This is a genomic window from Arthrobacter sp. B0490, assembly GCF_002929355.1.
In the GTDB taxonomy this organism is placed as follows: Bacteria; Actinomycetota; Actinomycetes; order Actinomycetales; family Micrococcaceae; genus Arthrobacter_D.
Genome location: NZ_PJIR01000011.1, coordinates 21,606 through 79,276 on the forward strand (window position 1 = coordinate 21,606; position 57,671 = coordinate 79,276).

The 57,671-nt window shown below is 62.4% G+C and carries 42 protein-coding genes and 2 pseudogenes (1 of these 44 only partly in view); 15 read left to right on the top strand and 29 right to left on the bottom strand.

Going from position 1 to position 57,671, the window contains the following annotated elements:
- Window positions 1-877 precede the first annotated feature (877 nt).
- From CXQ97_RS14945 to CXQ97_RS14970, 6 genes are all read right to left on the bottom strand, one after another.
- Window positions 878-2,563, bottom strand: coding sequence for a hypothetical protein (locus CXQ97_RS14945; RefSeq protein ID WP_104181673.1), 1,686 nt, complete (start codon window positions 2,561-2,563; stop codon window positions 878-880).
- A 341-nt stretch (window positions 2,564-2,904) separates the two neighbouring features.
- Window positions 2,905-3,108 (bottom strand): hypothetical protein, encoded by a 204-nt coding sequence (locus CXQ97_RS14950; RefSeq protein ID WP_104051518.1) that lies wholly within the window; start codon window positions 3,106-3,108, stop codon window positions 2,905-2,907.
- Between the two features lie 98 nt (window positions 3,109-3,206).
- Window positions 3,207-3,863: a hypothetical protein gene (locus CXQ97_RS14955; protein WP_258062629.1), complete on the bottom strand. Its 657-nt coding sequence runs from the start codon at window positions 3,861-3,863 to the stop codon at window positions 3,207-3,209.
- The gene (locus tag CXQ97_RS14960) at window positions 3,860-4,987 is read right to left on the bottom strand and encodes a transglycosylase SLT domain-containing protein (protein ID WP_104181674.1); all 1,128 of its coding nucleotides are present in this window, start codon (window positions 4,985-4,987) and stop codon (window positions 3,860-3,862) included. Before CXQ97_RS14960 ends, CXQ97_RS14955 begins: the two co-directional genes overlap by 4 nt.
- Window positions 4,988-5,068: 81 nt before the next feature.
- A complete protein-coding gene (locus CXQ97_RS14965; protein WP_104181675.1) occupies window positions 5,069-6,001 on the bottom strand; it encodes a hypothetical protein in 933 nt (310 codons plus the stop codon).
- A 533-nt stretch (window positions 6,002-6,534) separates the two neighbouring features.
- A complete protein-coding gene (locus tag CXQ97_RS14970; RefSeq protein ID WP_104181676.1) occupies window positions 6,535-6,840 on the bottom strand; it encodes a helix-turn-helix domain-containing protein in 306 nt (101 codons plus the stop codon).
- A gap of 134 nt (window positions 6,841-6,974) precedes the next feature.
- Between CXQ97_RS14970 and CXQ97_RS14975 the strand changes: the two genes are divergently transcribed.
- The 11 genes from CXQ97_RS14975 to CXQ97_RS15020 all read left to right on the top strand — a co-directional run bounded on the left by CXQ97_RS14975 (window position 6,975) and on the right by CXQ97_RS15020 (window position 18,886).
- The gene (locus CXQ97_RS14975) at window positions 6,975-7,610 is read left to right on the top strand and encodes a DUF6668 family protein (protein ID WP_104181677.1); all 636 of its coding nucleotides are present in this window, start codon (window positions 6,975-6,977) and stop codon (window positions 7,608-7,610) included.
- A 4-nt stretch (window positions 7,611-7,614) separates the two neighbouring features.
- A complete protein-coding gene (locus CXQ97_RS14980) occupies window positions 7,615-7,917 on the top strand; it encodes a hypothetical protein (protein WP_104181678.1) in 303 nt (100 codons plus the stop codon).
- 37 nt (window positions 7,918-7,954) lie between these two features.
- Window positions 7,955-8,716 (top strand): hypothetical protein, encoded by a 762-nt coding sequence (locus tag CXQ97_RS14985; protein ID WP_104181679.1) that lies wholly within the window; start codon window positions 7,955-7,957, stop codon window positions 8,714-8,716.
- Window positions 8,709-10,583, top strand: coding sequence for a type IV secretion system protein (locus CXQ97_RS14990; RefSeq protein ID WP_146069662.1), 1,875 nt, complete (start codon window positions 8,709-8,711; stop codon window positions 10,581-10,583). Before CXQ97_RS14985 ends, CXQ97_RS14990 begins: the two co-directional genes overlap by 8 nt.
- A complete protein-coding gene (locus CXQ97_RS14995) occupies window positions 10,564-12,081 on the top strand; it encodes an SCO6880 family protein (protein WP_181035093.1) in 1,518 nt (505 codons plus the stop codon). Before CXQ97_RS14990 ends, CXQ97_RS14995 begins: the two co-directional genes overlap by 20 nt.
- Window positions 12,082-12,293: 212 nt before the next feature.
- A complete protein-coding gene (locus tag CXQ97_RS15000; protein ID WP_181035094.1) occupies window positions 12,294-13,853 on the top strand; it encodes an ATP/GTP-binding protein in 1,560 nt (519 codons plus the stop codon).
- Complete coding sequence (locus CXQ97_RS15005) at window positions 13,850-15,664, top strand: type IV secretory system conjugative DNA transfer family protein (protein ID WP_104181681.1); 1,815 nt, start codon at window positions 13,850-13,852, stop codon at window positions 15,662-15,664. The genes CXQ97_RS15000 and CXQ97_RS15005 overlap by 4 nt, the downstream gene beginning before the upstream one ends.
- 10 nt (window positions 15,665-15,674) lie before the next feature.
- Complete coding sequence (locus tag CXQ97_RS15010) at window positions 15,675-16,142, top strand: DUF4913 domain-containing protein (protein ID WP_104181715.1); 468 nt, start codon at window positions 15,675-15,677, stop codon at window positions 16,140-16,142.
- Between the two features lie 67 nt (window positions 16,143-16,209).
- The gene (locus CXQ97_RS19565) at window positions 16,210-16,959 is read left to right on the top strand and encodes a hypothetical protein (RefSeq protein ID WP_146069663.1); all 750 of its coding nucleotides are present in this window, start codon (window positions 16,210-16,212) and stop codon (window positions 16,957-16,959) included.
- Window positions 16,959-17,630: a S8 family serine peptidase gene (locus CXQ97_RS15015; RefSeq protein ID WP_104181682.1), complete on the top strand. Its 672-nt coding sequence runs from the start codon at window positions 16,959-16,961 to the stop codon at window positions 17,628-17,630. The genes CXQ97_RS19565 and CXQ97_RS15015 overlap by 1 nt, the downstream gene beginning before the upstream one ends.
- 206 nt (window positions 17,631-17,836) lie before the next feature.
- Complete coding sequence (locus CXQ97_RS15020; protein WP_104181683.1) at window positions 17,837-18,886, top strand: PDDEXK nuclease domain-containing protein; 1,050 nt, start codon at window positions 17,837-17,839, stop codon at window positions 18,884-18,886.
- A 138-nt stretch (window positions 18,887-19,024) separates the two neighbouring features.
- Here CXQ97_RS15020 and CXQ97_RS20640 read toward each other — a convergent pair.
- The 10 genes and pseudogenes from CXQ97_RS20640 to CXQ97_RS15065 all read right to left on the bottom strand — a co-directional run bounded on the left by CXQ97_RS20640 (window position 19,025) and on the right by CXQ97_RS15065 (window position 36,945).
- Window positions 19,025-20,070 (bottom strand): annotated as a pseudogene (locus tag CXQ97_RS20640) (YhcG family protein).
- Between the two features lie 505 nt (window positions 20,071-20,575).
- Window positions 20,576-20,764, bottom strand: a complete 189-nt coding sequence (locus CXQ97_RS19570) for a hypothetical protein (RefSeq protein WP_146069664.1) — start codon at window positions 20,762-20,764, stop codon at window positions 20,576-20,578.
- Window positions 20,765-20,829: 65 nt separating this feature from the next.
- On the bottom strand, window positions 20,830-22,683 hold the full coding sequence (locus tag CXQ97_RS15030) for an alpha-amylase family glycosyl hydrolase (protein ID WP_306740084.1): 1,854 nt from the start codon (window positions 22,681-22,683) through the stop codon (window positions 20,830-20,832).
- Window positions 22,628-24,718: an alpha-amylase family glycosyl hydrolase gene (locus CXQ97_RS15035; protein ID WP_104181684.1), complete on the bottom strand. Its 2,091-nt coding sequence runs from the start codon at window positions 24,716-24,718 to the stop codon at window positions 22,628-22,630. The genes CXQ97_RS15030 and CXQ97_RS15035 overlap by 56 nt, the downstream gene beginning before the upstream one ends.
- A gap of 53 nt (window positions 24,719-24,771) precedes the next feature.
- Window positions 24,772-25,491: a hypothetical protein gene (locus CXQ97_RS15040; protein ID WP_104181685.1), complete on the bottom strand. Its 720-nt coding sequence runs from the start codon at window positions 25,489-25,491 to the stop codon at window positions 24,772-24,774.
- A gap of 876 nt (window positions 25,492-26,367) precedes the next feature.
- On the bottom strand, window positions 26,368-29,274 hold the full coding sequence (locus tag CXQ97_RS19575) for a DUF6519 domain-containing protein (protein ID WP_146069665.1): 2,907 nt from the start codon (window positions 29,272-29,274) through the stop codon (window positions 26,368-26,370).
- 12 nt (window positions 29,275-29,286) lie between these two features.
- Window positions 29,287-31,389: a phage tail protein gene (locus tag CXQ97_RS15050; RefSeq protein ID WP_104181687.1), complete on the bottom strand. Its 2,103-nt coding sequence runs from the start codon at window positions 31,387-31,389 to the stop codon at window positions 29,287-29,289.
- A complete protein-coding gene (locus CXQ97_RS19580; protein WP_181035095.1) occupies window positions 31,386-33,980 on the bottom strand; it encodes a putative baseplate assembly protein in 2,595 nt (864 codons plus the stop codon). The genes CXQ97_RS15050 and CXQ97_RS19580 overlap by 4 nt, the downstream gene beginning before the upstream one ends.
- 137 nt (window positions 33,981-34,117) lie before the next feature.
- Entirely contained in the window at window positions 34,118-36,658 is a 2,541-nt protein-coding gene (locus tag CXQ97_RS15060; RefSeq protein ID WP_104181689.1) for a putative baseplate assembly protein, read from the bottom strand.
- Window positions 36,655-36,945, bottom strand: a complete 291-nt coding sequence (locus tag CXQ97_RS15065) for a GPW/gp25 family protein (protein WP_219815436.1) — start codon at window positions 36,943-36,945, stop codon at window positions 36,655-36,657. Before CXQ97_RS15065 ends, CXQ97_RS15060 begins: the two co-directional genes overlap by 4 nt.
- Before the next feature lie 222 nt (window positions 36,946-37,167).
- Between CXQ97_RS15065 and CXQ97_RS19925 the strand changes: the two genes are divergently transcribed.
- The gene (locus tag CXQ97_RS19925) at window positions 37,168-37,356 is read left to right on the top strand and encodes a hypothetical protein (protein ID WP_181035096.1); all 189 of its coding nucleotides are present in this window, start codon (window positions 37,168-37,170) and stop codon (window positions 37,354-37,356) included.
- A gap of 16 nt (window positions 37,357-37,372) precedes the next feature.
- Here the strand turns inward: CXQ97_RS19925 and CXQ97_RS15075 are convergent, their stop codons facing one another.
- The 11 genes from CXQ97_RS15075 to CXQ97_RS20645 all read right to left on the bottom strand — a co-directional run bounded on the left by CXQ97_RS15075 (window position 37,373) and on the right by CXQ97_RS20645 (window position 53,159).
- A complete protein-coding gene (locus CXQ97_RS15075; protein WP_104181691.1) occupies window positions 37,373-37,879 on the bottom strand; it encodes a phage baseplate assembly protein V in 507 nt (168 codons plus the stop codon).
- Window positions 37,880-37,898: 19 nt separating this feature from the next.
- A complete protein-coding gene (locus CXQ97_RS15080; RefSeq protein ID WP_104181692.1) occupies window positions 37,899-39,023 on the bottom strand; it encodes a hypothetical protein in 1,125 nt (374 codons plus the stop codon).
- A complete protein-coding gene (locus CXQ97_RS15085) occupies window positions 39,020-39,382 on the bottom strand; it encodes a hypothetical protein (RefSeq protein WP_104181693.1) in 363 nt (120 codons plus the stop codon). Before CXQ97_RS15085 ends, CXQ97_RS15080 begins: the two co-directional genes overlap by 4 nt.
- The gene (locus CXQ97_RS15090; RefSeq protein WP_104181694.1) at window positions 39,379-40,029 is read right to left on the bottom strand and encodes a hypothetical protein; all 651 of its coding nucleotides are present in this window, start codon (window positions 40,027-40,029) and stop codon (window positions 39,379-39,381) included. Before CXQ97_RS15090 ends, CXQ97_RS15085 begins: the two co-directional genes overlap by 4 nt.
- On the bottom strand, window positions 40,026-45,197 hold the full coding sequence (locus CXQ97_RS15095) for a DUF4157 domain-containing protein (protein WP_104181695.1): 5,172 nt from the start codon (window positions 45,195-45,197) through the stop codon (window positions 40,026-40,028). Before CXQ97_RS15095 ends, CXQ97_RS15090 begins: the two co-directional genes overlap by 4 nt.
- On the bottom strand, window positions 45,190-45,372 hold the full coding sequence (locus CXQ97_RS19585) for a hypothetical protein (protein WP_146069667.1): 183 nt from the start codon (window positions 45,370-45,372) through the stop codon (window positions 45,190-45,192). Before CXQ97_RS19585 ends, CXQ97_RS15095 begins: the two co-directional genes overlap by 8 nt.
- 95 nt (window positions 45,373-45,467) lie before the next feature.
- Entirely contained in the window at window positions 45,468-47,321 is a 1,854-nt protein-coding gene (locus CXQ97_RS15105) for an ATP-binding protein (RefSeq protein ID WP_219815437.1), read from the bottom strand.
- Between the two features lie 140 nt (window positions 47,322-47,461).
- Window positions 47,462-49,063: a DUF4255 domain-containing protein gene (locus tag CXQ97_RS15110; RefSeq protein ID WP_104181698.1), complete on the bottom strand. Its 1,602-nt coding sequence runs from the start codon at window positions 49,061-49,063 to the stop codon at window positions 47,462-47,464.
- 1,156 nt (window positions 49,064-50,219) lie between these two features.
- Window positions 50,220-50,738, bottom strand: coding sequence for a phage tail protein (locus tag CXQ97_RS15115; RefSeq protein WP_104181699.1), 519 nt, complete (start codon window positions 50,736-50,738; stop codon window positions 50,220-50,222).
- 13 nt (window positions 50,739-50,751) lie between these two features.
- The gene (locus CXQ97_RS15120; protein WP_104181700.1) at window positions 50,752-52,350 is read right to left on the bottom strand and encodes a phage tail sheath C-terminal domain-containing protein; all 1,599 of its coding nucleotides are present in this window, start codon (window positions 52,348-52,350) and stop codon (window positions 50,752-50,754) included.
- A gap of 128 nt (window positions 52,351-52,478) precedes the next feature.
- Complete coding sequence (locus CXQ97_RS20645) at window positions 52,479-53,159, bottom strand: response regulator transcription factor (protein WP_104181701.1); 681 nt, start codon at window positions 53,157-53,159, stop codon at window positions 52,479-52,481.
- Between the two features lie 371 nt (window positions 53,160-53,530).
- Between CXQ97_RS20645 and CXQ97_RS15130 the strand changes: the two are divergent.
- The 3 genes and pseudogenes from CXQ97_RS15130 to CXQ97_RS19590 all read left to right on the top strand — a co-directional run.
- Window positions 53,531-54,481: pseudogene (locus CXQ97_RS15130) on the top strand (amidase); the annotation flags it as partial.
- A 215-nt stretch (window positions 54,482-54,696) separates the two neighbouring features.
- A complete protein-coding gene (locus CXQ97_RS15135; protein WP_146069668.1) occupies window positions 54,697-55,374 on the top strand; it encodes an MBL fold metallo-hydrolase in 678 nt (225 codons plus the stop codon).
- A 573-nt stretch (window positions 55,375-55,947) separates the two neighbouring features.
- Entirely contained in the window at window positions 55,948-56,478 is a 531-nt protein-coding gene (locus CXQ97_RS19590; protein ID WP_146069669.1) for a hypothetical protein, read from the top strand.
- Window positions 56,479-56,647: 169 nt separating this feature from the next.
- On the opposite strand, the gene CXQ97_RS15145 is transcribed toward CXQ97_RS19590, so the two are convergent.
- Together CXQ97_RS15145 and CXQ97_RS15150 are read right to left on the bottom strand one after the other, a co-directional pair.
- Window positions 56,648-57,427 (bottom strand): hypothetical protein, encoded by a 780-nt coding sequence (locus CXQ97_RS15145; protein ID WP_104181704.1) that lies wholly within the window; start codon window positions 57,425-57,427, stop codon window positions 56,648-56,650.
- A 3-nt stretch (window positions 57,428-57,430) separates the two neighbouring features.
- Window positions 57,431-57,671, bottom strand: partial view of a relaxase/mobilization nuclease domain-containing protein gene (locus tag CXQ97_RS15150; RefSeq protein WP_104181705.1) — the end only. It continues 1,346 nt past the right edge of the window; the window shows 241 of its 1,587 coding nt (coding positions 1,347-1,587); the start codon falls outside the window, past its right edge; the stop codon is at window positions 57,431-57,433.

The window sequence follows — 57,671 nt, forward strand, 5'->3', positions numbered from 1 at the left end:
TAGTCTGTGAATCACTTAGTACCGGACTAACAGACTTTGTCACTGCCGCACTAGTCTCACTCGCCCTAACCAGGCGTCATCAGCCCGAAGGATTGGCACAGGCGCCCTACCCAGACAGTAGCGCCGGCGGCGTGAAGCCCTTGGCTTGATGGTCGCCATCGACGCGCCCGTCCCGCAGGGTAACGCACTAACAGACTCCGTTACTCAGTCATACGGCCAGACCGGGGCGACACCTGGTCACCGGCGGCAGCGACGCAGTAGAGAAGTCACGTACTACCGGACTAACAGACTTTGGCACTACCGCCCAAGCGTGATCCACCCATTCGGGCAAATAACAGATCAGAAGGTCCATGGCAGGCACTTCAGCTTGGGAGTATCGCCGCAACTTCGGATTCTCTGCATAACAGTGGCCCTTGGTCCAACCATCACCCAGAGCAACGTACTAACAGAGTCAGCAAGTCATCGACGAGATCGAGTTGACGCACCGGTAGTCTGTGAATCACTTAGTACCGGACTAACAGACTTTGTCACTGCCGCACTAGTCTCACTCGCCCTAACCAGGCGTCATCAGCCCGAAGGATTGGCACAGGCGCCCTACCCAGACAGTAGCGCCGGCGGCGTGAAGCCCTTGGCTTGATGGTCGCCATCGACGCGCCCGTCCCGCAGGGTAACGCACTAACAGACTCCGTTACTCAGTCGTACGGCCAGACCGGGGCGACATCTGGTCACCGGTGGCAGCGACGGAGTAGAGAAGTCACGTACTACCGGACTAACAGACTCCGTTACAACACCTCAGTGTCATTTACCCGACATGAGCAGGTCGTCAACTAGGAGAATCAGCGCGAACCCTTCGGTAGGGCGCGGTCCTGCTTGAGGGTCAGGCAGCGTGCCAGAGGAGTCGTTGTCGTTGATGTTCGTCGTTGATGGGTGGTTGCCAGTATTCGTCCACTTCGGGGTCGTACAGCTCGTGTTCTACGAGGTGGGGGAGTAGGTGGCGGTCGAGCCATGCGTGCCAGGCGGCGCGTTCCTTGCGGTAGCGGGTGATTTGCTGTTCGCGGTCTTCGGTGGCACCGAGACGATCTGCGAGTTCCACCAGGCCGGTGGTGGCCACGATTTCCCAGGTGCCGTGGTGCCGGCGGATCATCTGCAGTGCCTCCATGCGTGCCAGGTGGTCGGTGAGGGCGCGGCGGGAGATCCCGGTAGCACGGGCGAGGTCCGTGGTGGTGGGGGAGTGGCAGCCGCGTTCGATACCTTCGTAGGCGAGGGCTGCGACGTCCCCCAGGACCCGGAAGACGGGCCGGATGGCGTGGATCTTGCCCTTGCGCCAGGTGAGGTCGCGGGCGGCCTGCTCGAACTGATGGGGGAGCTGTACAAGGTAGGTATCGGCATTGCGTCCGCGGCCACGGTCGATGCGGGTCAGGATGCCCGCTGATACGGCCTCGAGGGTTGGCAGGAGGCGGGCGATGGTGACGTGATCCTTGCCCAGTGCCACAGCGAACGTCCGGCAGCCGACGTCGAGGACATTGGTTTGGTTCGTGCGCATGTACGCCAGGACGGACCGGATGAGGAATCGCAGGCTGATACCGACTCGGCCCTGGTCCTGAAGGCGTTGGTCAAGGATCGCGTAGAGGACATTCTCGAGATCGTTCACGAGCTGATGGATGGAGGGGGCGCTTGGGTCCGAAGAGGAGCTGGGGCTGCCCCCCGTGAGTGAAGTAGGGCTTGTGTTGAAGTTATGCGCAGTTGTTTCCCGTGGCCGCCGGGCGGGGTTTTTGATGGAGGTTCGGGTGGCGGTCCAGGCTTGGGCTTTGGCCCATTCGAGGGGCAGGAGTCGCTCGGCCTTCGTCCCGTAGAGGGCGGCGAGGCCTGTAAAGGGGCCGGCCATGCCGGCGCGGACCTGATCCACGCTCCAGTGGCAGGCCGCAAAGTGATTGAGCACGGCCATGCGGGCTTCTGAGTCGCTGGCGTACCGGCTCGTGTCGTACCGCCCGGTACGGGCTGCCCCGCGCAGGGGAGAATCGTTGCGGGCAACGGAGGCGACACCCGGCCTGGTTCCCGATGCGGTTGCTGCCTGCAGGGCGGTCGTGGCGGCTGCTGCGCGTGCCTGGGCGCGTCGCCGGTCCTGCTCGAGCCGGTACAGCTCCGGAGCCAAGGCTTTCCGCAGCGCGACCAGCGCAGTGGCGGGGTTCCGTTGGGTCAGGATGCCGTAGGCGTCGGTGAGCGGGGTGATGAGCATCTGGTGGCCGCCGGACTTGTGGACGGATCCAGGAACACGGATGCAGCCGTGGACGACGTTCTGGTGCGGGCTCGGATCCAGGCTCGGCGCGCGCCGGCCGAGGGCTTCGACGAGCTGGCGTGCCTCGGCCGCGGTGATCGCCTCCTGCAGTGGCACGTACAGGTGGCGGCCACCGCTGGGGGACTGGTCCTCGACATAGGCGAGGCCGGCTGTGTTTAGGAGGTCCGCTAAGCGTCGGGCGTCATCGTCGACGACGGCTTTCCGAGCCTTCGACGTGTCGAGGTCGAGGGCCAGTGTGCGGACGGAGCCGTCGACGTTGTGCAGCATGACAGCCGCCGGGCGCGGAGGAGGCGTCCCGGTGATCGGCAGGGGAGTGGTGGGCCGCGGATACTGGAACCGGCCGTCCTTCCACCGTCCAACACGGTAGAACGGCTGCCCGGCGATAAGCGGCGCCAAGGCCCATACCGCATCACGGTGGGAATCGTCACGGCGTGGCGCGGCATAAGGAGCTGGAGGTGCTTCAAGCACTCGGTGTACACTTTCGGCAGAGGGTACGACCTGAAAAGGACGCACTCGGTTGAGCTACTCACCGGCAGTCTTGGCGGATAAGACGGTGTGAAGCTTGGATTCTTGGATATGAGAAGGCCCGCTACGGCGGGCCTTCTTTTTTATGACGCTTTGCTGAGCTGGAATGCCTCCTGGCCGGTGATTGCATCGAGGTCAATGGTTTCGAGGTAGCTATGAACGAGACGGGCGACTAGGTCGCTCCTGTTCTCGTCCGTCGCTGCAACGACCGCGGCGAGCTTTTGGGCGTCGCTCATCGGCAGTCGGGCGGTGATGACGTGGCGTTCACCCTTGCTGCGCTGTGCCATGATCCCTCTTCCAGTTGAACCTGTAAGACAGATCAAACCTGAATCAGATTGAGTTAAGTGGGAAGGCGGCGGCGTGTCGCGGCACACTTTTACTCGCATCAGAGCCCCATGTCCTGGAACTGGTGTCCTACGACGTCCCACTGGTCGTCGTGCTTCTCGAGGTAGATCGTGACGATCTGCCGTCCGATGGCAGGGAGGTCGGTTCCGTCTCGGCTGATCCAGCGCCAACTGACGTCATAGGCCCGGATGGCCTTGTCGTCAGCTACGTCTTCGGAGACGTCTCCGGGTGCGGGGATGATCGAGGGTGCACTGTAGGCCTGGTGCTCGGCTGGCTTCAGCCATTCGCCTTGTGCGCCGTTGCGTTCGGGCTCGACCTGGTTGGTCGCCCATTCGTTGCTCATCAGCGGGATCGCACGGATGGCGGCTGCTGTCTGCGTCGTGTCGGTCGTGGTGTCCCAGGAGTGCAGCATGAGGGCGGCGACCTCGGCTGTGGACTCCACATCGGAGCGGTCGGCGTCAGCCGGCGTGGTGAAGGTGCCGTTGCCGATCATGTCCTCCGCGGCAGGCGTCGTGTAGGAGCCCTCGTAGATGGTCGTGGGCGTCGGCTCAGGTGTTGACCCTGCCTGGTCCTCGTTATTGCTGCAGGCGACTACTGAGAGCGTCAGGGGCAGCACCAGACACAGCGCAGCCACCGTGTGGCGTGGCTGGCGCAGGTGCTGGTGTATGGGTCGGTGGTGCGTGGGTGTCGGGGTCATGATGCTGGCCACGCGCCTTTCTCTTTGAGGATCGGTTCGGGGTCGATGTTGAAGCCTTCGTACGGGTAGGTGACGCCCGGGGCTTCGGGTGTATAAATCTCGAAATGTAGATGTGTAGGAACGCTGCCGAGGTCGGCCTTGTTGCCTTCGGTGCCGATGATGTCTCCGCGCTGGAGCTTGTCGCCCGCCTTCACGGAGTAGGCGTTGAGGTGGCAGAACGCGAACCCGAAGTCCGGATCGTCGCCGTCTTCCTTGGCGATCACGCACCCGTCCTTGTCGTTGAACCCGGTGATGCGCAGGTCGGTGGGGGCGACGACGGGGCCGCCGTTGCCGAAGCCGGCGCCGGGGGTGGAGATGTCCACGCCGACGTGGTCCTGCGCCCAAACGGGAAGGTACGGGACGTTGCGTTTTCCGTAGCCGGAGGTGAAGACGCCTCCGGGTAGGGGAGTAGTCCACTCGCCGTCTCCGAGGTCGCCGTCCCACGACTTGCCGCCGGCGGGTGCCTTGCAGTCCATGGAGAACCCGCTCTGCGCGGAGTCGAGGATGGAGCTGACGTACTTCTGCGTCTCCTGGTATGGCGGGATGCCCTTGTACTGCTGCACGGCTCCCGGGCCGGCGTTGTATGCGGCGAGGGTGAGCTGCACGAGCAGGTTCGCGTCACTGCCTGCGATCGGCTGCACTTGGCTCTTCAGCGTGGCCATGTACCGGCCGTAGGCGGGGATGGCGTCCTTCGCGGAGAACGGGTCGCCTCCGTTGCCGTAGGCAGCCCACGTCGCGGGCATGAACTGTGCGACGCCCTGGGCTCCGACGGAACTGGTGGCGTTCTCGTTCCACCCGGATTCCTGGTTCAGTTGTGCGGCGACGACGCTGGCAGGAAGGCCCGCCTCCTTCGCCGCCGCTTCGACCAAGGGGCCCCACTCGTTGGGCACAGCCTGCAGGGTGCCCGGCGTCGCGCCCGCATCTCCGGAAGTGTCCTCGGACACGGTGCAGGATGCTCGTTCGAGCTGGTCGGCTTCCTCGTCTTCGGCGATGCCGGCGACGAGCATGGTCATGGCCACGACCGCGCCGATGGGCGCGAGGGTGAGAGCGGCGATGCCGCACCCGATGGCTTTCCCCCCTGCCATGCCTTCCTAACCCCTGCGTTTGAACTGAGACCTAATGAGAGACCGAATGAGAGACCTAATGAGAGACCGGACGAGGTGTGTTTAGAGCTGGTCGGTGAGGGCGGCGGTTGCTTCCTCGTAGGCCCGGCGGGTGGCCGGGTTGAGAGCTTCGTAGTCGAAGTTCTGGCCCTCCTGCAGGGACCGGTCTAAGGGGACGACGACGACGGCTGCGAGGCCGATGCTGGTTCCGTACTCCTTGAGCTGGGCGAGGCGCTCAGTGTTGGGTTGGGCGGTGTTGGTGATGACCAGGATCGAGCGGGCGAACTTCGCGGCGTGGCCTTGGGCTTTGACGCCCTCGATGGTCGCCTCGAGGAGTCGGAAGTCATCGGCCTTGTTCTGGGCGACGAACACGAGCGAGTCGGCGACGTCGACGGCTGCCTGCCAGGTTGATGCCTGGGCTGAGTTGCCGGTGTCGAGCAGGATCAGGTTGTAGAGGGAGAGCAGCACGTCGTGCGCGGCTTTCACGGAGGTGCCGTCGACGCGGCGGCGGTCAGCGCCTTCGGGTGGGGAGGCCAGGACGTGGATCCTGTCGTCGCCCTGGGGCCGGATGTAGCGCACGAGGTCGCTGGTGCGTCGGGTGACGGTGCCGAGGTTGCGGATCAGGTCCAGTGTGGTGCGGTCGTGGGCGCCTGCGAGGGCCCGCTCACCGAGGGTGCCCTGGTTCTCGTTAAACTCACCGGCGAGAATGTTCCCTCCGCGGATCCGCCCGTAGGTCGCGGCCAGGTGGTAGGCAACGGTGGTTTTTGTCGCCCCGCCCTTGAGCTGGACGACGGCCATGGTGCAGTGGGTTTCCAGCGGCCGCTGGATGCGTGCGCGGCGGGCCCTGCTTGCCTGCTCTGCAGGGGATGCGGCGAGGTTCGCTTTGAACGTGGTGTTCAGCCAGCCCCGGAAGCCCTCACGGGCCGGCGCTGCAGTCTTCTCGGCCTTCACCTCGGGGCGTAGCTTGATCCGCTCATCCCCGGGCTCCACCTGCACCGCCGCTGGTATACCCTGCGAGGTCTGCGGTGTACGAGCCGGTTCAGTGGATGCCGTTGAGGGCAGGTCAGGGGTTTGATCAACGGCCGATTGAGGCACCTGAGGTGATTCCCGGGGCTCCGCTGATTCGGGCTGAGCATCCTCGGCTCCAGCTGTAAGGGCGACGGGAGTCGGGTCCACGCCTGCTGGGATGGGACGCTCTGCCGGGTGCTCACGCTGGCTTGTAGCTGCTGCCTTGGCGGGACGGGCAGTGGTGCGGCGGGGAGGTCGCTTCTTCACGGGCACGCTGGTGTCCGCATCGACAGAACCGTCCCCATTGACGATGAGGTAGGTTTCCGGCTGCGTCGTCGACGACGGATCGTAGGCGGTGACTTTGAGCGGGCGGCCAAGATCGCCGGCCGTGCTGGCGAAGAAGCCAATCGCTTCCGGCATGGACCCGAATGTCCGGTCGACTCCATCAACCGTGACGCTCACGGTGTCGTCATCACCAATCGTTGCCGTGCATGCAGGCCTGGCCAGCGCTTCCGTCGTCATCATGTCCCCTCAAGATCCTCTGGTTTCTCATCCTCGGTATCGGACTCTGTACCTGGTTCCGGTGCAGAGCTGGGGCCGGGCGTGTTGTAGTGCGCCTCGAGGTGATCCTTGATGTCATCGCGAAAGATGAGCCATGTCCCGCCGAGCCTGATCGCAGGTATCCGCCCCTCGCGCAGCCATCGATACGTGACCGTCTTGTCGGACAAACCAAGAACGTCAGTGAGCTGTTCGACACTGAGTCGCGCGGGTAGGTCAGCGAAAAGCACATCGAGCGCTCTAGACACTATGACCACTCCAACCCCCATGCTGGGAACAATACCCCAAATTGCGCTCCGATTCACTAGGATTCACTTCAGTTCGCACAATGGCCTTTCCATTCACTAAATGAGCTACTATGATCGAAGTCGAGTCTATGGGAATCCGCTGGGGGCATAGCTAAATGAACAATCGCTGGGGTGACTTCGTCACGCGCGAGCCCGTCGAGGCACCCGTCGTGACAGAAACCGACATTCGCGACGCCGTTGAGGTTCTACGCGGTGTCGCAGGTCCGCAGCAGGGCATTCTTGGCCTCGCCGCTGGCGAAGGAATGGCCCGCTTCATCACGGACAACCCCGAGGTCTTCTGGCTTGGTGTGCACGGCGGAGCCGGAGAGAACACCATGGCCGACCTCCTGGGTGGTGTCCCCTGCCACCATCGCTGGCCCTCTCGCTCCGACACCGACCTCTCCATTGACCCGTCCGTGCCTCCGGCCGATGTTTTCCTCGTCGCCCGGCAGAACCATCGAGGGCTGAAAGCCGCGCAGCTCGCCGCCCGCGACTGGGCCGCAGGCTCACACCCGACCATCACCCTGCGCGGCCTCGTCGTGATTGCAGATGCACCCGGCAAGCTGCCGAAGACCCTGCACAACCTGACCCGCATCACCGCCGGCGGTGTCCCACAAACATGGACGCTGCCGTGGATAGAAGAGCTTCGACTCGAAGGCACAGTCGACCCCGAGTCGCTGGCCCGCGAGCCAAGGAAAGTCCTCACCAGTCTCAGTGAGGTCATCGAACACCGTAATTCTGGAAGGAATTAGAACCATGCAACTGCTGCTCATCGCACAGGATGTCCTCATCAACGCGAACACCCTGCCCGACAGCGGACCGCTGGCCCCTCCCGGAATCGGGGATGCCTGGAACCGCATGGTCGGTGTCGGCAAGTGGATCGCCCTGGGCATCTGCGTCCTGGGCTTGCTCGTCGTCGGCGGCAAGATGGCTTTTGACTCCAGCCGCGGCGAAACCACGCAGGAGATCTCCGGCATCATCAAGATCGTCCTCGCCGTCGCCCTCATCTCCGGCGGGGCCTCACTGCTGACCTTCATCTCCGGCGGCGGTACAGCCTAGCCACCCTGCAGAACCAGCCCTACCTACAGGAGTAGTCATGGCCGAAACCGAAGAAACCGAGAACCTCTGGTGGGCCACACCCCGCTTCCTCATGTCAGCGGTCGCCGTCCTGCTACTCATCATCGTCGGGATCATCCTCTTCGTCTGGGTCGGCAACGACGACGAATCCGACGCCGCACCACCAGCACAGACACAAGCGGCCACACCCACGCCGTCCGCGACGGTGGCTTCATCGGATGAATCCGTGTGCGGCCTGGACGCCACCGGCGGAACCACCCTCACCGCTGCACCTGAGGACGTTGAGTGGGAGTTCATCGGTGGAATTGCAGCACCCAAGTCAGCCGAACACGGCCCCGGCGTCGTGGACGAGCAGACGGGTGTCCGCTCGTGCTACTCCCACACACCTGAAGGGGCACTTCTCGCTGTTGCAGGGCAAGCTGCGAGCAGCGGTGATCCCGAGTTGTATCTCGAGACCGTCCGAACGCTTTCGGTTGACGGCCGGGGGAAAGACGTGACCATCGAACGCGCACAGCGTTCGATTAGCGAGGGCGGGACGAACCCTCCCATTGAAATCGCGGGTTTCCGACTTCTCTCCTACACCGGAGATGAAGCAACGGTGGAAATTGTCGCTTCCGCAGATAGTGGCGCAGAGCTCGTGTACTTCACCAGCTCTGCTGTCATGCAGTGGATCGACGGAGATTGGTACACCAAGTACAAAGACGATGGTTCTAGCGGCCCCGTTGACGGACAGGTCTCAGATCTTTCTGGCTATGTGCTGTGGGGGCCTTCTGTTGGCTGAGGTTGCTGAGCAGGAGTGCGGACCGCTGGAGTTCGGTTGCAAAGCAGGTAATGCTGTTGGCGATGCAATCTCCGGTGCAGCGGGTGATGCGATCGAAGCGATAGCTGATGCCGTACAGGCGGCGCTTGTTGCGACAATCGCGCAGCTCGGCACCCTATGGACGACGATCGATGCGGGTGACCTGACAACCGGTCAGACTGGTTCCGCGGATGCTCCAGCTGGAGGTTCGTTCAACGATCAGGTAGCCACAATCCTCGGTTATGCGACCTGGATCGGACTGGGCATCAGCACGATCGCCATCATCCTTCTTGGGATCACTCTCGTGACAAATGCTCGACGTGGTGATGGCGCGGGCCTGGTCAACACGGCGACGATCGTGTTCGGAGGGGCGGCCCTTGTTGGTGGGGCCACCTCGCTTGTCGGCTACATCGTTCCTCGACGGGCGGCGTCCTCGGCCCCGGCCGTGGGCTTCGTGCAGGATCAGACCTTCTATCTGACCCTCGCACTGGCGGCTATCAGCATGATCGTCGCCGGAGTCCGCATGGTGTGGTCCCAGCGCGCCGAACCAGCGCAGGACCTTCTCAAGGGACTGCTGACGCTGGCCATCGTGACCGCCTCCGGTATTGCCCTCCTCAACGTGCTCCTCGGAGCTACCGACGCTCTCGCCGAGCAAATTATCCAAGCAGGCGTCGGAGACGACTTCCAATCAGACGTCCAGATGCTCCTGGGCATGGAGGACACCGGCACGTCCAGCGCAACCTTCCTCATGGGCAACCAGATGCTCATCATCGTCGGCGGGCTGCTCGCCGTGATGGTGAACATCGTGCAGATCATGCTCATGGTCCTGCGCACGGCGATGCTGTTCCTCATCGCAGGTGTCCTGCCCCTGTCGGCGGCGTTCATGAACACCGAGACGGGCAAGAGCTGGTTCAGCAAGATCATCGCGTGGACCCTGGCCTTCGCCTTCTACAAGCCGGCCGCCGCACTGATCTACGCGACCGGTATCCAGATGACGACCTCGGGGCTGTTCTCCGGTCAGGCGCTCCTGCAGTTCTCCGCTGGCCTCATGCTGATCCTCGCGTCCGTCGTCGCTTTGCCGGTCCTCATCGGGTTCCTCAGCCCGGCGCTGGGCGCCATGGCGTCCTCCGGCGGCGGCGGTGGGGCTGCGATGGGCTTCGCCGCGCTGGGTGCTGCAATTCCGCAGGGTGCGTCCCGCACTCCGCGTGGAGGACAAGGTTTCGGTAGCCAGGCACCACCGCAGGGACCTCCGGCGAAGTCGGGGATGTCGGCGTCGACTCCCGCTGGCGGGGGAGCCGGTAGCGGCGATGGTGCTGCTCCGAAGGGCGCAGACGTAACCGGCGGTGGCTCGAAAGCAGTGCCGACCGGATCAGCAACGAGCACTACGGCTGGGGCTGGTAGTACTGCAGGGGCAGGGGTAGGGGCAGGGGCAGGCGCTGGTGCGGCTGCTGCCGCGCCTCCCGTAGCTGCGGCGATGGTCGCCGGGCAGGCGATCAAGAAGGGCGGCGAGGCCGTCCAGGGTGCTGTTCAGGAAGGTGCTCAAACCGGTTCGGGCAGTGGACAGGGCGGTTCGAACAGCCTCCCGAAGGCTCCCCCACCGTCAGCTGCAGAGTCGGGGGCTAAGCCTTCGGCTCAGGGGGCTATTCCGCCCCAAACAGCTGGAGGGCCGGCGGGTGCGAAAGCGGCTGGGCCCAAGGGCGCATCCGGTGCCTCGGGTCCGGCAGGCGCGGCGCTCAGGCAGGGAGCTGCGCAGATTCAGAAGCAGGCGCAGCAGTTGAAGAACGAAGTCGCTAAGACCACCGGCAACACTGGGAACGAGGACCGCACTGATGGCGCAAACCGACGCTAAGACCCCCGACGTCCGACCACGCATCTACGGCAACTACCGGTTGCCGACCAGCAAGGGTCTGGCCGGGCTGTCCACGGCCGGCACCATGATCCTGATCCTCGGCGTCGTCGTCGGCGTGATCCTGATGATGCTCGGCCAGTGGATGCTGGCCCTGATCTTCGAACTGCTGATCGGGCTGTTGATCCTGCTGTCGATGCAGAAGAACAAGCACGGCCGCACGATGATCGAGCGCATCATGCGCCGCTTCGGGTGGATGAACGCCCGGTACGCCGGGGCGAACGTGTACCGGGCGGGACCGATCAGCCGTGTTCCGTCCGGGACCACGCAGCTGCCGGGTATTTCGGCCCGTTCGACCATCAGTGAGCATACCGACGGCTACGGCCGCCCGTTTGCCTTGCTTCACATCCCGGTGAAGAACCACTACACCGTGGTGCTCGGTTCAGAGCCGGACGGAGGGGGCATGGTCGACCAGGAGCAGATCAATCGCTGGGTCGACCGGTGGTCGCACTGGCTGGGCATGCTCACCGACGAGCCCGGCCTGATCGCAGCGTCCGCGACCATCGAGACCGCACCGGACTCCGGGTTCCGGCTCGCCCGCAAGGTCGAAAACCGGATGGACCCGAACGCCCCCCAGTTTGCCCGCGACATCATGAACGAGACCGTGCGGGCCCTGCCCACTGGTGCGACGGTCACGCGTGCGTACATCGCGGTGACGTTCAAGGCCACGCTGCGCCCGGGCGGGAAGATCCGCAAAGCCGATGAGGTCGCCAACGACCTCGCGGCGCGTCTGCCGAACCTGACCCTGAGCCTGGGTGACACCGGGGCCGGCGTCTCGACCCCTTTGTCCGCGCAGGAGCTGTGCGAGGTGATTCGCGTGGCCTACGACCCGGCTGAGGCGATCCTGTTCGACCGCGCCCACGCCGAAGGCAAAGCACCGATGCTCGACTGGAACGAGGTCGGCCCGCAGGCCGCGGATGCGTTCTGGGACACCTACCACCACAACAACGCCTGGTCGAAGACGTGGGCGATGTCAGTCCCTCCTCGCTCCACCATTCAGGCGAACGTGCTGCAGTCCCTCGTCGCGCCGACCCCTGAGGTCGTGCGTAAGCGCGTGACAATGCTCTACCGTCCCATCGACCCGGCGCGAGCCGCGCAGCTGGTCGAGAACGACGTCAACACGGCGACGTTTAACGCCTCATCCCGGAACCGCGCGACATCACGGGACAGCCGTGAGACGCGGGCCGCGAAAGCCACGGCCGAGGAGGAAGCCGATGGAGCAGGTCTGCTGAACTTCGCGATGATCGTCACCGCGACCGTCCGCCACAAAGAGGACCTGCCCGAAGCAGAGGCCGCCATCGAGAATCTCGGGGCGTCGGCTCGTATCCGCCTCGAGGAGGCTTACGGGGCGCAGGACTCGACCTTCGCCGCCGGCCTGCCGCTGGGCATCGTCATTCCCGACCACCTGGCACTGCCCAAGACTGTAAGGGACGCACTCTGATGGCCGCACTGAATCCCGCTGCAGGTTCCTTCACCTCGGGTCAGGTTGCTGATGGAACATGGGCTCGCGTTCTCGCGAAGCTGGGTGCGAAGGCTCCGTCGAAAGCGAAGGGCCGAGGCAAAAGCGGCACGAAGGCGAAGAAGGCTCGGACAGGGAGCACTGCGGTGAAGGCCGCGATGCGTCCGGGGCCCCGTGGGTTCAAGGGTCGTGGGATGGGTGAGGCGCAGCTGCTGCACCCGGTGAAGGAGATGCGCGGCACGAACTATCAGGTCTGCGGGTTGTATCCGTTCCCGATGGGCGGCGGCGCACCCCTGGAAGGTGTGCCGCTGGGCCGGAACCTGCTCTCGAACGAGCCGGTGTGCTGTGACCCGATTTCGTGGTTCCAGAATGTCCGCCTGATTTCGAACCCGTCCGCGTTCGTCATGGCGAACCCCGGTCTGGGGAAGTCCTCGCTGCTGCGCCGCATGGCGATCGGGCTGTGTGCGTTCGGGGTGAACCCGATGATCCTCGGGGACATCAAGGGCGAGCACATCGACATGATCGAAAAGCTCGGCGGCAAGGGCCTGCCCCTGGGTCGCGGTATCGGGCACATCAACCCTCTCGATGATGCCGGCGCCCTGGAGGCTGCGACCCGGCTCTCCCCGGTGAAGCGGGAGGAACTGCTCACCGAGCTTCACGCACGACGTCGTGGACTCATCGCCGCTCTGATCGCCATCCTGCGCAAGAAGCCCCTCGATGAGCGTGAGGAGTCGATCCTCGACCGGTGCCTGATGGTCCTCGAAGCGACACACAACCCCGCGGGCACTGTTCCCCTCATGGACGACCTGCGGGCCGTCCTCAAAAGCCGTCCGGCGCAGGTGCGGGAGGTCGCTTTGGATCGTGGCAGTAACGAGCGGTACGACACGATCACCGAGGGCTTGGAGTCCTCGCTGAACTCCCTGTGCGGAGCCGGCGCGTTCGGGGACATGTTCTCCAAGCAGTCCACCCACAAGATCGACGCGACGACGCCGATGGCGTTCGACCTCTCCCGGATCTCGCAGGCCGAGAACGACCTGCGAGCGGCAACGCTCATGGCGTGCTGGTCAGCCGGATTCGGGACCGTCACGACGTCGAACATGCTCGCTGACGACGGTGTGATCGAGCGCCAAAGGTTCCTGGTGATCCTCGATGAGCTGTGGAACACCCTCGCGGCCGGTCCCGGCATCGTGGATCAGGTCAACGCACTCACCCGTCTGAACCGTGAGTGGGGCGTCGGTCAGATCATGGCCTCCCACACACCGTCGGACCTCAAAGCGGTCAAGGACGAAGCAGACCGGCACAAGGCCCAGGGCATCATGGACCGCTGCGGCATCAAGATCCTCGGCGGCCTCGCCCGCTCCGAAATGCCGCTGCTCACCCAGTCCGTGCCGTTGAGCAACCGGGAGCAGGAACAGCTCGCCGCATGGCAGGACCCGCCCGCCTGGAACCGGGCAGGCGACGACGCCATGCGCTACACCAACGACGACGTGTTCCGGCGGACCGATCAGTCGTTCACCGATGATGAGCTGGCTGCGTGGCTCGAGGACGACGACAACGCCGCCTGGTACAACGACGACCGGTCCACCCAGCCCCCACCAGGGCAGGGCAAGTTCTTCATCAAGGTCGGCTCCCGGGCCGGCATCCCGTTCTCAATGGAGTTCACCCCCACCGAGCGCCGGTCGCGTGTCCACGACACCGAGAAGAAGTGGCACAAGGCCAAGCGAACCGCTGCAGAGGAGAGAGGCGAGCTGTGAGCTCACTGGACCGCAAGCACACAGCCGGACTCGGCGGTGAGGCCGCACTCCTGGTCGTCCTCACCATCCTTCTCGTCGGCGTCCCCGGAGCCCTGTACGGGCTGAACACACTCGGGCACCAGCTCACACCCCGGCCCGAAGGAGTCCCGACCGGTTTCTGGCCGAGGTCCCTGGGCAACTTCACCGGCATCATGCCGTGGCGGTCCACCGAGATAACGCTGGCGATCATCGCCGGCGTGATCCTGCTGGCACTGTTCGTGCTGTACATCGTGATGAGCATCCGCAAGGGCCGGAAAATCGTCAAGCACGACCGAGCCGCAGTGAAGATGGCGTCCCTGAAAGACGTCGCACCCTTCACCGAGAAGCAGGTCAAAGCCAAAGCCGCCCGCTTCGGCCTAAGCGCCGAGCAGTCGCCGGGCGTGATGATCGGGCGCATGGTGCGCGGCGGGAACACTCTGTACGCGTCGTGGGAGGACACTCTCCTGCACATCTGGGGCACCCGCACAGGTAAGACCACGACGCAGGCCGCACCCTCGATCATCGAGGCGCCTGGTTCGGTAATCGCGACGTCGAACAAGCGCGACCTGTCGGATCTGACCCGCGACATCCGCGCCGAGAACGGCGACGTGTGGATCTTCGACCCGCAGGGCGTCGCAAACGAAAAGCCCACCTGGTGGTGGAACCCGCTCAGCTACGTCACCGACGCAGAAAGAGCCGCGGAGATGGCGAACAACTTCGCCTTGGGCTCGCGCTCCGTGGGAGCCAAGGCTGACGCCTACTTCGACACAGCCGGCAAGGACCTGCTGGCCGGGTACCTGCTCGCTGCAGCGGCCGGTGACCGGCCGATCAGTCAGGTCCATAGCTGGCTCTCCCACCCCGAGGAACGAGAAGCCTCGACGGTGCTCCTCGAGGCCGGGTGGCTGAAGGAAGCTGATTCCATGGGCAGCACGATGTCCCTGCCGGACAAGCAACGCGAAGGCGTCTACGGCACCGCACGGCAGATGGCCACGTGCCTGAAGAACGAGAAGATCGCTCCCTGGGTCAACCCCAGCGGCCCGGACGATCCGCGGCCGCAGTTCACGCCCGAGGACTTCATCAAGGGCAAGAACACGCTCTACGCGCTCTCCAAGGAAGGCGCCGGCACCGCAGGGCCTTTGGTGACGTCCCTGACCGTGGCCACGGCCACCGCAGCCGAAGAATACGCGGCAACCCAGCCAGGTGGCCGCCTGGCGGTCCCGATGGTCTGCGTCCTGGACGAGGCCGCCAACGTGTGCCGGTGGGGGAACCTCCCAAACCTCTACAGCCACTACGGCTCCCGAGGAATCGTGGTTTCTACATTCCTACAATCCTGGTCTCAGGGCGTCGACGTGTGGGGCGAATCCGGGATGAAAAAGCTGTTCTCCACGGCCAACGTCTTCACCTACGGCGGCAACGTGAAGGAAGAAGGCTTCCTGAAGATGCTCTCCGACCTCGTGGGCCAGTACCGGTACACCTCGGTGTCCACCTCGAGACAGAAGGACAGCCGCTCCACGAGCCGCCAGGACTCCACCGACGACATCCTCTCCGTCGCGGACCTCGCCGCGATGCCCAAGGGCCGGGCCATCATGCTCGGCTCCGGCTCCCGCGCCGTCCTGCTCCGCACCGTGCCGATCAGCGACCGACCCTACGCTGACAAGGCGGCAGCGTTCGAGGCCGTCCGGTCCGCGCCTCCCGCCGCAGTCAAACCGGTCCTCGAACCGACAGCCGAGGTGCAACACCCACCTGCTGTACCTGCCAGTGGGAACCGCTGGTCAGCCGTGGTGAAGGAGTAGGGGAGTGGACATGCAGTCGCCGTTCGAGCCCGAGAAGTTCGAGCCAGACGACGAGTTCGACCGGCTCGTCTACAGGACGGACGAGGATGCGGCGTCAGAAGACGCTGACACCTCAGAGGATGGGCCCAAGCTGTACTTCCCGAACCTCGAGGTGTTCGTCACCGACTTCCTGGTCAACCACTACGCCCGTCCGTTGGACCCGATGGGTCATGACAAGGAGTTCACCTGGTGTAGCAGCTGGTGGGCTCACACGGAGGCCGTAAGCCGCCTTAGCGCTCTCTGGAGGGCCTGGGAGACGCTGCGGCTGGATGGGGGCACCGGCATGGCTGATTGGTGGCGGAACTACGCGGATCCGACAATGCACACGCTCTTCTACAGCAAGGGCCCCTTCAAGGGGTGCACGGCCACGAAGCACGCGCCGGCCAGCAAGCCCTTGCCTGTTGTGGCTGCGCCAAAGGACTTGTTCTGCCAGCCGTAGTGGTTAGCCCAGTCAACGTTCGATGATGGGGTATCCGTCGAGAGCTCGAAGGTCTATCCTTCCGGGCATGAAGACCCCCACAGAACGCTTCATAAGCGGCATGAACGATGCCTACGGAATGCGCCCTACCGTGCCTTTCGGCACTCCGATTGCCCTCGGCCACGTCGTCATTGTCGACCAGTCGACGGGGCGCCTCTCTCACGTCGGAACACTAGCCGACATCCTCGGGATCGACGATCTACCGGAGCTCCCTCCGGCTCCCGGTCAAGTGAATCAGGAGCTGCGAATCGGTGAGAGTATGTCGGTCGGAGTTCTCGCTGAAGGGGAGGCTTCCACGCTTTTTCCGAACCTTCCATCCGCTGGTGCGAGGATCGAAGTTCGTTTCGGTTCCGACAACTCCGTTTATGCACTCGTCAGTCAGCCTGAGATTAGGAAGTTGGGACAGACGCATCGTCTGTATGCGCCAATACTCGAAGCCCACGCAGCTAAACACCACGCAGCTAAAACTTGGGATCAAGACTGGGCGCTCATCACCGAGATTGGGACACCATCCAACGTGCATGCGATCCTCTCGCATTCCGCGGGAACTAGTTTCTTGCTTCAGGGCCGGGCCGACGTGGATCTTGCGACTGCCGCGACTGCCGACTTTGCCGGTTCGTTCTCGCTTCAGTCGTCGACGAACGCGGTAGTCGAATACCGTTCGCATGAGACGCCCGTACTTTACAATGCAATTCGCGTGAAGACCCCCTTTTGGGATGTTGCCGAAGTTCAGCCGCTGTCAACCGATGATATCCCCGAGTACTTTGAGGTTCTCTAATGACTATGGACGTGCAGCTGTTCGGTCACGAAAACATAGATCTTCACGACGTATTTAGGCCGCCTGACATGTACATCCACTTGAAGCCCGATACCCCTATTGGAGGTTTAACAGGAGCTGGGATGATCGCTGCGGTAATCGACACCGGAATACTGCCGGAACATCCCGACATAGCTCCAAGGTTGATCGATTTTCTTGACGTCACTGGCAGGGGCGCCATGGACGAGGCCGGTCATGGCACTTTAGTAACGCTCCTCCTTCTGAAGACTGCACCGGATACTCAGATTCTCAGTGTTAAGGCGAAACAGGGACGCGACGGCGCGGGCGGAGCAGCGGAGCTAATCAAGGCATTTCAACTTGTTGCGGAGCGCCAAGATGTGGCTCTCGTAAACGTTTCGCTCGGACGCTTCACCCCGGGCTGCGATGGGGATTGTGATATCTGCGTTGCAGGGACCAGACTAGTGGAGTCTGGAAAGATTGTTCTTGCCGCTGCGGGAAATCTTCCAAATAGCACGTCGTGTCCTGCTAAGGCCGCGGCTGTAATTGCTGTTGCCGCCATCGACCCAGCAACAAACGAACTTACCGACTATTCAGGGAATTCAAAGGATGGGATATCCATGTTTGAGGCTCGGGCGATAGCTACTTGGATTTCGGCGTCTACATCTCCTTGAGCGGTTCCATGATGTATACGCGTCAACGCAGATTTAGTAGTCCGTCGGTTAACGGACCTTGTCAGTGATAAAGCCCTCATGACTGTTCCGTTTCGATCGCCGATAACTGATGTTCTGTAAGCCCAGTCGCTGGCAGTGTCGTCACCGCTGGCTCTGGCTCTGGCTAACGGGGAATGAACAGCGGCGCGTCCAACTAGGGTGGTTTCATGCCCCAGCTCGAGCCGGATCTTCCGGGAGACTACGCCGCCACCCTCACGGCCCTGATGGGGTTGGTGCGGGAAGCCCAGCACCGCGCGCAGCGCGTCGTGAACACGGCGATGATCGAGCTGTACTGGAACATCGGGCGGTCCATTCTGGACAGGCAGGCCGACGAACCCTGGGGGAGTAGGGTCCTCGACCGCCTGGCAAAGGACTTGAAGTCAGAGTTCCCCCACATGAAGGGCTTCTCCCGAACAAACCTGTACAACATGCGTGCCTTCGCCGCTGCATGGGACGGCACCGAACCAATTGTCCAGACACCGTCTGGACAATTGAGCTGGAGCCACAACCTCACCCTCTTGAACAGGATCGACGACCACGACCTCCGCGCCTGGTACGCCTCGCGTGCCGCCCAGCACGGCTGGTCCGTGGCCGTCCTCGAGCACCAGATCCTCACCAATCTTCATGGCCGGGCCGGCGCGGCACCGAACAACCTCGAAGCACGGCTGCCAGGCGTTGGTACGGATCTGGCGCGGGAAGTAGCAAAGGATCCCCTCGTCCTCGACTTCCTCGGACTGACCGAGGAAGCCCAGGAACACGCCATCGAGGAGGCCATGACCCTCCGGATGGCCCAGACCCTGGCAGAATTCGGGCCAGGCTTCGCCTTCGTCGGCCGTCAGCACCACCTCAACATCGACGGAGACGACTTCTACATCGACCTCCTGCTCTACCACGTCCCCTCCGACCGGTACGTGGTCGTGGAACTCAAGGCCGGCAAGTTCAAGCCCGAGAACCTGGGACAACTCAACTTCTACGTCGCAGCCGTCAATGACATCCTGCGACTTCCACGGCAAGCACCCACCGTCGGGATCCTCGTGTGCGGCTCAAAGAGCGAACGGGTCGTACGCTACGCTCTCGAGGGATCCACCCAACCCCTGGCCGTGACGTCCTACACCTACGAAGCACTTCCCGCCGATGAACAAGCCACCTTGCCGTCACCGGCCGCCATCACCGCCGCACTCGAGCACGAGAGACAACCAAACGTCACCGACAGCTAAGGCCCTCAACCCTGCGGGGTAATTCCGCGACGAAGCGCTGTATGACGCATCGGGAGATCGTCTTGGGGCCTGCAAACGCCCCTCTTTCAGGTGCCGCAGAAGCGCCGATAACCTATCTTATGTCAACAAATGTTGACGTCACCCATGCTTGCTGATGCTCGAGTCGATCTGGTCGAACGCTGCAGCGAGGTCGTCGGCCGCCGGCAGGGCGCGCTGCTCCGCGGCCGGCAGGTTTTCGTATGTGTAGGTGGAGACGGCCATCGGCGAGTCGGATCGTCCGAGGGCCTAGCGGACGGTGTGCTCGTTCTTACTACCGCAAATTAGAATCCCGACCGTCTCGTTGTGAGCTTCTCGGCGGAGCTTGTCGTCAACCAGGGCGACGTAAAAGTTGAGCTTGCCGGCATACTCGGGCTGAAACTTGCCGGTTTTCAACTCGATGACAAAGTAGCGCAGCTGCTCGACGTGGAAGAACAGCAGGTCGACGTAGAAGTCGTCCCGCCGACCTCGAAGTGAACTTGCCGCCCGACAAAGGCGAACCCGGGACCGAGCTCGCGCAAGGTGTCGACGATCCGCTCGGTCAGGGCCTGCTCAAGGTCACGCTCGGCCACCTCACCAGTCAGTCCGAGGGATTCAAAGGCATAGGGGTCCTTCGCTACCTGCTGAGCGAGTTCGGAATCAGGAGCCGCAAGTTGTCGACGGAAGTTCGAAGGCGCCGCCCCAGTCCGTTCCATCGACCGATTCATGATCATGTTCATTAGCACGTTCCTCGACCACCCATATTCGACAGCTGCCGCGGCATACCAGTCGCGGGCGTCAGGATCGAGGTTCTTGTCGAGGATCGTGCGGATGTGACCCCAAGGCAATTACGCCACAGGCTGTGGCGCAATTGAAGCTTCGGACCAGAGCCTGGCGAAAGTCGTCATGTACTGCAGATTCCGGGGTGAGAATCCTGTCATGTCCGGGAACTCGCTTCGAAGGTCGGATGCAGGCCGGGCGATGACCCGACTCCCCCATCCGTCCTCCTCCTGGCGCGCGAGCACGTCTCGACCGACGCTCCAGTACAACTCGATCAGCTGTGTGTTGACAGCCCGCCGTGCTGTTGAGCGAGCTGCACGGACACGAGCCTTCAGCCGATGAAGAGTTTCCCCATACTCATCCGGTAGCAGGGCGTCAGACGAAGTCATTACCTCACTCTGGCAGTTTACGGCCCTGCTCCGGCTCCACCGATTACATTAGATAGACCGCTCTGGTTCTCCAGTCGCTTGAAAAGGATGAGGCTGAATCCTGCAGACAGGATCTGCACGATTGTCCTGCTCCCCTCCCTCGAGTCAGCCAAGGCCCACCTGTGGCGCAGCTTCCTCCGCAAGAGCCCTCTCATTTGCGGAAACTGGTCACAGAGATCCTCAGCCAGAGGACCGAGTACGACCCTCCCCCACAGTTCAACCTGAGGGACAAAGGCGAATGGACAACAGGCTGTTGGGTAATCCTGTCCCAGCACGTTCCAGCCACCCCTACGCACTTTTGATCGGCTGAGCGGTCGAGCCGCCCGAACCACCACCATTCGTAGGCGTATGACCGCCCGCCTGGTGCAACCTGCATATGAGCAAACACCTTACTCACAGAGTCCGGAACTCTGTAAGTTGCCCATGACGGCTCGCTGGCCCCTAGCCGTTACCCTCACGGGACGCTTCAAGCGTGATGTCGACGCGCGGACAGTCGACCTGCCCATTCCTCCCCGACCGCCAATGCAGCGAAGCGGTCCTCGAGTACGACTGGGATAAAATCATTCATAATTATAAAGGTAAGGAGTACGCCGGGAAGCAGGATGGAAAAGAAGCCCATTAGGCCGATGAAAAACCTTTGCGGATCAAAGTTCATGGAACCGCCTCTATAACTGACCTTCGCCGGACATCTCTCACTACCGCTCGACTCTAAAACGTCCGTTAGTCGTCCTGTGACATGATCAGAGCGCTGTACCCGCCGATGCCAATTTCAGCTGAAAAGGGCATGTTGTCCCAGGGGATGGAATCTGCGATCGAGTCGTACCCTGGTACATTGCCGAATCCAAAGTCGTATCCGATGTAGTCGCTGTTGAAGCGCACTCGCCAGCGCCTTCCTCTGGGTAGTCCAATTCGGTAACCTTGGTGGGCGTCGGCGCCGAAGTTTGCAATCACCACTACATCGTCGCGGGGTCCGCCGTGGTACCACCGGTGAAAGGCGACGATTCGTGCGGCGTAATCGAGGTGGTGCAGATGCATTCCGTTGCCAGAGAGGCCGCGGGTTGTGTCGAACCAGTTCCGGCGGAGGCGGATGAGGTCCCGATACAACGCGAGGATCCCCCACCGGGTGGTGCTCTTCGACCAGTCGAGGGTCCTCTCGTCGCTCCACCACTGATCCTCGAGGAACTCCTGGCCTTGGAAGAGCATCGGGATACCGGGCGCGGTCAGCACGAGGGCAGCACCAAGGGTCGAACGCTTTTTCGCTGGCCTGCTGTCGGCCGACCCGGGCGATATTTCTTCCGGCAACCGCTGCCTGCCATTGCCTGTCTCATCGTGCGACTCGGTGTAAATCACCCGGTCATAGGGGCCCGTGCTGCTCGTAGTCGTCAGTGCTCGCGCAATGCGGCTGAGGTCACGCTCCTGATCCCATACCGGAGTGAGCACCGAACGCACGTCGTGGACGAAAGGGTTCCATTGGGCGTCGAAGCCTGCTCCACCCCGTGACGTTGCTTCAGTGATGCGGTCGCCAGCCGCGAAGTCCTCGGCGATGAGGATCTTCCATGGCTGGCGCCAACGGACCGTGTCGCTGATCCTCTGTAGAAGACGCCACCCGTCAGGAAGCTGTTCGCCGGACGCTGACCACATCTGGGCGGTCTGGTCCAACCGGAGACCGTCGAGGTGGAATTCTTCCAGCCACATCAACGCGTTGTCGGTGATGAAGTCCTGCACTTCCGGACGGCCGTAATCGGGTCGGGGGGATTGCCATGGGGTGGCTTCGCGCCAGTCGTTGTAAAAGTAGATGCCCCCGTACCCGTTTTCTGACCATCCGTCGTATCGCCATAGGCTTCGTTCGAGGTCCGCAGCACCGAAGTGGTTGTACACGAGGTCAAGAACCACTGCTAGGCCCCGGTTGTGTGCCTCGCGCACGAAGTCCTTTAGGGCATCCGGGCCGCCGTAGTCGCTCTCGACCGCGAACGGGAGCATGGTGTTGTACCCCTTTGAGCGGAACCCGCCGAACTCTCCGACGGGAAGGATCTCGACCACATTCGCTCCGAGATCACGAACATGGTCGAGTCGTTGGATCGCAGAGCGCAGGGTGCCCGGGCCGCTGCCGGATGACGTGAACGTACCGACGTGGAGTTCGTAGATGACGGCGGTGTTCCATGAGGGCGTCGTGAAGCGCTCGTCTCCCCAGGAGTATGCGTCGCCTGCGTAGACGATCGCGTTGCCGATTGAACTGACTACCGCCCGTGCGCGAGCGTCAGCCTTGCGAAGAACTTCACCGGTTCGGGAAGTAAGAAGGAAGGCATATTGATCGCCAACTCGCGCTCCGTCGACGTCAATTGACCAGTACCCGTTTCCCTCCCTACTTAAGTCTCTGCCCCGGCCTCCCCACCGGTGATCTGGATCTTCCACTCGGACCGCGGTCGCGAAAGGAGCCCAGGTTCGGAAAGTCACCCCTCCCGGGTAGCAGATTGCCCCGATGCCCGGCCTCGTCGATGCTCTCACGTTCCTACCCGTTTCACACGACTCGGTCGAGGTGAAGCGCCTGGACCTGAGTAGCCTGAAGCCCGACACCGATGCCGTGCTGGAGTAGTGCTCTCCCAAGCACTGGTCGGCTCCAGAGATACCGGTCCGGGTCGAACCCAATCAGATCGCGGACCTGGTACCAGTCGTTCGGGGATTGCGCCAGCCAATCCCGGGTGCGCTCACCGACGTCAAACGTCGCGGCCGCCCACGCGACACGGTCGAGATTACTGAATACAAGGATCGGCGCCTCGGCGGGATCCGTTCCCCACCTGCTGAACGCGAATATTGAATGAGGTCCGTCCGCCGAGAATTGTACGAGCCGTTCCCGGTTGTCGCCTCGCAGGGAGGGGTGCGCGTTTCGTAATATTCCCCCTCGTCCGATCCATGCTGCGAGATTGTTCAACTCAGCAGGCAGCAGGCCTTGGCGCCGGTACCAAAGTGTGGGCACGCCGCCCTTCGCCTTAAATCGTAGTTGCTCACCCTCGGCGTATTCGTCTCCGGCGAGCATGAGGAAGGGGCCGCCGAGGAGTTGCATCGTCATCACTGCGTTTCCGTAGGCGGCGAGGTTCTCACCGAAGAAGTGGATTGCCCGCCTCTCGTCGTGATTACCCGTTCCCAGAAACTCTCGGTTTCGGTGCACCACTCCAAAGCCGTTCCAAAGGCGGTCAACGTCCTGGTCCGCGAATGCTCGAAGCACCCCCATGTAGTCCGACGACTGCACGACGTCCGCCACGCAACCCGTGTACTCCTTGCGATCGTGGTCCTCCATCACCCAGATCATGGATGCATCCGGCCCGCGGCGCTCACGCACCTGCATCTCGACCCAAGGCAACGTCTGTTCGAAGAAATGGAACGGCATCGCCAGGCAGTGATCAATTCTGAATCCGTCAACTCCGAGCTCGGTCGCCGCCCAAGCCATTGCCCGTCCGATGTAGGCAAGCACCCGGAGGTTCTGCGGCGTTCTTGGATACCACATGCGATCCGCCGGGCTGCCCCCGTGATTCAAGTGCTTGACGTCCGCCCAAGTTCCGTACCAGTCAGGTGAATACGTCTCGCTCACCGACTCCGCCCCGAACGGGTTGGCAGAGCCATCCGGATAGCGGGTCGCGTACATCTGGGGCAGCATGTACTCGGCGTAGTCCTTGACCTCGTCCGGGTATTGCACACCGTCCAAGCGTTCCTGAACCTCATGGAGTTGGGCGTCGTCGATTGCCGAGAGCTCATAGTCGCGTCGGCGGGCCGTGACTCCCGTGTCGGTAGGTGACACGTCCCGGTAGATGAAGTTGTGGCCTACGTGATTGGGTGCAATCTCAACTAGGACCTTCATGTTCAGTTGGTGAGCCCGGTCGACCAGTCGCTTCATCGCGGCGTTCGCCAGTTCGTGCTGTTTATCCAAATCCCAGGGAGGTACTCCGCGTGAGTCGTGGGATAGATCGGGGTCGATCGAAAACCAGTCGTTGCTCGCATAGTCGCTTCCGGCGTCGTCTTGACCCTCCCGGCGGAGCCACGGGTCCAATCGGTACGGCACCTGAAACCAGACGCAGTTCACTCCCTCGTCCCGAAGTGTCGTCAAGTTGTACCGGGCGGCTCCGTCTCCGAGGAGATCCTCGATCAGTGAGATGTCCGTGCTGCCTGACCTAGCGTTCACCTTATCAATCGGCACCTCACGAACAACCAGATTTGCGGTGTCGGTAGCACCGACGCGAAGGACGAGTCTGTTCTGCAAGCCGAATGTTGCCGACCAGTTTGTTTGACCCGAGTAATCTTGCGCCCAGTAATTTTGTCCATGGATGACCACATACGCAGTCACGATGAAGGTGCCGAGTAATGCATCCGGAAGAGTGAGGGAGAAGGCCTTTTGATGACCGTCGGTTGGTTGCGTCTCAATCATGGCAATTGCGTTGAAGTCGACGGGGTTTGCGTTCCCGTAATTCGTCCACACGAACGCGGTGACGACCCCGAGGTCCGCGGCCTGTCTCCCGGTGACGCCCAAGCCGACAGTAAGCCGCTCACCCGGCGTCAACTTCACCCGGAAGGATCCCGGGTCTACTTGCGCAGTTCCGAAGCTGATGCGCTCAATCATCTGCACTCCATCATGGTGATTCCAAATTGGAATCGGCTAGAGCCTGGCGGCGCTCATCGCCCGGCTGCGGTAATCGAGGCTTCGACGAACATAGTCCACGCCTGCGCGTCTCCGAGGGTGCGCCAAGACGGCCTGTCTTCAACCTGTCCGATGGTTCGGAGGAGCTTTTTGACGATCACATCCGCGTTTTCATCCGTTCGCGGAAGGGGCTGATAGCAGAAGTCGTCGTCGGGCTTATTTGCCCACTCATAGGCCTGGCGGATCCCTTTCCGAACCGGATCCCCGTCGTCGGTCGGTTTGATTCGGTTGAGGGCCGCTGTCGTAAGGGTCTGTATCGTCGCCTCGCGCCCGGCCGCGTTAGAAACGCTCACCAGTGCGACGGGACGGCTGAGGTAGAGGGCAAAGATCGCCTCGGAGGACGTCCCGTCGCTGGCTCCTATGGCAATCGCAGCGTGACACAAACATGCTTCGACGAAGTTGCGCTCGTGATTTCCTCCTGGCGTCAGGACGCCACCACGATGCGATTCCGTCCACGGCGCGGGCGAAGACTCATTGGCGACTCCGATCCACACCGGGGGGTCGACGGTGGCGTTGATCTCCTCAGCGGCCACGATCGCCATGTCTTTAATTTTCGTGGCTGGTTTCTTCCACGCGCCACCGGTCAGGACGATGGCCCTCTGGCGCGCTATTGCTCGCCCCAGGAGCCTCGCTGCCTCAAGCTCATGGTCGGAAGGGCTGTTACTCCCGAAAACTGCGATAAGCGGGAGTGTCATTAGGTATTCCTCACCATTGCTTAGCGGAATCGTCGTCCGGCAATGACTCCGCCGGACCCTGCTGGCGGCTCCAGAACACTGACAGGTTCATGACAGTTCGATGACTGCTTAGGATCCCGGATGTACAGCCACCACCGATTGTTAAGTTGCTTGCCGTCAAAAACAACTTGATCATGCTGGCGTCGGGGATCATGGATGCCCTGAGGGCTTGGAGACCGATCAAATCAGTAGGCCTCGCGTGCAGAATCGTTAGGAGTGCAACGCTATTGCCGCCTCCGTATGCTGTCAATAGTTCGAACCGAATTCATAAAGAAGCTTCTCTTGGCAGGCTTTCGCATTTGGCACGGCTGTAACCACCTGGCAGCGAGTGCTGCCAGATAGCACTACTTCTAGAATGTTCCCGGCAGCACAATCAACGTCAATAGCCAGTGCTAGGCGGGAAGAGTGATGGGAACATTAATTCATTCTTTGCAATGCATTCGATGAGCGCGCGCAACCGTGAGAGAACTGAAGCGGCCATCTGAAGATCATCCTCGAAGAAGTCAATCACTAACGACTTTAAAGACGAGCCATCAGTTGCGCCCACCACTGCCCTCGTCGATGCGAAGTGGGCCCGCGCTTGGCGCGGGCCCACTGACTTCAAGGTGCTACACCAGGACTCGAACCATTCAAGACTCCGGACTACTCATCGACTGAGGACCACAGGCGAACCCGCGAGAACTACTGCGACACTGCAACCTTTGCCATAACCCAAACCGTGGGACGGTGTAACAGCTCCATGATATCGCTATCTCTTCGCTCGGGGAAGGTGCGTGCCCTTTTTCGACGGCAAGATTCGAACTATTCGGTGGATTACGCTGGTGGGTTCCGAGGCGGCTACCGGTCTTGCGGGCCGGGTTGATTGCCCCGGTAGTGCACGTTCTTGCTGAGGGGTCCTTCAGAGACGATCGTGCTGTGCGATGCAGGAAGGTTGGTGAGAACGGTGTCCTCAGCCCTCCACAATCGGGACTTGGGTAGTTGTCCTAGCAAAACCATACGAATGCCTGTAGGGAAGCCTTCAAGAACATTCTCTCGGAGGTGCATGTGGGGACCGATGTATCCAAAGACGCGGATCCCGTCGGTCGCGAATATGTCTCCAGGAATCTTCGTCTCGTAGGTGGCATGGTTCCCGGTCACCAGCACCCGGTGAGCGTTGCCGACGAAGATTGCGTGACGGCCCCGGGCGCCCGTTGAGGGAATCAACACATCAATCTCGTTGTGCTCTACCTTCACGCTTTTCAGCATCAGCTGTCGCCCGTATCTGGGCTGGCCTGCATAGCTGGCTCCAATGTGGATTCCCTGAACGGCTCCTCGGATGATGTTGTCACAAACCACGACGTCGCCGACGGCGGAGTCATTGCGCGCGGATCGGGCCACCACCACGGCCTGCCCCACGACCGTCGGGTTCCGTGCCAGCAAGTCGCGCGCCCAGGTCGTGAAAAGCGGAACGGAAAAGCGTGGTCGTTTTACCATTGGCGCAGTCGCCAGGACCTGCAGATCCCGGTGGAGTTCCTTTATGTCTGCGTACTTATCCTTGAGCGCGGCAGTGAACTCCGGAATAAATTCCGGGTAGGTCTCGAAGCTCCAGGTTCCCGCTCCCACGGTGGCAGAGACGCGGTTATTCCCAGTCTTTCCGGAGGAGAGGTCGCGGATTGCCATAGACTTGATGCGGTGGGCGATATCTAAGGTCATATCGCCGATCCCTTTGACTGTTGCCGACCCTGCTGGCCGAATCACATTGCCGGTCACGAGGGTCTGCTCGGCATCGACGAGCAGGAGACCGACTTGGCGATCGCCGACGAGCATGGTCGATCCGGAAACGTGAACGGTTCCTCCACTCGTCCTGAGGCAGGCCGCAGAACGCTGTGTCGATCTTGGGCAAGTGAGGTGCACGTTTCGCACCTTGACGGTCGCACATTGGTCAAATCCGAGGGTTCCCACCAGCCCAATTGGCCTAGGACCTCGAAAGGACGTTGGTCCCCGGGACTCAGCCATAAAGTCCTCGACTGTTACCGAAGCGAAACCTTTGAAGGTCAGCAGATTTTCACCTGGTCCGACAATCCGGCTCGACCAGCCAGCACCCCGTACGGTGAGGTGTCCGGTGCCTTCCACCACGACGGAGTCGGACACCGGGTACTCCCCCGCGGGAAGGCAGACCAGACCCCCCTCCATTAGAAGCTTCTGAAACACTTTTTCCCATCCAGGCCCGGGGTCTGCCAGCGCTGTGCACAGCCCCCGCGACGGCTTAACCTCTGTAAGGGTTGAAAAGTATTGCCTGCAATCACGGGCCGGCTTCCCGGCATCAAGAAAGGTTGAGCCATCCGTATCGACCGAGGCTAGTGCGGCCCGATGGTGCCGGATTCCCTCCGGGGGCAGCGATACCGGGGAGTTGTCTACATTGAGGGGCCAGTCGATGCCTCCACCGCCGGTGGACGAGGCGGTTCTGGCGGGAATCGTCCAGTAGTCCCCCGGTGACAGGCGCCCCGGCGTCAGCGCTACCTGAAGACCCCGCTCCAAGGCGCGGGGTGCGCTCACATCCGTGTCCGTAAGGTCGATGGTAATAATGCCGTCCCAGCGGCGCGCCCGGACGTTTGCGGATAGAACCGTGATACTTGGGGCGGTGGTAACCGTAAGTGTATTACTCTCTGTCGAGGATACGGACAACATGTCACCGGGTCGGCCCTCAAACTCATGAGCATCGTCTGTCAGCTCAATAAACGGTGCTGTGGCAAACCCGCTGGCTGCATCCCGTCCCATGTTGGCCAACGTCAGAGTGGTTCCCAATGCCGTGACCCGACTGGCGGTGCTCGCATTGTCACGTTGCCACTTGAGCACCACTGAACTGTCTGAGGCATGGTGGACTTCCACGCGGTAGAGCTGGTTCTCCAGCCCCCGGTAGCCGGCATCGTCCGGCAGCACGCAGGGGCCTTGGCCGGTTTCTGGGCTTGCTGTGGAGGCCGAGAGCACGCCCACAGCCGGATTGATAGGTAGGGCACAACTCTGCGTCCCGACAGGCCCGATTGGCGCCAGCCAAAGGCTCCATACCGATTCCAGACGGGTGGCCGTATCGACGTCGCCTAGAGCGACGTCGCGCATGGTCGGGTCCTCCAGCCCTGTCACATGCCGCTCCCAAGCATCCAGCACGACCACATAAGCCCCCGTGTCCAAGTGGCCTGGGTTACCCGCAATGAATGGATTGTCCACTTTTAGGTATGGCTGGGCCTGGTAGGACCGGACTGCCCGGATTCCAATTACTCCACCGACCGCTGGCATGCCCTCAGGAGCATCGGCCAACGTGACCGTTCCTGCGCTAATTGTCATCACAGTAGTTGTGCTCACTGTGGCACCAGCACCGTCGCCAGCACGGACCCGGACCCAGGACCCGACCGTGAAGTCCTGTGGGAAGGCCTCCACGGGCGCCGTCACCTCCACAACCGTAGGGCTACGAACGATGCAGGGGTACCACGGCGAGTCGTTGATGAGGCGAATTCCGTCAATCCACATTTCGCCCTCGGATAGCAGCAGATCTGAGCCGTTTGGCGCCACCGTTACCCCGAATCCCGGCGAGTTGGTGGGCGTTCCGCTCGCACCGATGAGTGCTGCCGCCGTGGCTCGTACCCGATGCCGATCAATCGCCGATTGTTCATTCAGGTCCGCGTCTCGAAGGACTTGACCTTGCCCAAAAATGACGGCTTCGCGTGGGCGGTCTTCCCGGAACGTGTTCGCCGAGATGTCAGCTTTCATGGTCCTGTTCCTTTATTTTGACGAACCGTCGAACACGCCGACCTCCATGCCGAAGCGGAGGTACTCGGTGAGCGATCGGCGGAGGTTGTCGTCTCGTTGAATGTGGTGCTGTCGCGCGTATGCCCCCATCTCGTAACCGTCACCGGCACCCCGTAAAGGGTTGTTAGGGTTGTCAGCAACGTCCCGAATTCTGAGGTATAGGGGATCCCCGTACTGGGTGGACATAAACGGTGGATGCGCTGTGACCGGCGTCGTGCCGGTTCCGGCACCGGGAGCGGCGATTGGTATGGGTAGACACTTATGCCGGCGAGGCGTCTGGCTTCCGGACTCAAGCCAGGAAAACTGGATGCATCCAAGCTGACGCCGCGTCACGGTCAGTGTGCCGTCAATGACGCAGTCCTCAACTAGGTCGATCTGAGAAACGCTCACATCACCCACCACGGTGCTGCGACGCATTGTAAGGATAGGACCCGGAGCGCCAGCTCCATCCGCGTCCAGAGCTTGACCGCCTAGTCCGTCCACGATGGAGTCCACAATTTCCACGGTGGAACCATCCTCTGGTAACCGAAGTGGTCCGCAGATCGAGGTGTCTACGAACAGTTCCGTGCTCCATCCGTCGTCTAGGTCGAGGACCAACGTCGGACCGACCGGCGCGGCGAGCGGATTGGGCAGCTGGTTCCCACCTGGCACCAGCGTCACATGATGCAGGACAATGCGGTCCGGCTTTCCCTTGATGGTAATCGGGCCGCCGCTCACCGTGAGGTGAGACAATTCCAAGACCGCTCCGTCCCCAGCCTCGATGGTCCACCCGGTGCTGCACTGTACGACGGGGGCGTGCCCGGAGGCGCCACGGAGCGTCAGTAGAGCCCCTGCAGGAATCGAGACCATGGGGTCCTCCAGGTAGCGGAGGTTGTCGCCCACCTCTACGGTTCCCCGGTACCCCGCCGCTACCAGCCCAGCCGTCACCGTAGTGGGGGCAGCACCATCCCCGGAGGCTAAGACTGTCACCACCGGTGGCTGGGCGGGCGATCGGGTGACCAGCTCGGCTGCGCCAGTGTCCGACGGTGCTAGTTGCACCCACCGCACCCGGGGTGGTGCGTCCTGGGGGTCAGCGGTGGCTAGGCGTCCCAGCTCGGGATCGATGGCGACTTGTCCGTTCGTCAATTTTGCCACGTTGTTCCAGCCGCCAGTCGTGTCCCCCAGATGGCAGATCACCACATCGGGCACTTCGACGGCGGCGAGTTTCCCGTTGAGGTGTACCTCCACGGAACCGTCCGGACCGTAGTACGCCGACAGGTTCCCCTTGTCGGCAGCGTCAGCCATGGCGCGGCGGGTGATGGGAGCGGGCACGTTGAGCGGTCCGGCCTGATGAGACACCGACAGTTCGGTCGTGCCCTCTGCTGCCAGTGGGCGGTCTCCGCCTAGAGGGTCAAAGCGAAAGCGGTGCGGGTCGAAAACCATCGAGTCGGCCAGAGTTGTGACCCGCCCGGCGTCTACCCAGGTCCTCCGGAGCGGCTGAGAGCGCCACAGGGTCACCGCAATGTTGCCGGGGCCGTAGCGGCCACGCCCCGTTTTGATGAGCCGCGCTTCTCCAGTGTGAGCCATCGAGTCGAACGGTCCATGGAGCTGTTCCAAATTCAGGGCGTTCCGTACGTCGGCAATCCTGCCCCGGTCGGCCACGGGGTGCTGCACATTTTGCGTCACCACGAGGTGTCGGAACATCTCCGTGGCCGAGGCCGGGCCGGGCATCAGATCGGCGGCCACTTGTTCCAGCGCCGTGATGGTCCCCTTACGGCGTCGCAGTCGGATTGCGTTGGCTACGGTCGCCCGCGTAAGAACGGTCTGTGACTCAAGGGGCGAACCGGGATACACGCCGATCAGGTCCGCGATGTAGGGGATTACCCAGGGTGCACAGGTCTCGATGAAGAGGTCGTCATACGCCTGTTCGATGTCGTCTACAACCACACTCATCTGTTCGGCCACCAGCTGAACCAGACCTGTGAGAATCTCGGGTTTCCCGTGCGGTCCGGCGTCGCTCATGGTCAGGTACTGAGGCAGCAGGGCGATGGCGTCACCCACCGGGTCAACGCGGCCGGACTGGTGGATGGGGCTCATGGCAGGACCTCCCAGGTTATGGGCGCCGGATCGAGGACCAGAATCTCAGCCCCCCCAGGGGGGTGAGCGGCATCGGTGAATGCGGTGTCGGCTGAGGGTACGGTCGCCGTCAGGGCTGCCGGAGGTGATCCAGCCGGGGGTCCGGTCATCGATCCGGGTTCCAGCGCCCACAGATGGGTGATGGTAACGGCCACCACTCCTGGCACCCGTTGCAGGGTGGCCACGAGCTCGCTGGCCGCAACTGGTTCGCCTAGGTCGCGGCGGTCAAAGGAGAAATTTATGCGGAGTGACTGTTCAGCGGCCGCTAGAACGTCCCGCCGTCGACGCTCCGGAGCAGTCCGGACCAAGGCCTGAAGACGGAAGTTCCGGTGATGGTGAGGTACCAGGGTCACCAATACCCGCGGATCGCCGGCGGTGCCCAGCGCAGCCCTCAGGGCATCACCGCTCGGAGTGCCCGACCCGATCGGGTCACCGTTCGCCCCCGCGACGGTCAGTAGGACACCTCGTCGTTCCAGCCCGAGGATCCCGACGGCATGGGCCTTCGCCACCCCGGAGAAAGCCCGGGCAAAGGCGGCATAGTCAGGTAGTGAGACCACCCGGTCAATGGTCTGGTTACGTAGTGGGGCGTTGGCCCGGACCGAGGTAACGTCCTCGGCATCCATTCCGCCGACTCCCGGAACGGGATTCCGCACTCCGCTGACTCCTGCCGGGCGGGTCAGGAGCATGGAGACCTGTCCACTTCGCACGCGCCCATCGGCACCGCCCCCGCTGCGGTACACGGCGCTGACGTTGCCCGCACCGGTCGGGAGCCGGGCTCCGGTGACTCCGTCGCCAAACTCGACCACCGTGGTTGCCCCGTGTTCGCGCACCGTAAAGCACCGGTCGTCCGGGCCAGCATTGAGCATATGAGGCACTTCGTCCCAGCGGATGCCGTCCACCCAGATTTGCAGCGTGTTCGTCCTCCCTCGGGGGCTTGCCTCCGGCAGATATGTCAGCGGTGGCTGGCGCAGGGCGAAGCGCTGAAACGGGATGCTGGCGTTGCCGCTGCCCAGGACCTCACTGCGCGACTGTCCCACACTCGCGGGGGCCACGTTGCCGGCCACGGTCACCGAACTCCGCCGCAGGGCTACTGGTAGATAATCGGCGAACCGGACCATGGTGGTGCGGGCGACCAAGTCGTGGTGGACCTCGGACAGGGCCGTGGCATGGGCGACGGTAGAGCTCCCGATTTCAGCTGTTGTACCGGAGACGACAATACGACGGCCCGATGTCAGTCCGAGGTACAGACCATCGAGCTCCATTTGATCCAGCGGAAGCGTCTCAGGCGCCGGGACCGCGGCGAGGGGGCACCGCCGTCGCCCGGTAAACGCAGTCGTCCTGCGGATACTGAATTGGTCGAGGCCAGTGTTCCTGTCAACGACGACCCGTGTGGCCCGGCCGCTGACGGACTGCGCGGCCAGTCCTTCCTGGGCCACTGATTCCACGCGATAGGCGCCCCAGATGGAGCGGTCTCGCAGGACGATCGTCGATCCCGGCTCCACATCGACTTCGCCGTGGAGGAACACCTCGCGGGGCCCTGTACCGGTCACGGTCGCTACCGTTGCGCTTTCCCATGGCAGGGCAGCGATGGTTCCCGCCAGATGCTGATGAAGGACATTGTCTGCCCCAGGTGCTTTCCTTATCGCCTCCTGAATGGTCACCGATAACAGGTCCGATCCCAGCGGTGCAGTGCTGCCGAACAGGGAGGCCCTCCGTGGATAGATCCATGCCTCTCCGGGAGTGCCTGCAGAACCCTGGAGGGCCTCGATCATTTGTTCTAGGGACAGAGCCCTCGATGCGAGTTCGCTCGCCAGGTCGTCGGCATCAATACTGGGTCCTGCCCATGCCCATGCCGCTGGAACGGCTGCAGGTACAGCGCCCGGTGGGCCGTCCTGGAGGTTCCCCTTGACCTCGGTCGATACCGGATCCACCCGGACCTCGGTGCGGGCCGGGGACCCGGGAGCGTCCGGGAGATTGGGCACAAGGGTCAGGACGCGAACCTCTGCCACGATCCCGAACTGTAGGGCCGATCCGGACCGGTACAGCAACCCGTCACCCGGAACGAGCGGACTTACATTCCCCGCGAGCATCACCACCACCCCACCTGCGGCCGCTGCCGGGGGTGTGACTGGATGCGATTTGCGCGGCCGGGGACGAATGACGTTCCAGGACGGGTTGCCCAGCACCTCGGCCAGGGTTTCCACAACTACGGGAGCCATGCCGGGATCGGGGGTTGATTGGGCTGCCGTGTGTACCGGGATCGGCACGAGCGGTGAAGTGCCTGGGGTGGAGGTGACAGTGAAGGCCAGGTCCAGGGTGGCGGCTAATGCCGGTCCGACCTGATAGCCGACAAGCCGGGCCAGCCCTTCCAGGGATCGCCGTTCCGTGGCGGTCCTGAGATAGGCCTCATTAGAGATCCGTTCCGAGTAGAAGGCAATGTTGTCTACGGCCATTGCGGCGGCATCGAGGAAGGCGATCGCAAAGTCGTCGTTAGTGCGTGACCTGAGAGGATTCAGGGCGGGCAGGTCGGCTCTGGTGAGACCGCGGACCATGGTGGCTTTGGCTGTGGTGTGAGTGGACACTCTGCGTGACACGGCTGGCAGGCTCGGGCGGTTGGCAACGGGCAACGGCGTGCTGGGTGGTGCTGACGAGCAGCATCGTGAGCAGACGTCGGTGCAGGTGCAGGGGGTCATCGTCCGCCCTCCAACCGGTCGATGCGAAAAATCCCTCGAGAGGGACGGCTTGGATCGTTGTCTAGCCGGGCGATCTCGGACGGTGCGACGGGCAACCGCCCGGTGGCCCGGGCGTCGGTCCCGGGTTGCCGGTACCGACGAAAGGCCGTGGCCTCCACGCACTGCACACCGGGCACGGACTGTGCGGCAGCTATCAAGGGCCCGAGGTACACGTCGCGACCGAAGGTGAGTCGGTCTGGGTGGAACAGTCCGATGGTGCCATCCGACAGACGCTGGCTACTCATGAGATCCTCCAATGCTTCAGCTACGAGGTCCCGACGGTGTCGGGGGTGCACTGTAACGTGGAACCGGACTTCCAGAGGAACGTAGAGTGCGGCCACGACTTGAACGTCGTAGCCCGACATTCGGTATTCATCGAGGTGGGTCGCCACCGCATTTAGGAGCGACGGGTCGGCCTCGGTATCGCCTAGGAAATCGACAGCCACAATCACGCAGTACCAGGACCCTGTCCATCGAGTGCTGGCGACGGCACGTTGAACGAGGCGTCGTTCCGGTAGACCTGTCGCCTCCGCCCACTGCGCGTAGTCCTCGTCCGTGACCGCGCGCTTCTGCTGTCCGAAGGCTTGGGGCGCCCGTCGGCGGACTTCCTCGATTGACTCCGGGTCGGTGCCGCCCCGGCCTGGTAGCGGGTTCCATACGCGAACCGGTACTGGAATGACGGGTGTGGGGCGTACGGCGTTTGTAAGAGCGGTTGGCGAGGAGCCATCGAGGAGAAGTGACCGGACGGTGTTTACCCCCACATTGCCGGCGGTGCCGTTGCCTACCCGGAAGGTGGCGGTCAGGGGCGTCCCTTCCTGAGGGGATGCACCGTCGGGGTCCATGCCGGGCCACTCCCGTCCGAAACGGATATAGGCGTCTCCCTCGTCGTCCACGTCGACGACGATGTCCCGGGCCGGGCCGCTGGATAGCAGGTCCGGGCGGACCTGCCAGGGGCCATCTGGGTCGTGAAGGGTGACGGCGGCAAGCACGGTGTCGGGGGCAGAGACTATCCAGCGGCTCGCGGATGAGGTGGGGTCGTAGGGCGCAAAGTGTTCGCGGTCGTGGTCGTCTCCGAGAATTTTGACGAGAGGCTTCTGCGTAATGGGGCGGTCAGGAAGCATCAGCTCCGGCCGGCGGGGTCGGGCGGGTCCCAGGTTGATGTCTCGGTGTGTGGCCCCGTGGTCCGCGAGCACTACATTTCCGAGTGCCACAGCGGCGTCGTTGCGTACTGCGGTGCCCCCCTCTGGTGTTCTGGTCTCGAGCGAGACCGTTAGGGGGAAGGGCAGGGCGTCCTGGGCGTCCCATTCAATGTCGGTGATCTTGTCCCCGGTGAGTGGGTCAGTCCGCGGCGCAGTGCCGGTAAACGCCCGGACGGCCGTCAGTCGCACGGGGTGCCGGTGAGTGGGATCAGCATCGGCTGCGGTGTGGGCCGGTCCCACGGGATCGAGGTGCTCCGTCAGCACTACGATGCTGCCGGGGAGCAGATGTGGGTGGTGTCCGGCCAAGGTAGCGGCCACGGATCCGGTGGGCAGGCAGCACTTGGACCCGGCCCAAGTGTGGAACGTCATGCGCGAGTCGGTACCCACGAGAGAGCGCAGCGGGCTGAGTACCTCGAACTGCAGTGCGCCGGCGCCTTGGAGGCCCTGATCGGTTGATGACCCGCGTTCCACCGCGGCGGGGGCTTCCGGCCCGCCGGTTAGTAGCGCTGTTCCCTCCGGTACAACCGGTTCCGTGTCCGTACCTCGCACCAGCACGGACTCGTGGGCATCGAAATGGACCCATACCCGCGCATTAGTGCCATCGCTCATCATGTAGTCCATGAGCCGGGCGTGGCGGCGGACCGAGATGCGTCGGCGTGCGGTGCCCAGGTAGGACTCCGTGGCAACGACGTCCTGTCGGTAGGCCGCATGGTCGGCCAGCGCTGCCACGACTTCCACGAGGGTTGTGCGAACATCGGCGACATGGTGCTCTGTCCAGTCCGGCTGCAGGAGGGACAACCGGTCGAGCATCATGGCGCGGACGGATTCCCAGTCCCGGGCCAACCGATCCACGCGCGGTCCTGCAGTAAGTACGGTGTCATGGCAGTGCTCCTCCCGACAGGGTCCGTCCTCGCACTGGGGTGCAAACCGAAACGTCGCACTGGCCAAGGCCGGATCCAGCCATGGTGGGGGCGCCGGGTCATGTGGGCCGGAAACTATGCTCAGGGTCCATGCCGATAGGTCCCAGCGCCCTTCCACGTCCACCAGCAACTCACGTGAGTCAACACCGGCGTTGACGGACGTGATCTGGAGGCGCCTGAGGGGATCGCCACCCCGAAGGGTGACCTGGGACAGATCCGGCAAGATGGCCAACGGGTGCACGAACATGACCCGGATCCGTGCGGGCAGTTCTGCAAACGAGGCATCGGTCGAGGATTCGATGAAGTCGACGCCGTTCAAGGTGGATTGCTGGAGCAGTAATTGCCGGCGTTGGTCACTGGCACAGGCATAGACGCTCATGGCCTAGCCACTCTCACGACAGTGGTCTGCGAGGTGTCCTGAGACCGTCGCGACCAGGTCACGGTCACCGAGATGCTGGAGTCGTGCACCTCCACGGACACGTCCGTGACGTCCACGAGGTCCGCGAGCCATTGCTGCAACGAGCTTTGAATCATGAGCTGGGCGGCTGATGCAACCTCCGGACCCAGGGGAGCGAACAGCATGTGGGCGACGCCGGCACCGAAACGAGGTCGGTTGATCCTTTCTCCCGGGTTGGTGCACAGGACCTGCGTGATCAATGTGCGCAAGTGGTCGTCCCAATCCACCGTGGCCGTGGCACCGTGATGGTCAATCCGGAACGGGACGGCGGGCGACCCGGATTTGGTCAGTCTCCGTTCGATGCTCATGAGGCCACTGCCTTCGTCTGAGTGCTTGTTACGGACGGAGGACCCTGCGGGATCCGCTCAGCGCTAAGGCACAGGCCGCTTCCGGTGGCCACGACCGCGGGACTGCCGCCTACCAATACTCGGGTGGCTGCCACGATCCACTGGATGTTGACGCAAGGCTGGGGCTTAGTGCCCGCCGTGAAGGCGCAACCGGCTACCGTGAAGCTGTCAGCCATGGTGGCCAAGGGGGAGCCATTTGCCAGGACCCGGGTGTTGGAGCTGATGATCGACATCTGGCCGCCGTGCGGACACTGCCCGCCGGCACCAACCTGAACAGCGAGCCCGGACATCATGTCACCACCAGGGCGTTGTTGTTGATCATGACCGACGCTCCCTGCAGCGCGATCGATGCGGTGCCGTTCGTGATGGTAATTCCTGTGTCGTTGATGGTGATCGTGCCGCCGGAGTTGGATTTCAGGAGGATTCCGCCTGCCGGCCCAGGGGCGTCGCTGATCATGATCGTGTTCTGTCCCGACGTCTGAATCACCACGTGACTGATCGGTGCCGGGGTGCCCGTCGCCAACGACGGGGCCTCCGAGGTGTCACCCCAGCGGCAGCCGGCCCAAATGGGCCGATTGGGATCCCCCTGTTCGTACTCCACCCACACGCTCGCCCCGATGTCCGGCACGCACCACATTCCAGCCTGTCGGCCAGCGAACGGTATGCAGGGCTCAGCCCAATCGGTGATGTTGTCCGGTGCCACGTCGGACACGCTGACCTGGATGCGTCCTCGCCCGGTGGTGTCGGCATTGCTGACGACCACACCACGGAACTTGCCATAGTAAGGACTGCTCATCGGGGACCTCCTAGGATTCTCATGGCACCACCATTGGAACCAGAGGGACCAACCCGTTGCGGGACAACGAGAAGTTCTGGGTGTATTCCCCTGGCTTGAGGTTGTGGGTCACGCTCTTGACGTAATAGAGACCGTCGTACGCCGGACCGGTCCCGCGGACGCCGACCAGTCGCCGCGGCAGGAGTACTCGTCCGTAGCGCAGGACGTTGAGTTGGCCCGATCCGGTCACCGCGTCGGCAGATTCGGCCACGGCCGCCAAGCCCTTGGCCATGGCCGAGATAGGGCTGAGTTTCGCAGCTCCCTCGAGGGGCTTGGTTCTCATAGAGGGTGCTTGGCGGGCAGCCAGCGGCGGCGCGAGGATGCTGATGTCGGGTACCGGCACCGAGACCGTGATCCTGGTCCTGGGCTCCTGGATCGTCACAGTGACCTGAGTTCTTTGCAGTCCGTCGAAGCTGAAGCTCAAGGCCTCGACGTTGGTGGTCCCCTCCATATCGACGTTGAGGGCCGGCTGCGGCACGCCGATGCGAATTTCCGGCCCCCAATAGGCTCGGCTGCTGCCCGGCAGCGGCCCGGGATCTAGGTAGAACACGTAGCCGTTGTCCTTCGCCAGCTTTCTGATCATCTCCAGGTCGCTTCCCTCCTGCCCTCGGGTGTGGTCGATGGGGTTCGGAACGTCGGAGAAGACCTCCGGCACCAGCACCGGAATGATCCCGTACCGTGCATAGTCCTTCAGTAACCAACCGACGACACCCACGGCGGGCATCGGGGGGAATGGCCGTCCCCGGCGGTCCTCGGTCTCCATGAGGACTGTCAGGTCCTCGCCCGTCAGGGTGAGGGTGGATTGCCCGAGCTCGCTGGAAAAACCTGCTTCCTGACGCGTGATCACCCCATCCATGAGTACCGTGGGCAGTCCGCTGACTGTGACTACGATGACGATGCGGATTCCCGGGTCCAAGGCCCCGGCAGGTACCAATTGGGTGGTGACCACTGAGCGTCGGCTCGTCGCCACAGTGATTTGAAATCCGCTGCGTTCGCCGGCTGACGTCGTGACTTGAATAGCTTTGACCGCCTGAATCACCTCTGCGGGCAGAGGCACGGGAAGATCGCGCCCGGCCAAAAGGGTCAAGTGGATACTGTCAATCATGGGGCGCCCCCTTCGGCCGCCGGGATGACAATCACGGCGCCCGGTATCGAGGTGAGTTGGTCGGGGTCCTCGGCGTCATTGGCGTCGGCTATGCGCCAGGCCAGTAAAGGATCACCGTAATATTGGTCAGCAAGGAGGTCGGCGCGATCGCCGTCGGTTACCCGCCGTTCGGCGATGATCCGCGGAATTTCATCCGTGATAAAACGCCGTGCGAGGTACTGAGTCCGAGTTCCGTCCTCTTCGACGATGGACCTGATCTCGACGTTAGCGTAGCGGCTGTGTGGAGGAAACCGCAGGGGCGCTGTCTCGCTGGCCGTGCTGGTGCCCGCCCCGGGGATGTTCTGTGGCGGGGCGGTCATGGGATGCTCCTGATGCCCAAGGCTGAAAGATCACCAGTAACCGCGGCGGCCAATGCCTCACGTGAACGGTGGTGTGCCATGAAGATGGCTGCACCCCGGTGTCCGCGGGGCAGGTCGTTGACACCCATGACCCTGAGACTTAGTGAGACGGTGGCCCGCAGGGGGTTGAGCGAGGGATCGAAGGCGTCCTCAGTGACCGAGAATTCGGTGATCCGCACTGGAAGAATACGTTTCTCCCCCCAGATGAACAGGGTCAGAGGCGATTCCAGGGGTGCGACTTCCAAGGTGCCGAAAGCTGCTAAGTCGATGCTGCGTTGGACGTCGGAGGGGCTGGGATAGAGCGCAGATTCCAGTGCGGCGAGGTCAGCAGCCACGCCCGACCGGATGGCCGTGGGGTTCCCTCGCTCGAGTTGGTCCGTGGCGTCCAGTTCCGCCTCGAGCTTGATGGTCTCGATAGGCGCACCCCGCAGTCGCAAAGCGTCGAGGCGGTCTCCGGCGTCACCGCTGACGGCCTGAACCTGCAATGAACGACTGAGCTGGTCGGGGTTGTACTGCAGAACCACGACGCGTTTGACCTGCGAGGACTTCGGGTCCAAGAACACGAGTCCACCCCGGAGGGTGCGGGGGGAATTCAGGTTGGGACTCATGGTGCCGACCTACCTGTTGAAACCCACCTGACGTCTACGAAAATCGGCATCCCAGCACGTTCCTCGGCAAATTTCTGAACCCCTTTGAGAATGCCCGAGACCGTGCCCGTTTCGTGGGGTTCCCCTGGGGAGATAATCATCACCACAATCCGGGGGGGGGATGCTGTTCCGGAACGCTTAACCTCTTTTGCGAATGCACCACCGCTCATTCGCTTTCCGATCTTCCTCAATCGATCGCCGAATTGTTCAATCTTTCTCCCGTGATTTTCCGCCCATCGCCACGGATCGACTCCCGGCGGGGCGACCTCCGAATAGTTAGAAGGCATTTGTGCTTCCTGAACAACTGTCAGGTTTCGACCCGGGGCCTCAACCAGGACCTCCGGACGAGTGCGCCCCCCGTCCCTGGTCCCCTTTTGTATATGAGGTATAACAGTATCGTTCGTTGAAAACCTCTTTCCAGAACTGTTCGATTTTTCTTCGCGCTTGCCCGAACCCGCGGACACCACGCTTCCCGTAAACACCACTGAGTCCCTAAAATCTTCAATGTCATACAAAAGTTCTTGGGCGATTTCTCGAGTCACAAATGCCTCGAATTCCGCTGCATTACTTGAATATCGACCACCCTTCGCGCCGTACTCAGTGGTAATTATCTGATTCACAGTAATCGTTTCAAACCGTCCGATCACGGTGCTAGTGGTGGACAGAATGTCTCTCGAGACCCTCACCGCCTGATCCAAAATCGGATTTAGTTCCCCGTGGACACTGGGGGTCGCACTTGAGGTTCTCAGTTTCAGCACTCGCCAGCGATAGCGGGTCTTCAACCACTTCAGGTTCGCCCACCACTGCGCCTTGCCCGCACCTCGGGCGGCAAGGCGCTGAACTGCTTCACGGGTCCGACGAAAGGCGACCCGAACCCGATCGGCTCTGCGCTGTTCCCGTCTGCGGCTTGGCACAGTATCCGTCCTTCTCCGGAAACGATGTCGCAATTGCCTAGCGCGCTTTCCCAGTGACACTGCACCCCTTTGTGCTGCCCCCGCGATAGCCGAAGCACCCCGACGGGCTACTCCAGCCACCGCGGAAGCACCCCGGCGCACAGTTGCAGCACCACGCCGGACAACTCGGCCCAGCCGTGCAGCCATCGATCGGAGGACACCGCCCACCCGGGAACCGGCACCACGGAGCCTGACCAGCACGAAATTGGAGACGAAATCGATTACTGCTACGGCGGCGGCACCCACCAGTTGGCCGAAAGGGAGTCCGGCCTGACCGGGACGCACGGACCGGAGGAATTCCATGAACCGCCGGAAGGCCGCCAAGATCTGCTGGGACGCGCCCCAGGCGGCCCGCAGGCCGTCCACAATGACGGAGATCGCGCCGGCGGCCGGGATTAGCATAGCCACGAGCTTCTCGATAAGGATCTGGATAAGGACTCCGGGCAGGGACTCCTTGATGGCCGTCCACGCCATGCCGGTGATGTCGCGGAAGGACACCCCGCCCTGTCGCAGCACGGCCATGATCGCCGCACCAACCCCGACAATCGCCTCGACCTTCTCCCGAAACCAGGTCTTAACGGCCGTGACGAGGGCCGGCCACACGTGGTTGCGGATGCCGTCCATGACACCAGCCGAGAGGTTCCGCAACCAGCCGGCCGGATCCGCTGCGATGTCCCGCACGAGGACCAGGAAATCGCCCAGTGCGGCGGCGACGGCCCGAGCAGCGTTGATCGCCGCGGTGACGGCCCCGGCCACCGCATCCACAGCCGCCAAGTAGACCCGCTCCAGGACGGACAAAGCCGCATTGAGGGCTTCCCCGAGCAGGTCCAAGAGCCGGGTGACCTCTTTGCTGAGGGCATTGGCCAGCTGATTTACCCGATCCGTGGCATCCCTGACGGCCCCTTGGATACCCTTCCTGAACCGCGCCTGGGCCTCCGGGAAGCCTGCGAGGGCAATGTCCCCGGCCGCCGTCAGCGCCCGACCTCCGGATTCGATGGCTCCGACCACAGCATGGCGGCCCACCTCGATGGCCTTGACCGCCAGTTGCTGGGCCTTGCTGATGGCTGTGTTGACCAACTGTCGGGCCCGGTCGAAGGTTGCCTTGATGGCATCTTTGATCCGGTTGAAAAAGCTGCGGACCTTGGACGCGACCCAGCTGAAGAATCCGCCGCCGTTGCTTTCATTCTCCGCTCGACGCCGCTGTTCACGGGCTTCCGCTTCTGCACGACGGCGCTCCTGATTAATGGATGAGTTCCCATCGCGGATTGCGCCGTCGGCTTCCCTCGCCGCGCTCGTTCGTGCCTGGCTGATGGTCTCTGCGGCGGTCCGCTCGGCGGCGTCCGCCGCAGTCCGGCTCCGCGTCGTCAGATCCTGCTGCTCGCCTACCCAGTCCGAGCGCAGCCCCCCAACTTCGGCCCGGACCGCGGCCCGAGTTTCGCGTTGGTCGGCCCCATTGGTGATGATCTCTTCGTTGATGGCCCGGTCGGTGGCCGCCTGTTCCTCCTGCACTGTTGTCTCGTGCTCGGCCCGAGCGGTCGTCAGGTCCTGACGTCCCGATTGCACGGCGGCGGCGAGGCGCGTGCCGGATTGCTCGGCGACAATGGCGTCGATGGCCGTGGCTTGAGATCCGGTCCCCGTGTCGCCTTTCCCCTGACCGGATGTTCCGCCCTGGCCGTTCCCCTCCCTTGCCGGAATCGTGGCGGTGAGAGTGTTGTCCGGTACCACCGGGTAGACGTCGTTTTCCCCCATTGGTGCCCGGGCGTCCTCGACGCCTTCTGCAGCCGTCTCCGTCATGAGTTGCCTCATCTGAGTGGTCTGTTCGCCGATCACTTCGGGCTCCTCGGCCCCGCTCAGGATGAGGCTCGGAACCGGCCCGGCGTCCATGTTCAACGCCGGGTCCGATGTCGGAAGGGCGGAGACCGCACTCTGGACCCGGGCCACGTCCTCATGGGAGAGGGCGGTGTCGCCGCCGACGATGACGGTACCCACGCCGTCGGTCACTGCGGCTGGAACGGCAGGGGGCGCAGCCGGGGTGGGAGGTTCAGCCCCTGGGCCGCCGGTTGTCTCGGGTAGAGGTGGTGTGGGCCGTTCCTGTAAGGATGGTAAAGGGGCCGGCGGGAGTGTGGCATCCCGGTCAGCGGGCACACCAGATGGGCGGCGCAGCGAGGGAGGTCGGGCTTGCAGATCGTCCCCTTTGGCCGAAACCTCGGCGGCCGCGTTGGCCCCGACCGCCGGAAGCGTTGCCGCGAGCATCGTGGCCGGCAGGCCGGCAACGGCGGACATCGCTTGGGCAGGTGCCATCCCCGCCATGTCGGGTGGAGTGGGCCGCTGTGGCTCGGGCACGGCGCTTCCCCCGCCTCCTCCACCGCCCGACGGAGGCCGGGGGTCCGGCAGGCTGACCGCTAGACCCCCGGCCTGCTCTGGGGCAGCGGCTGCCCGTAGCCCCGGGTTTTTTTCGACCTCCTCCAGGCCCAGCGGTGTCTCCCAAGGCCCAGCGCTATCGATGCCCGCGTCAGGTCTTGTCGTTTGTGGATCGGTAGCAATATCCAGCAGCTGGCCCTCCGGGGCATTCTCGCTTCCGGATTCAGACGACGCCACCTCCACAGAATGGTTGGCCACCGGTTCCGGTGTTACGGCCTCGGGGGCCACCGCCTGGATCTCGGGCGGAGCCGCACCGGCCGCTGCTACGGCCGCGACACCATCCGTATCCTCCGCAGTCTGATCCACCGGGTCCTCAATTAGATCGGTGGCCTTATCTTCGAAAATCAATTCCTTGGGTGTCGCGGCAGTCTTGTCCGCCGCCTTGACCTCTTCACTGCCCGGCATATCCGCTGATGGCGCGGCAGTCTGCTGGCCGACTACGCCTTGTTCTACAAGGTCCGAGGGCAACAGGTCTTCGGGGACTACCGAGGCTTCCGCCACGCCGCCGACCGGCACGCCTTGGGTTGGCGCGGAGCCTGCGGCGTCCGTAAATACTCCCGCGCCCCGGGGGATAGCCGGTGAAGCTTCAGGCCCGGTGCCCAGCTGTTTCGAAGCTGTGGTGCCCAATTCTGCTGGGCTGGGGTCCGGTTCGGTTTCTGCGCCGTTGTCCTGACCATCGACGGAGGGTTTGTCCGTGCCCCATGTCGCGATCGGGTCGACGGCACCCCTGTCCTTAGCGTGGGTGTCCACTTCTTCTACGGGGTCGAGGGGTTTGTGCACAGAATCAGCCGCAGGCTCCGCAGTCGTTTCTGCCCCCAGGGCAGTGCGTGTCTTATCCTCCTCGGTCTGCGTGGTCGTTGCGGTCAATCCAATGGTGTCGTTGCCCAGTTCGGTTTCGGCCCCGGTTTCGGGAGTGGGGGCGGGTTCATGGCTCGGTTCCCGCGTCGTGGTGATCTCGGCCAGTTGCGCGGCCATGAGCCCGCCCTGCATCTCCACCTCGTCCACGATGGCTGAGCGCAGTTCCCCGTCGACACGATTGAGCAGCGACCGTACCCGGCCTGAGGCGTCGTTTCCGTCCCGGCGCAGAAGGAGGGTCACCAGGCTGACCAGTCCGGCCTGAGCGCTGAGAACGTCTGGCATTGGGGCGCCGCCGCTTTGACGTGTTCGGGACAGTTGGCTGGCCCGTCGCCCTAGTGTCCCTGACTGCAGGAATCCTTCCGTGCGGTCCTTCGACTGGTCCTGCCAGGCTGACGCCCGGAGCGGAATGCCCGGAAGGGACCTGGCCCGTTCCTCCATGTGCCGGGCGTCGGACTCCTCATCAGTATGACCGGGCGCGGGAATGCTCTCCTGATGAAGGGCGTGGACGACTTCGTGCGCGATCAAGGCTCGGCCCTGTGCACTGTGCGGGACCCACCGGGTGGGGGCGAGAAACACGTCGTGGCCGTGGGTTACGGCGTCGGCGTTGAGGGCGTCCGTCAGTTCCGTAGCGCGGTCGTCGGTGTGCAGCCTGATCGTGGACAGATCTATCGCGAACAACGGCGCCAGGATCTTGTGCGTTTCCGGGTCAAGGACATTTCCGGGTCCCTCGGCCAGTCGCCACCGGGGACCCGGTTGTCGCATGGCGTTCCGGTCACGTCCGGTTATTTTCCCTGGCTGGGACCCATGGCCGGTACCGGACGAGAAGGATCGGCGGTGTCCTTGGCGAAGCCCCATGAGGAAATTCCCCTCGCTGCTGCGGTGATCCTGGTCAGGCATGGTTCACCTCTGCGGCCAAAGCGTTCAGCAGTTCCATGGCGATGGCCTCCACGGCCTGCACCGGCTGTGAACCCAAGTTCCCGGTGACCTCCCAGGGGCGTCGTCCCCGGGCGATAACCATGCCACCGCGTTCCGCGAGAATCCGTCGAAGCGTGGAGACAAGGAGTGATTCCATGGCCTCGGCCCGCGGCAGACTACTAGGATCGACTGATCCATCGAGGTAAATGACGACCCTGTCGAGGTGCACTCGGATGATAGTAACTGTGGCATTCATGCGGGCCACTCCCCGACCTCACTGGGGGTGGTGGTGCGTCCGAGCTTTGCGTACTCGGCTTGTGCACCGTGCAGGATATCCGCCATGGTAACGGCGCGGTGGTCGTCGGCGGCGAGGAAAGCGGCGTTGACGGCCACGTTCCGGATACTGCCGCCGGAGAGCATCAAGCGGGCAGCTACCTGGTGATCGAGACCCGCCACCGGCACCCTCGGCCCGAAGGCTCGTTGCCACAGTGAGGCCCGGGCCGCCTCGTCGGGGAATGGGAAATCGACGACAAAACTCAGCCGCCGGAGGAAGGCTTCGTCGATGTTGCCTCGGAGGTTTGAGGTCAGCACTGCGAGCCCACGGAAACGCTCCATTCGCTGAAGCAGATAACTGACCTCGATATTGGCGTACCGGTCGTGGCTGTCCTTCACTGCACTACGCTTGCCGAGAAGCGAGTCTGCCTCATTGATGACTAGGACAGCACCGGACTGTTCAGCGGCATCAAACACCCGTCCCAGAGCCTTTTCAGTCTCCCCCAGCCAGCGGGACATTACCTGAGAAAGGTCAAGGGACAGAACATCTACGCCGAGCTCACCTGCGATCACGTCGGCGGCCAAGGTTTTTCCCGTTCCGCTGGGTCCGCTGAACAAGGCCGTCACGCCGGCAGATTGCTGGTCCGAACCGGCGATCCGCCATTGCTCATGTACCAAGGCGCGGTGCCGTGCGTGTCGCAGGACGTCACGCAACAGGTCCGCCTCCCGCACCGGCAACACGAGGTCCTCCCACCGGGCACTTGGCTCCCGCCGCTCGGCCAAGCCCCCGAGGTCCGTTCGCGCACTCAGCCGGCAGGCATTCCACAGCGACTCACCCGGCCCTCGTGTGTCGGAGTACGATACGCCGGAGCTCACTCTCCACTCCTCGGCCACTGCGGAGGCGGTGGCGACCAAGGCCTCTGGGCCCGGACGGAAGTGTGCTGCGACCCGGTCAATCGCGGAATCCAGACCGTCGATTTGTGGCTCCCTCAGCACTGAGGCCCACAGGGACCGCGATTCCTCGAACGTTGGGGCGGGCACCTCACGGCGCACTGTCCCGGCAGGCAGCCCCCGAACCGGGCCCGAGGACGACACGATGAGTCGGCATCCGGCAGCCACCAGGACGCCCATGAGGTGGGCGTTCCACCCGCTGAAAGCAGAGGTGGCATCTTCGGGGTCCACGATCACTGGTGCGCCGGTGAGGGCGCTTTCCCGAGCCAGCCGCTGACTGGCGAGGCCGAGGCGGGACGGCTCCGCGGCGAGCATCCCGGACCGAACCCGCCACGCCCACCGCGAACCGGTCATCCAGGCCACGGAACGTTCCACCGGCTGTCGGTCCGCCTCCCGCCCCCACAGGGCGACTGGAGTCGTTGTCGATCGGCTCAGGATCGCCATCACGTCGGCGACCACGGCACTCTGCCGCTCCGTTAGAGCCATTGCGGTCGAGGCGACCGGTTCGGCGTCCTCAACAAGTTCCGGGTCCGGGGCGTCATGACCCAGGAGCATCATGAGGATTCGCTCAGGCAACGAAAGTCGGCTCTCGAGGAAGGGTTCGCTACTGCGGTGCATCTCCACCAGATGCAACCGTCTCAAGGCCCCGTTGGAGGCAACGGCATCCCAGTGTGGACCCTCCAGCACGGAGAGGGCGAGGCCGAACGTCGGGTACCGCCGGTGCGGATCCCCATGAAGGCGGGCGCACAGGCGGGCAGCGAAGGGCTGCAGCTCACATGCCGCGGTTAAAGCGATGATGTCCGTCTCGAAAGGGCTTAGTTCGCATCGCTGTGCCACGAAGGTCAGTCCGTCAGTTGGCACATCGGGCCTGTCATCCGGCACGGAGGCAGCGGACTTGCTAGGGTTTGGCGCCCCGCATTCCCGTGCCGTCGGTTCCACTTCGGCGGCCCGCTGGAGCAGGGCGACAACGGCGTCCATGCGTGCTGAGAGGTGAGTCTTTGTCGAAGGAACGGTCGGGCTGTTCATGTCGTCAGGTCCACAATCGGACCGGTGTATGTGCCATACCGGCTGGAACTCGTATCGGTTTCCGAGGCCAGTGTGGTTTCGGCACCGTCCACGCTGATTCGGGCCAGGTACCTAGCGGCGGGTACCCCTAGAATGGCAAAGGTCACCGTTGCGTCCGTGTCATTGGTTAGTGGGTTCGCGTCGATGGAAAAACGGTGAGAGTTCCGCCCTGACGGGGCTTCAGCCTCATTGAGTAGCAACATGACGCGCTGCCGTTTCCGGACCTTGGGCGTCAAGGTGGCGGTTACGGTGGCCGTCCGCTTCGTTTCTGGCCCCATCACACCGGAGACCACTGGACGGTTCCCTGCGTCAGTGATGGTAGGCCGCACGAGGAATGCTGCGGCGTTCGACGTCGGCCCATCTCGGTCCCCGGAGTCGAAGGTCACCGGTACCATGACCCTGACGGTGGCGACCCCGGCAGGCAGAGTGTCCGGAACCGGCACGGTGGCGGTCAGCAGTTCCGTTCCGGGCGAGACCCTCTCGGAATCACCCGAGGAGAAATGGGCAGTGCCACCGGTCAACCCGGTCCCCGTGAGCGTCAGCGTGCCGCCGGTCTGGACTTGAGCGGGCGCGAGGGAGGTGACGACTGGTGACGTGGCCACCACCTTGCTTTCAAACGACTTCACCGGGGGACCGCTTGCTGCGGGTTGGTCCAGAGCCCGCAGGAGCGCGACGGAGGCGGTGAAAGCCACGGAGGGCCGGTATTTTTCGCCGAACATCTGCCACACCCGGCTGAGCTCCTCGAAATCCATGGGGTGTAGCCCAATCCTGACACCCTCCTCCTGGTCCTCCAATCCGCTCGTGGCCAAGGCGGCCAGGTCGGGTGGTAGCTGCGCGCCTCCAGGTGTGAACGTGGCCTGGATAACCGAGGTGTCCAAGACTCCCAGCCGATGCAGGACCACAGCCCCGAACCCGAGGAGCATCTCGTTGAATAAGTCCTTTTCGCCGTGGGCCGTCAGCAGGTAATGCAGGTCAACGGCCAGCGGAGGATTAGAGGTTCGGGCTCCCCTGCCGTTCCGCGACGGTAGTTCTCGAGCCATCCACCCGGTGTTGTGTGTGATTCGGTAGAGGTAAAGGTTCAAGGTGCTGGACCCGTTCGCCGTCTTGACCTGATCAGGTGGAAGTGCCGTGATGTTGACTGCGCCCATGACGGGGTCCAGTGGAGTGGTCAGCACAGACTGGTCAGTAAGGGCATTTCGCAGTTGATCGCGGAGAACAGCCGTTACTGCGCCGATGCCCAAGGCCGTAGTCACCTTGCGCCCCCTTCCCGTTGACGCAGGTAGTCCGCCAAGGACACGGCCTGCGCTAACGGGATATGGCGTGCTGCGGCCGCTTTGGAAGTGGTGTCCGCTAAAGACCGCACCCGGATCTCCAGTCGGCCGATGGTGACGTCCGCCGGGATCGGCGTCGTAGCATCCGGAATGGCGCGTGTACGTGGATGATCCGCCGCCATGTCGGGACCGGTGGGAGGGCGTAGCACGGGCGTCGGGAAAGCATTCTCGGATCGTTCGGGGATAGCGTCGGACTGTCGAGCGCTGAGTGTTGATTCTGAAGCCCATGCTCTTAAGGGCGGGCGGCTCTGGCCGGGGTCGTAACCCGGGCCCGGGTTGAGGGCGGCACGGCCGGGCCGTGGGGCCGGGTGGGGGGTGTCCGCCGGATGGTGGGGCACCGTTGCTGCCTGCCCTTGCCGGGTGGGTTCTTCCGGGGTTGGGAGATCGACCAACATCATGGAGGCGATTGGCACAACGGGTAGGGAAACAATTGACTCGGGCCGGTATTCCGGTGGAGCGAGGAACGCCGGCTCCGAAACCGGGGGCCCGGGTGCTTCACCTTCCAAGTCGGGAGCCCCGATCCCCCGATCGAAGGCGAGGGTCTCGGCGTCCTCCCCTGCTGCGACGTACCGATCGTCCACCTGCAGGGCTATCGCCCGACGGGCCAAGCGGGTGAAGAGATCCTCGGTCATGACAACTCGAGAAAGGTCTGGCGCCGATGTGAGCCCAACGCAAGAATCTGGTCCTGCGACCATCCATAGCGGCGGGCCAGGACATCAATATCCCGGATGAGTTCACGAGCACGGGCCGACACCTGCGCCCACACGACGGGTAAGACCTCAAGGCGGGTCGACCACCGGTGGCCACACTCCACACAGCCAATATCTACGCTGACGTCCGCTAAGGGGTCGCGATCATCCAGTGCTGAGGCCACCGTGAGGATGGTTTCCTCGTCCGCCTCGCTGGAGAGCTCACTTTTGAAACGGCTTCTACCAAACGCAGCGGAGGACGGTACTGGTCGGACACATCGATCGATCAGAATAGCGCGGGCTTCCTCTAAGTCCCGACCTGCCGAGGCGGCTGCTAGGTCAGTAACGTTGGGATTCCGAGCCTCCACGGCACCCCCCAGCGCATTTACGGTGAACCACTCTAAGTCCGGCCTCTCGCCGCAATATACGGCGAGCATTTTGGTGAGGTTGGGGGCGAACTCCAAGACGGTTCCGCATGCCGGACAATCAGTGATTGTCTCCAATGCGCCGGATCGGCCGGCTCGGTACAGCCGCAGCAGAGCGGCGTCTCTCCACCCCAACGGCTGGTCACACCACGGTGGTTTGGCGGGTCCGTAGGCTGCGTTGAGGAGGACTTCCGTCCGTGGCCCATCGAGTAATCCCGCGCCTTCTTCCCATGCCTGCAACAAAGCTGCGCCCGCTAGGAGTTCCATGGTCTAACCCGGTAGCGAAGGTTCGGCCGGCTCGGCCACGGACATGTCCCGCTCATACCCTTCGAGCTCTATTTTGAGCGTGTCTATGGCTACGGCGTTGGCGTTGGCATCTAGGTCGGGGATGTCCTTCCACTCAGATACCCAGCAGCGGTGCAATGTCCAAGAAATCGCGACCTGTCCGGCCTCGTTGTACAGCTCGAGGATGAGGTCCTTGCGAAAGTCCTTGAGCGAGCTTTCCGCGCCAGGTCCGGCTCCAAAGTTCCAGACCCGGTTGGCCCAGTTTTGAAACTCGAGGTCGTGAGTAATGCCTCGTTCGCAGGTCAGGGCCTCAAACTCGGATCGGCCCGGGCTCTTATGACTGGTGCTGGGATCACCACCGGAGCGGTGTTTGACCACCTCGGTGGTGCGCTTGGCGCCGCTGACCTTACTGATTCCGGCAACATACTTGTTGTCCCACTTCATGCGGAACTTATAATTCTTATAAGGGTCTTCGCGCTGGGCGTTGACGGTAAATTCGGCCATCACTCCTGCTCTCTCACTCCGGTGGGTTTACGATCTGCTGCAACGAGATCACCACGAACTCCGCAGGCTTCAAGGGCGCGAATCCGACCAGAATATTAACAATGCCTCGATCGATGTCCGCCTGTGTCGTGGTTCCCGCATCGCAACGCACGAGGTATGCCTCCGCCGGTGTTTTTCCTTGAAAAGCTCCGCGGCGAAAAAGGCTTTGCATGAATGACGTGACGTTCAGTCGGATCTGAGACCACAATGGTTCGTCATTGGGCGAAAAAACGACCCACCGCAGTCCGTCGATGAGGCTTTGTTCTAGGTAAAGCGCTGTGCGCCGGACGGACGTGTACTTCCATTCACTTGTCTGGATGTCAGCTCCTAGGAGGGTCCGAGCTCCCCAGGAAACCGTGCCGACCACCGGAAGGGTTCTGATGACATTGACTCCTATAGGGTTCAACGCTCCACTGTCGGAGTCATTGAGTGGACCGCTGGCCAAGTCCAATACACCGCGCAACTGCGCCGAGGTCCCCGCGGGGGCTCGCCACACGCCGAGTTGTCCATCGACTCGGGACATCAATCCTGCGATTGTCCCTGAAGGAGCGACATCCAGAAGTGTACGAGGGTCTGTCGGATCGCTAATCATCGTGCGAGGGAAGTAAACAGTGGCGTTTTTGTCGCGCACGGCGCTATTTGCTCCTAGCCATGCCGTCATGTCCGCCGTGGTCTGGATGAAGGGCGGAATATCCAACAGATAAAAGCATCGCTCTTCATCGCAAAAAGTTGACACCTTGCTCGCAAGGGTATCGAGTTGAGGTGTCCTCAGGTCTTGGGATTTTTCATCCATGATGGCCGCTGCTGGCACACACAAGATATTTATAGAAAAAGGATCAATCCGCCTAAGCGGATCCAGTCCCCCGCTGAGCGCTGGTTCAGTGGGCGTAACGGAGTCCTTTCCTCCCCCGAGGGGCTTGTACAGGGGGTTTGACAACTTGGACAATTCAGCCGCAGTCGTCAAGTCCACTATCGCCGGGTCTGGCAAGGGCACTTTGACGGGCTGTTGCGGCTGAGTGAATTCCACAGAACCGCGTACCAGAGTGCTGTTGGCCTTTAGAACCTTGGTAACCCATCGTTGGTGAGTACTTTCCATAGACACGTCGCGATGGACCTCGTTGCTAATCACGCGCTCGGCACCGTTTACCCTGATCACGCGGCGTAAGACCAAGGTGAACAGCTCGTTGGTACTGCCTTCCGAGACCCCAAACTGAATTGTGTCTCCCCAGGCGCCCTCGCTCGCAGCGGTAAGTCGCAATAGGGGTTTGTTGTTGACAGTAATTAAGTAATTGGAGGCTACGGCTTCCTGTGTCGTGACGCGGACGATCCATGCTGTAGTGCCGCCATTAAGGAAGAACTGCGAGACGGCAATCGTCCCAGGGATCGAGGGATCGAGGTCGCCGAAGGTGCGCTGAAAGTCCTCCAGGCTGCTTATCCGCGTTGCGACTCCGACGGGCCCCTGCCGGAATATGTCGATAAAGGCGGTGTTCGAAGTGGATGCTCCGGCGATGGGATGCAACCCACTGGGGACCTCAAGGAGGTAAAGCCCGGGGTGCGTTGGCACTATGGTCATGGCGTTTCCTCAGATCAGGTGTGGTGGCAGCATCCTGATCCCAGATGGCGGCGGGTGTCCATAGAGCTGGGGTACCAGTACCCGTTCAGCGAGTACTGGTCCTTAGCGAGCAGCGCTGGACACCCAGCCTATGGATCGGTGCATGCTTGGCCATTCCCAAACGCTGGTGGTCGTCCATGGACGACCGCCACGGCCTCAGCACGGCGGCTCACACCAAGTTTGGTGAAAATGCTATGCAGGTGGTTTTTGACAGTACGGACGGACAATCCAAGACGTTCTGCGATCTCGTCATTGGGCAACCCTTTGGCTACGAGATCAAGGACTTGGTCCTCGCGGTGAGTTAGCCCTAGTCCCGGTTCGTGGTGCCGTGCGGCCAGAACTCCTAGCCGACGCGTCATGGCCCCAATTATGAATGGTGCGGCTTGCGTCTCACCGTCGAGAACTCCGTGGATCAAAGCTACGAGCGTCTCGCATGATCCGTCTGCGGCCATGTATCCCGCTGCACCGGCTTCTATGCACGGGAGGACCTTATCTTCGGATTCCTCGATACCGATGACGATCACTGAGGTTTGCGGCAGGCGAGCTGCGATCTCGCAAACCATATCAAGGCTGCTAGCTCCGGCCCATGGAAGGAGGACGACGTCCGGTACTGAGAAAGCATGAGCGAGTGGGAGTAGCCGGGTATCCGTAGCTGCTACGGGTCCCAAATGGTCTGTGTTGGTCAGCAGGCCGACCAGGGCCTCTCTCATGATTCGTGAATTGTCGACGACCAGGACGGCTGGTTGATGATGATGACCCTGCATAAACATCACGACTCCTGTGCCTCCGGGATGGCACTGATATGCAAATGTTAGGCGACTGCCCTAGCAGAGGGAATGGCAACTAGTAGATGACATCTTCTTAGGTTCTCCTGTGAAGCGGCGTAGGACGATGGTGCTGTACCTGCTTCAGGAGACAAAAGTTCGGCAACGAGGCGGCTCGCTTTGCCCATAGTAAGGGCTGTGTGGCGCTCCAGCTGATCGCCAATGACTTTGGAACTCATGGAACGACTAGTGCTGAGGGGCTGAGTTCTTAGCGGTTGGTGCAGCGTACCAGAGGCCGTGGCAAGCCATCCTGCGGCCCGTTGCAGTTGCGGGAGTGTGAGCGTCAGACGCTCAGCGGCTCAGCGGCTCCTCGGCTCATCCTCGACATCATTGTCGACGACGACCCCCAAACGCGTGGCGGCTTCTGGCGTGCACAGCCCCGGATTCCCATACCTCCCACATCCGAGCTACGCCCCAGAAGCTACACCGAGCTCAGCCCGAAGACACCGAACCAGACACGGTAGGTCCTCGCCGGCAAATGACTCGGCGTCCCCCGCTTGTACATCAACGCCGACACCGAAGCCGGCACCAGGCCCTCCCCCGGCATCGGAGGACCGACGGGCCAACGCATCGAGACACGGGAGTCGATCATTGACCTATGGAAGCAGGCGCGAGCCGACCTCGAGGAAACTGGCGCCGAAGTCATCAAGGTCGACTTCCCCGTCGTGTCCAACTACGAAGGCGACCGGCCCGGCACCCCGACGATCAGCACCAGAGGACTCGTCAGCCCCGAATACCTGCACAGCGAGATCGTCGACCTCTCGGCATGGGCCTGGCACGACTTTCTGCAGGCCAACAATGACCCACACCTTTCATCTCTGGCCGACGTCGACGGAAGCCAGATCTTCCCCGTGCCGGACGGCACCCCTCACGACCGCTACACAGGCTTCGACGACGACATAGCCGAGTACCCCGAGCACATCCACCGCAACACAGGGCCAACGCTGACCGAGATCCCTCACCTCGAGAAAGGATTGCACGGTCTCGAGCAGACGAGACGCACCGACCTCGAACAATGGATGCACCGGCTTGGCCTGGACGCCGTCGTCTTCCCCGCTGCAGCCGACGTCGGACCCCCGGACAGCGACACAAAGCCCGCATCTGCAGACATCGCCTGGCGCAACGGCGTATGGGTTTCCAACGGAAACATCGGGCCCCGACATCTCGGCATACCAACCGTCACCGTGCCCATGGGCATCGCCGCGGACCTGCATATGCCGGTAGGACTCACCGTCGCCGGCCCTGCCTACAGCGACACGGACATACTGCCTCCCGGCGGCCTCCTAGGCCCCGCACTGCATCCAAAGTTTGCAGCGGTGATCCAGTGCAGCACAAGCAGCTTGTGGCGCCTCGCCAGGTGCCTGGGCCGCTTTCCGCGGTTGGACATTGACGGGCCAGAACCTCCGGCGGAAACTGAAACCAGCAACAATGGATGTAAAAACCGCAGTTGACGAGCCAGCGACAAGCGAGGCGCTATATTACGATGAAAAATATCAACCTTATCGATCCGGTGAAGATAGAGTATTTGTATAAAGAAGACTCACTGGAGGTGCACTGTTTCCTGGTCAGCCATGAAAACGGCTTGATTTTGGTCGACGCCGGTTATGCTGAGGATGACGGTAGCGGAAAAGCGAGGAGCTTAGAGCAAATTGAGGCGGCCCTCGTGCGAAATCTAGCAAACTGGGACGACATATCTGATGTAATAGTGACTCATGCCCATCGCGATCACTTTGGAGTTCTCACCGAGGTGGTTGCCAAGATACCTCACAAATCTAAGGTATGGGCTGGGTCGGCTGACGTTCAGAGCATAAAAGCACAGTCCCACTTTGAGGGGGAGATAGCTGGATTGCATGAAGGAAACTTCGTGAAAGTGCTGCGTACGATAAGTACACCAGGCCATACCGCTGGGCACATATGTCTTGTTCACGATCAGGCGTCAGTGCTTTTCATGGGCGATTTGGTCGACACGCTCAAGGGCTATTTGGCACGACCACCCACAGAGTTTACGGAGGACCAGGCTCTAGCAGAGAAATCTCTGGAAAAAGTCGCTCAACTAGATTTCGCCCGGGTGCTTTTTTCTCACGGCGAGGAAATATCGAAACCCGTTCAAGCGCTGCGTCTATTCCTTGCCGACTCGAATAATCAGAGCGGGGAGAAATAGGTGGCTTGGCCAGTCATGTCCTTGACTGCCGCCTACATGATGGACAGGCTCGGAAAAAAGGTAAAGACCACCCCGGGCAACACCCATTGACAGGCAGAGGTTCAAGCACGCTGCCGAGCCTCGACTACAGCCCAGAATAAGAGAGGCGGGATACTCGCATCAGAACTGGAACGTTACCGGGCAATTCAACCGCGACCAGCACACCCTTTACGCGCTGTCCAAGGTAGGTGCCAGCACTGCAGGCCTTTGGTGACGTCCCGGACTGTGGCGACAGCTACCGCGGCCGAGGAATACACAGCTACCCAGCCCGGCGGCCGCCTGGCCGTCTCAATGCTGTGCATCCTCGATGAGGCCGCGAACGTGTGCCAGTAGCCGCCATCCGTGCTTCAACGCGCAGAGCCACATAACCTGCGTCTTGCAGCCGACAAAGTGTTAAGTTACATCGCACTTAAGTTGTGAAACCTAGCAAAACTGGAACAATTGCAAGCTCAACGGGATGTTCGGTAGCAGTTCGTGTTAATACGTTGCCGTTGCCATGGCGAAAGCATGGGATCCAGTGAAATACTGACTGCTATGGATCAGGAGACAATACGACTGGTGGTGGCGGCCGTGGGCGCTGTGATTGCTGGCTTGGGCGGTGCTTTCATCGCGGGCGGTTTCAACCGCAAGAACACGAGGACATCTATCGAGTCAGCGGCAGAGATCGCCAGGATGCAATTCGCACACCAGCGAGAGCTCGAACATATTCAGTGGCTCCGCGACCGTAAAGTCGAGGTTTATACCACATTTTTAGCCAAGGTACGTGAAGCCAATTTGTTAGTGAATGAGTATTATCGGGGCTATAAAATAGACGAAACAGGAATTTGGGAGCTGACTCGCGAGCTGAATGCCGGGTGGCTGACTCTTTACGCACCACCCGATGTTGCCAGCGGAGTCTCGCAGGTTCTGACTGCCCTGAGCAACGAAATATCTGCTGTACGTGCCACTAAGGAGTCAGGATCGAGACACGACGAAGTAAGCAAAGCTACAAATATCCTTTACCAAAGGCGAAGAGAACTTGAACGGCTGATGCGCGAAGATTTGGGTATGATTCAAGAAACGTGAACCGCTATTGGTCAGGGTTCTGACGTTCGGTGACGTCGAATCAAAATCTCCCAAAAAGGTTCCTGTCGAGAGGGTCGTGCAAGCAGGAAACAAATCCCTGAAGCCTTGACGTTTGGACGTATTGGTGTAGCGGCATTCGTGGACCGGTGCCCGGGTGGCTGCGAGCACTCTATTCAAGGCCAAAATGCTTTTCCGTCACGCGCTCTGGTTCAATTCCGTCCTCGCGACGGGACGAATGCCGGCCGGCCTTTATTGCAGCGGAGGGTGGTGTGCCGTTGCTGAGGTCGGCGGCCAGAACAGCGGCGACACCGTCGCGCCCGATGTCCGTGATCCCGACCCTCTTAGTGAGGAACTCTGCGTGTTTCGTCCTACGGTCACCTGAGTCCCACAGTTCCTCGGCGCTAGCTGCTGCGTTCTGCGTGTCGACGTCATTCTGCAGGTCCCCGGCCGCGACGACCGCTGACTTCCTTTCGGCTTCTGCGTGGTCGCGCTGTGCGTCCCGATTCGTGGTTGCTTCCTGTCCGTCAGGGGTAACGTCCACTGCCACCTGCCGGAGTGCCTGTCCGTGCTCCTCGAGGTACTCCTCGGGAGTCAGGTTGTATCGTGCATGGATCTCGTCGTGCATGTGTTCGCGGGACAGGCGGGCCATGTCATCAAACGGCTCCCACTGCTGTGCCAGGGCGTACTGGGAGGCAATGTCCTCAGGTCTGGCCGATTCCCAGAACTGTGGTTGGTAGACGGCGCCGAGCTGGGTTCGCATGACGGCGCGTTCGGCTTCGAACCGTTCTTGGAGCTGTCGACGCTCGGCGTCCTGGGCGCGCAGCATTTGTTCGTTCCGCTCTGCGCGCTGCCGGGCGAGTATTTCACCGAGCCTTCCTGCGACGGCAAGGGCGGACTGCAGCTGCGGCCGGAACAGGCCCTCTGCCCCATCGGGTGTGTCATGGTTCATGCGCTATCTCCCTATCCCTTGATCCGACATGTGCAGTTCTGCCTCGTAGTGCTCAGAGAGCCGCTGTACTCGCTGCGGGGGCTTGGCCTCAGTCAATGAAGGCACCGCTTTCCGCTCCACGCCGACCGCAGGCTCCTGTGTTGTCGCTGGCGCCGGCAGTCGCGGCTCGGGGACCTCGGGCAGCGGTGCTCCGACGATGCTCAGGTGCTCGCGCACCGTCTCGGTCAGGAGGGTCGCTTCGCGT

Excerpts from the sequence above, each read along its gene's own strand:
- CXQ97_RS14945 (WP_104181673.1), bottom strand. The coding sequence starts at position 2,563 with ATGCTGCACAACGTCGACGGCTCCGTCCGCACACTGGCCCTCGACCTC.
- CXQ97_RS14995 (WP_181035093.1), top strand. The coding sequence starts at position 10,564 with ATGGCGCAAACCGACGCTAAGACCCCCGACGTCCGACCACGCATCTAC.
- CXQ97_RS15135 (WP_146069668.1), top strand. The coding sequence starts at position 54,697 with ATGAAAAATATCAACCTTATCGATCCGGTGAAGATAGAGTATTTGTAT.
- CXQ97_RS14980 (WP_104181678.1), top strand. The coding sequence starts at position 7,615 with ATGCAACTGCTGCTCATCGCACAGGATGTCCTCATCAACGCGAACACC.
- CXQ97_RS15035 (WP_104181684.1), bottom strand. The coding sequence starts at position 24,718 with ATGATTGAGCGCATCAGCTTCGGAACTGCGCAAGTAGACCCGGGATCC.
- CXQ97_RS15115 (WP_104181699.1), bottom strand. The coding sequence starts at position 50,738 with ATGGCCGAATTTACCGTCAACGCCCAGCGCGAAGACCCTTATAAGAAT.
- CXQ97_RS15075 (WP_104181691.1), bottom strand. The coding sequence starts at position 37,879 with ATGAGCAGTCCTTACTATGGCAAGTTCCGTGGTGTGGTCGTCAGCAAT.
- CXQ97_RS15040 (WP_104181685.1), bottom strand. The coding sequence starts at position 25,491 with ATGACACTCCCGCTTATCGCAGTTTTCGGGAGTAACAGCCCTTCCGAC.
- CXQ97_RS15000 (WP_181035094.1), top strand. The coding sequence starts at position 12,294 with ATGGGTGAGGCGCAGCTGCTGCACCCGGTGAAGGAGATGCGCGGCACG.
- CXQ97_RS15050 (WP_104181687.1), bottom strand. The coding sequence starts at position 31,389 with ATGAGCCCCATCCACCAGTCCGGCCGCGTTGACCCGGTGGGTGACGCC.
- CXQ97_RS14950 (WP_104051518.1), bottom strand. The coding sequence starts at position 3,108 with ATGGCACAGCGCAGCAAGGGTGAACGCCACGTCATCACCGCCCGACTG.
- CXQ97_RS19580 (WP_181035095.1), bottom strand. The coding sequence starts at position 33,980 with ATGGTCCGCGGTCTCACCAGAGCCGACCTGCCCGCCCTGAATCCTCTC.
- CXQ97_RS20645 (WP_104181701.1), bottom strand. The coding sequence starts at position 53,159 with ATGTTTATGCAGGGTCATCATCATCAACCAGCCGTCCTGGTCGTCGAC.
- CXQ97_RS19565 (WP_146069663.1), top strand. The coding sequence starts at position 16,210 with ATGAAGACCCCCACAGAACGCTTCATAAGCGGCATGAACGATGCCTAC.
- CXQ97_RS15020 (WP_104181683.1), top strand. The coding sequence starts at position 17,837 with ATGCCCCAGCTCGAGCCGGATCTTCCGGGAGACTACGCCGCCACCCTC.
- CXQ97_RS14960 (WP_104181674.1), bottom strand. The coding sequence starts at position 4,987 with ATGGCAGGGGGGAAAGCCATCGGGTGCGGCATCGCCGCTCTCACCCTC.
- CXQ97_RS19585 (WP_146069667.1), bottom strand. The coding sequence starts at position 45,372 with ATGGAATCACTCCTTGTCTCCACGCTTCGACGGATTCTCGCGGAACGC.
- CXQ97_RS15080 (WP_104181692.1), bottom strand. The coding sequence starts at position 39,023 with ATGATTGACAGTATCCACTTGACCCTTTTGGCCGGGCGCGATCTTCCC.
- CXQ97_RS19590 (WP_146069669.1), top strand. The coding sequence starts at position 55,948 with ATGGATCAGGAGACAATACGACTGGTGGTGGCGGCCGTGGGCGCTGTG.
- CXQ97_RS19570 (WP_146069664.1), bottom strand. The coding sequence starts at position 20,764 with ATGAACTTTGATCCGCAAAGGTTTTTCATCGGCCTAATGGGCTTCTTT.
- CXQ97_RS15060 (WP_104181689.1), bottom strand. The coding sequence starts at position 36,658 with ATGAGCGTCTATGCCTGTGCCAGTGACCAACGCCGGCAATTACTGCTC.
- CXQ97_RS14970 (WP_104181676.1), bottom strand. The coding sequence starts at position 6,840 with ATGGGGGTTGGAGTGGTCATAGTGTCTAGAGCGCTCGATGTGCTTTTC.
- CXQ97_RS15015 (WP_104181682.1), top strand. The coding sequence starts at position 16,959 with ATGACTATGGACGTGCAGCTGTTCGGTCACGAAAACATAGATCTTCAC.
- CXQ97_RS14975 (WP_104181677.1), top strand. The coding sequence starts at position 6,975 with ATGAACAATCGCTGGGGTGACTTCGTCACGCGCGAGCCCGTCGAGGCA.
- CXQ97_RS19575 (WP_146069665.1), bottom strand. The coding sequence starts at position 29,274 with ATGAAAGCTGACATCTCGGCGAACACGTTCCGGGAAGACCGCCCACGC.
- CXQ97_RS15145 (WP_104181704.1), bottom strand. The coding sequence starts at position 57,427 with ATGAACCATGACACACCCGATGGGGCAGAGGGCCTGTTCCGGCCGCAG.
- CXQ97_RS15090 (WP_104181694.1), bottom strand. The coding sequence starts at position 40,029 with ATGAGTCCCAACCTGAATTCCCCCCGCACCCTCCGGGGTGGACTCGTG.
- CXQ97_RS15110 (WP_104181698.1), bottom strand. The coding sequence starts at position 49,063 with ATGGGCTTCAGAATCAACACTCAGCGCTCGACAGTCCGACGCTATCCC.
- CXQ97_RS15085 (WP_104181693.1), bottom strand. The coding sequence starts at position 39,382 with ATGACCGCCCCGCCACAGAACATCCCCGGGGCGGGCACCAGCACGGCC.
- CXQ97_RS15010 (WP_104181715.1), top strand. The coding sequence starts at position 15,675 with ATGCAGTCGCCGTTCGAGCCCGAGAAGTTCGAGCCAGACGACGAGTTC.
- CXQ97_RS14985 (WP_104181679.1), top strand. The coding sequence starts at position 7,955 with ATGGCCGAAACCGAAGAAACCGAGAACCTCTGGTGGGCCACACCCCGC.
- CXQ97_RS14955 (WP_258062629.1), bottom strand. The coding sequence starts at position 3,863 with ATGACCCCGACACCCACGCACCACCGACCCATACACCAGCACCTGCGC.
- CXQ97_RS15095 (WP_104181695.1), bottom strand. The coding sequence starts at position 45,197 with ATGCCTGACCAGGATCACCGCAGCAGCGAGGGGAATTTCCTCATGGGG.
- CXQ97_RS15120 (WP_104181700.1), bottom strand. The coding sequence starts at position 52,350 with ATGACCATAGTGCCAACGCACCCCGGGCTTTACCTCCTTGAGGTCCCC.